We start from the raw sequence: 57,671 nt of genomic DNA, 5'->3' as shown, positions 1-57,671 counted from the left end.
GCCCAATAAGGCTGGCATTATAATTTTTAACAGTAGGGGTCGACAACGCCATAAATTCTTTAGCCGGAGCCGCAAGTGCAGCCGGTACAAATCGGGCATTTGATGAACTGTAAACCTCCGATGGCACTGCCGAGTAGCTCAATGAGTTTTGCCCAACGGAAATACCAGTTACCAGCTTTAAATTATTGGTAAGCGGGATATCTGAAGTTACACCCGCACCCACGTTCATTTGGTTTGAGCTGCCTTTTGAATAGTTAAAATAGGTGGCGGCATACACACCAAAACGCACTTTTTTTGACTGAGCCTCTTCAATATCTTTTTTGTTAGCAATGCCTTTATCATCTTTAAACATAGCGATGATATCTTTTGCCGGTTTTTTATCCTGAATTACCAATGATTTTGGTTTATCCTGTGGAGGAGGTACAGCACTTGCTGGGGTTTTATTCGTTGTTGTTAGCACACTGGTATTAGCAGCCATCTGCGGCGCTTTGTTTATTGTTGACTTTGTGCTGTCCCGGTTGTTTTTAGCTATTAAGGTACGCCTTGCAGTAGTATCAACTACAGGCAATACTGCAGCAGGTTTACCCGGGATTGGGGTAAACGGATTAGCTGGAATAATGGTGGGCTGCAAAATCGTCGCCTGCTGGTTTTGTGCCGACTGACTCCTGGTTGTCTTTTTCTTCGCAGCAATAACATTATTAACCGGGGTATCTGCGATAACTTTTTTAGGGACCAACTTTTCCTGTTTAGGATGATTTATGACTTTAACAATATGGTTTTTCGGTTTATCCGGCGCGTTCCCCATCCATAAAAATAGTCCTAAAAACACAAGCACAACCGCTGCTGCACCCCACCACATCCAAATAAACGCACCGCGCCTGTCCCGCTTCTCCGGGAACTTCTCCCTGAGCAGCAGCCAGCCCTCATCGGCAGAGGTGTCTTCGAAATTGTCGAACACCTCCTTAATGCGGTTTTTTAATTGGTCATCCAACTCGTCCATGGTTATGTGCTTCTGATCGTAATAAATTCCTTAATTTCTCCTTAGCCCTGCTCAGGTAAACCCTGGATGAGCTTTCGGGCATAGTCAGCATTTTTGATATTTCGTCATGACTATAGCCGTCTATTTCGTATAAATTGAAAATGGTAAGTTGAACGGGCGGTAATTGCTGCATCAGCTTCAAAATGTCTTGCGCATTTAAATTTTCAATTGCATTAGTGCTGTTGCCGAGCGGCATGGCGTTATCAATTTCAACATGCAGCTGAAACTTAATTTCCTTTCGCCGGCGGTCAATAGCAGTGTTAACTATAATTGTTCGAAGCCACGCTTTAAAGGGCCGGTCGCTGTTATAGTTTTTTATGCTATTAAATACTTTTATAAAAGCGTCATTAACAACTTCTAGCGCATCATCGCGGTTTATGCTGTAGCGCAGGGCAATACCCATGGCATAGCCATAGAACTGCTTATACAGCAATTCCTGGTATTTAAGGCTGCCTGTTTTGCAATTGCTGATTATTTCTTCTTCAGCAATGCCGCGCGGTTGATGCATTAAATATGTTTAGTTCAGCTCAAATTATTGCTTTATATCATCCCGTACGAAACAGCACGCGGAATCGCTACAATAATTGAAAATTAATTTACAGATACATAATTATTAACGGCTTGTTAATGTGACAGGTATGCAGGTGTTTTTGTTTTGGCCTCACCCTGCCCTCTCCAACGGAGAGGGTTAAAGAACGAAGTTAAAGTCCTCTCCTTTGGAGGGGATTATTCATAAATCAATTACTTTTCTAAGGCATTCATGATCGCTTCGCAGTTTAGGGGAGGTGCTTATATTCTCTTCGCCTCATCCCAAAAAACATCCATCTCCGCCAGGCTCATGTCTTTTAATTGTTTGCCATGTTCAATAGCCTTGCCTTCTAAATATTGAAACCGCTTGATAAACTTACGATTCGTTTTTTCAAGCGCATCTTCAGGGTTAATGTTGATGAAGCGGGCATAGTTGATCAATGAAAACAACAGGTCGCCAAATTCTCCTTCGGCTTTTTCATGATCTATGGTGCTTTCATCCTCCGCATTGAATTCGTTTTTAAACTCCTGTAGCTCCTCCTCAACCTTGGCCCAAACCTGTTTTTTCTCCTCCCAGTCGAAGCCAACGCCGCGGGCTTTTTCCTGGATGCGGGATGCTTTTACCAGGGCAGGCAATGATGCAGGTACGCCACCTAATACAGATTTATTGCCTTCCTTAAGTTTTATTTGTTCCCAGTTGCGCTTTACGTCATTTTCGTCCTGTACCTCCACATCGCTATAAATATGCGGGTGGCGGTTAACCAGCTTATCGCAAATGCCGTTCAATACATCCGTAATATTAAAGTCGTTGGTTTCGGAAGCTATGCGGGCATAAAATACCAGGTGCAACATAATATCGCCCAACTCCTTTTTTATTTCGGACATATCAGCGCCTAAAATTGCGTCAGATAGCTCATACGTTTCCTCAATGGTTAAATGACGCAGACTTTCCAGCGTCTGCTTTTTATCCCATGGACAATTAAGTCGAAGGTCGTCCATAATGGTAAGCAGCCGGGTAAAGGCAGTTTCGGGAGTTGATGCAGTTGATGGCGGCGTTAGTGGCATATGTTTTAATTACACGAATTAAGGCAAAAATAGGGTTTAAGTCTGAAAGTCTGAATGTCGGACGCTCCGAAGTGAGCAGTTTAAGGGATTTATCTTTTTGTTGCAGGCTTGTTAGAGGCATATTTAATTGACTATGAAATAATTAAAAAATCGCCTAACTTTAGTTAACCAATAAAATCGATAATGCCCGACTATGCCCAGATCCTTTATGATATTGAAGTTCATTCTGTGGAAGGAATAAAAAGATATTTCGCTGATGGGGGCAGTCCGAACGAGATAATGGATGATGGCGCACCGCTATTCACCACTATGGTTGAGATGTATACCCGTACACCACGATTTAAGGATTGTGTAATGGCGTTTATTGATGCCGGGCTTGAGTTTGAAGACAAGGCTTTGCTGGCTGTTTTTGTTGATGATGCCGGGACATTAGAAAGGCTTATAGCCGATGATCAGGGAATAAGATCCAAAACCTATTCGCAATATAACAATACCTACACGCCGTTAACCGGTGGTACGCTACTGCATTTTTGTGCAGAATATAATAGCGTTGACTGCGCCAGGGTACTGGTAAAGCACGGCGCGGATGTAAATGCCAAAGCTGCTTTTGACAGTTATGGTTTCGGTGGACACACACCTATTTTTCACACGGTTAATCAAAACGGCAACAATTCGGTCGACATGCTACGCTTCCTGCTTGAGAACGCCGCTGACCTGCTGATAACTGTAAAAGGATTGATCTGGGGCAAAGGATACGAGTGGGAGACCTTTTTTCCGGCTGTAAACCCAATCAGTTATGCAATGATGGGGTCATTGCCGCAGGTGCATCGTAAGGAGCAAACAGTTATGGAAGTAGTTTCATTATTGATTGGGCATGCCTATGGCATTGATTATACACCCGGGAATGTTCCGAACAAATACCTGCAATAAGAACTTACTTAAATAGTACGGCCTAAAACTTTTACCTCACAATTACCTTTCCTTTTATAAATTGCGGACTTATAAAAGACATACATGCACAACGGTGGTTTTATAAAAGTTTTCCTGGTAATGGCAGTCATCAGCCTCCTGCTGGACTGGTATGTATTCAACGGGATCAAAACCATAACGAACGGCTGGCAATCAGGGCTGGCGCGCAACCTGGTTAACTGGGGCTACCTGGGAATATCAGTAGGGATAACCGTAGTTTTCATTGCCGGCTTCGGTGCCTTCAGCACTGCGCGAGGAATGACGCCCTTTCATGAGTGGATGCTGAGCTTGTTCCTCACCTTTTTAATAACCAAGATTTTTTTTGTGCTGGTATTGTTTTTGGGGGATATAACCCGGTTCTTTTACGGGATAATAAGCCATCTTTTTGGCTCAAAAACCAATGTTGCTGAATCATATTTTCCAGCCCGTCGCAAGTTTGTGAGCGAGCTAGCTGTGTTAGTGGCGGCAGTTCCGTTCAGCGGTTTTATGTACGCCATGTTCAAGGGTAAGTATGATTATAAGGTACATCGTACGACGCTTTATTTCGATGACCTGCCCGAGGCCTTTGACGGGTTCACCATTACACAACTTTCAGACATCCATTCCGGCAGCTTTGACGATACCAAAGCTATGCAGCGCGGAATTGACCTGGCCAAGGCGCAAAAAAGCGACCTGTTTGTTTTTACCGGAGATCTGGTAAACAATGCCGCCTGGGAAATAGAACCTTATATTTCGAATTTCAGCCAACTGAGGGCGCCGTTCGGTCAGTTCAGTATATTGGGTAACCATGATTATGGCGATTACATAGAATGGGCAAGCGAAGCCGAAAAAGCGGCGAACCTCGATAAATTAAAGGAACATCACAAAACGCTCGGCTATCGTTTGATGCTGGATGAAAATATCGACCTTGAAAAGAATGGCCAAAAGATCTCACTAATAGGTGTGCAAAATTGGGGCAGGGGATTTATTCAATTAGGTGATCTTGACAAAGCTTTAAAAGGAGTTGATAAGGATGCCTTTAAGATTCTGCTCTCGCACGACCCAACACATTGGGAAGAAAAGGTTCGATTTAATCCAACAACCGTTCATTTAACGCTGGCTGGCCATACTCATGGCGCACAGTTTGGTGTAGAAGTAGCAGGGTTCCGGTGGAGCCCGGTACAATACCGCTACCTGGACTGGGCCGGTTTAGTTAACGAAAAGAACCGCTACCTGTACGTTAACCGGGGCTTCGGCTTCCTCGCGTTTTCAGGCAGATTAGGCATCTGGCCGGAGATCACGGTGATAACTTTGAAGAAGAAGAGGTCAGAGGCTTAACCCGATTGTCATTGCGAACGAGGTACGAGTGAAGCAACCTCGTAGCAATACAGGGCGAACAGAATGGTGTAGGACTAGCCTCGCGTAAATGCATAGCGACGAGGTTGCCGCGCTATCGCTCGCAATGACAATGTTTTTTATTTGTTATTTATAGTGAACACTTGCGATGGGAAACTCCTATCATCAAAAACCTCTTTCATCTCTTCCACTTTATTTTCACTATTAAAAATCATCACTTGCCGGGTGTCATTTTTATAGAGCGGCCAGTTCGGTAATGCTGAAACATTTGGGTTGCCGGTTTTAATAAATGCGACCCATGCGTTGTGCATCTCCAGGTCTAATTTATCTTGTCCTGGTTTCTTGTCTTTTACTTTTGGGTTACTCCAAACATAATGTAATTCCACCCCGTGCCGTGCGCCATATTTCTCATCATTATCATAATCAAAGCGGTACATCCAAACAGGGATGCCGTTTTGCGACAGCACCTTTGCAAAGCGGTAACTGTGCATTTGGTACATATATTGGGTGACTACTTTTACAGCAGCGTCGTAGGGAGCGCTGGTTTTTAATTCGTTTTGATAAGTTTTATTAACCAGCGGTGCGCCATCCCGGAACAAAGGCTTTAAGATGGTATTTTCCGGATCCTTGCTCCATCCATCTTCGCTCACAAATGCAGCAGCCTCGTATTTGTTGGTGCCGATAAGCGCTTTTATCCGTGGAATTTCCTTACCGGCGGCGTATTTGTAGCCATCCTCCTTGATAACTATCCCGTCATAAACCGGCCCGAAGAATGAATTTCCGCCGATACCGGCACACACTATTGCCTGTGCCTTCATGATAGAATCAGCAGGCAGCATAAGCAGCTTACTTGCATCATTTGTCCCTAAACCTAGTTGATGTAAAATCATTAATCGCTCGTTTTTGGCGGTAACCTCATCCCTGATGCATTGTACTGAACCGCTCTCTGCAATATATTGCTGAAATAACCCTTTGGACTGTGGCGAAACCAGCACCGCGCTGATCAGCTTTGCCCCGGCGGATTCACCCATTATAGTTACCCGGCTTGGGTCACCGCCAAATGATGCGATATTTTGCTTGATCCATTTAAGCGCCATTACGCAATCAAGCAATCCACAGTTGCCCGATCCGGCGTAGCGTTTGTCCACATCATCCATGTATAAAAAGCCGAATGCGCCAAGGCGGTAATTAATAGTGATGGTAACAATGTTGTCATTATCGGCAAAAGCGTGTCCATCCATTCCCTTGCCCGAGCCTGCCGTCATGCTGCCGCCGTGTACCCAAACTACTACGGCGCGTTTTTTATCGTCGGCTTTTGGCGTATAAATATTCATGCTCAGGCAATCCTCAGTTCCCTGCACTTGTTTTCCACCCGGCTGCACAGCTATTGAGCCGAATTTTTGCGCCGAAAGGGTGTCGTTCCATGCCGCATGTTCAACAGGTGCGATAAACCGAAGCGAACCTACAGGCGGAGCAGCGTAGGGCACCCCTTTAAAAACTGCAATCCCGTTTTCTGTTATACCTTTTATAAATCCCTTATCAGTTTTAACAACCGGATCTGCGTTTTGAGCCGATACCTTAATTGAAAAAACTATAAATGCAGATAACAGCGCGATGCTGATTTTTGACCAGGTAAATTTCATGGCGATGATTTAGAAAGCTAAAATTAAGTATTGCAGATGATAAAGTGTGTAACAATGCCATTTACACACAAGCAAAATCTAAACCGCCATTCCAATGACTTAATAACCAATGACCCAATGACCAAGCTTGGCACGGTTTACGCTTATCTTATCAATATAAAACAAAAACCAGATGGCAAATCAAAACACACAGCGGATAGGAAACACTCAAAAAGAAAAACCGGTAACCCGAATGGATACATTGCAAGACACCTGGCGGGTAATGAAGCCATTTGTTCACTTTTCTGTAAAAGCGTTGAAGTTGCTGGCTCATTCCTTAATATTTATAGTGAAGCATATTCCAAAGCCGGAGGAACATAAGAATGATAAGGTGATCAAAATAAAGTAGTATAAAAAGTTGTTTAAACACATAATTGCTACTTTTGTCGAATTAAATTCATTTTTTTTAAGTATATTATGAATTAAATTCAAAATAGCTGTAATATTACAGTATGATTAACGAAACGGAAATTGTACTGGATAAAACAGACCTGCACATTCTTCGCTTAATGCAGGAAAATGCCCGCATCAGCAACGCCGACCTGGCGCGTGAACTGGGCATGGCGCCTTCGGGTGTACTGGAGCGCGTTAAAAAGCTCGAACAAAAAAGCGTGATCCGCCAATATACGGCCCGCATTAATCCCGATGCCCTACAACAGAAAATGCTTGCCTTTATCTTCATGAAGGCCAATGATGGGCCCGGATGCAACGATTCGGCAAAACAACTCGCCAAAATTCCAGAGGTTCAAGAAGTACACCACGTAGCCGGCGACGATTGCTACCTGGTTAAGGTTCGCACTTATGATTCAGCCTCGCTGATGCATCTGATGCGTAACGACTTCAGCAAAATCCCCAACCTGTTAAGCACCCGCACCACCATAGTGCTGGAAACGGTTAAGGAGGAACAACAATTGGTTATACCCGAAAAATAATAAGCTCATGCCTTCACAACAAAAAAAATCAGCCTCACCCATATTAGTGGTTATAGCCTTCGCAACGGTTTACATCGTTTGGGGTTCAACCTATTTTTTTATTCGTTTGGCGGAACAAGGCGGGATGCCTCCGTTTTTATTGGGCGCTATACGTTTCATTATCGCTGGGATGATATTAATGACCTGGTGTATAATTAAGGGCGAGAAGGTTTTCGTGAAGCGTGACATTTTAAATGCGGCGGTAACCGGCTTGTTGTTATTGCTGGTGGGTAACGGCATTGTAATATGGGCCGAGCAAACGCTGCCAAGCGCCATGGTGGCTATCATGGTATCGTCGGCCCCGATCTGGTTTGTATTGCTTGATAAGCCTAACTGGAGCATCAACCTAAAGCAAAAGTCAACAATAGTGGGCCTGATCATAGGTTTTATTGGTGTGATAGTATTGTTTAGCGAGCAACTGGAGAATATATTTTCGGGTGGCGGCGCTTCAAAGCTGCCATGGATGCTGTTGTTGCTGTTGGGGTCAATCTCATGGTCGGCGGGTTCGTTATTTTCCAAGCACCGGCCGACAACCGGCTCTGCCTCGGTAAGCACAGCATGGCAGATGCTGATTGCCGGTATTGCCTACATCCCGGTTAGCTTTATGCATAACGAGTATAGCGGCTTAGATCTGCATAAGATACAAACCACCAGCTGGCTTGCCATAGGATACCTGGTATTGTTTGGTTCAATTGCCGCTTATAATGCTTATGTGTGGTTATTGCAGGTAAGGCCGGCAACCCAGGTTAGCACCTACGCTTATGTTAACCCGGTTATAGCGGTGATATTGGGCGTGGTGTTTGCCGCAGAACATATTTCGTTTACGCAGCTGGCCGGATTGTTTGTAATATTAGGAAGTGTGTTGTTGATTAATTTAGCGAAGTATAGAAAAGAGAAAATGGTGTTAGCCGTTGAATAATTTGCCATGTCCGGTAGGGGCGTATCGCATACGCCCTAACCATGCTGGCATGTCGCTTTTATAGGGCGTATGCGATACGCCCCTACGTTTATTAATCAACCTAAATGTCCTTCGGTAGTGATCTCGCCGGCGTTTCCCATTTACCAAATTCAAAGTAGTCTTCAATGCTAACACTGATCTTACTGCCGATGTCGTATTTGCCTTTGTTATAATTATTTGCTCTTAAAATAACGCCATCGCGCTCAATTATTAATTCCTCAAAGAAACCTTTAAAAAGAATTTGTTTAACTGTCCACTTGTTACCAAGGCCTTTGACTATTTTAACATGTTCAGCATAAACAACTACGGTGCCGCGCTTGCTCTTAAGGCCGCAGGCTTTTGCCTCATCAGATGTGAGCTGGCTGATGCTGGCTAATATTTGGGCGGTGTATAACAGCTTGGGAGTGTTATATAAATCCTCAGGGCTGCCATTCTCAACAATTTCGCCCTCTTTCAAAACTATCAATTCGTCGGCCATAGACAGGATCTCCGCCGGATCATGTGATACCAGTACGATAGTTACTCCCCATTCTTTTACAATGTACCTGATGTCGTGCTGTAATCCTTCACGGTAAGTGGCATCAACCTGGTTAAATGGCTCATCAAGCAAAATAACCTCAGGCTTGCTGATAAGGGCCTTTGCTATGGTTACCCGCTGTTTTTCGCCGCCACTTAGCTTGCCAAATGGCTGGTCTCTTAGCTGGAAAATATCCAGCATATTCAATGAGTCGGTTATTTTTTTTTCTTCGTCCTCCTGGCCAATCTCGCCAATTCTCAAGCCCGACCGCACACTCTCCCAAACAGTGGCTTCCAAATCCATATCCTGGTTGTTTTGGGTAACCAGGCGCATGGCTTCGTGCGCGGGTTGCAGCTTTTCCTCGCGCTTTAAAATGCGTTCCTCCTTAAAAAAAACCTCGCCGCTGTCAGGCTGCAACAAACCAAATAATAAATTAAGCAGGGTAGTTTTGCCGCTGCCGCTTTCGCCCACAATGGCGGTAACTTTTCCCTTCGGAATAAATATGGTTACATTATTAACTCCTGAAGATTTATCGCCAAAATAATTTTTGGTTACCGATATGGTTTCCAGGATCATGTCATCTTGCATACTGAACTGTGGTTTTCTCTTTCAATAATAAAAAATAGCTATAAAGGCAACAAAAGGGCTCTTTTTTTAGCAGGTAAATATCCCCAAACCTAAACTATAAAAGTTTATCAAAAAAATGAAATATGGTTTTTATTGGAGTCAAGAGCCAGGAGGAATTCACGGGTTGGATTTCATAACACTCTTGCAATTGATTTCGAGATGATCGTATTGTATTTTTGTTGTTTTTTCTTGAATCTTGATTCCTGGCTCTTGATTTCTAAACTCTTCCTTCTTGTCTCTCCTTTTTATATATCTTTAGCAAAATAAACTAAAACAAATACCCCTTATGAATCTTCACAAAACATGGCATGAAAAACATCAGGCCTCATTAGAATTCGGACAACGCCTTGCCGACTCAGTAGCAAATGGTATGGGTTCGTGGCGTTTCATCATCATTCAAACACTGATAGTCGTAGTTTGGATGACGTTGAATGTTATCGGATTAAAATACCAATGGGACGTGTATCCATTTATTTTACTAAACCTGCTTTTCTCAACCCAGGCAGCCTATGCTGCCCCCATTATTATGATGGCCCAAAATCGCCAAAGCCAGCGCGACCGTGCACAGGCCGATGCTGATTACGAAACAAACTGTGAAGCAAAAAAAGAAATAGAAGAATTGCTTACAAAGCTCAACTCCATAGAAATAGATAAGCTGGATAAGATCTTAGCGATATTGGAGAAAATGGATAAGAAAGGGTAAAGCAATTGTCTGGGATGGCCAATCATTTCAACAATAAGGTTGTCTGGATAACAGGCGCTTCTTCCGGAATTGGTGAAGCGCTGGCTTATGCCTTGTCCGCCGCAGGTGCAAAGCTGATATTATCCAGCAGACGACTGCCTGAATTGGAACGTGTTAAGCAAGGCTGCAGTGTTCCCGGGCAAGTTCAATTGCTTCCATTGGACCTTTCTGATACCGACTCATTGCAAGACAAAACGATTGAAGCAATTAAATGCTTTGGCGGCATAGATATTATGGTGCATAATGGCGGCGTAACCCAAAGATCTCTTGTCATCGATACCGAAATAGAAGTGCATCGCAGGTTAATGGAATTGGATTACTTTAGTTATGTAGTGCTCACCAAAGCGTTGCTGCCTCATTTTATAGAAAAACGAGCGGGGCACTTTGTGGTTACCAGTAGTGTTATGGGCAAGATAGGAACGCCTATGCGGTCGGCCTATGCCGCTGCGAAGCATGCCCTCCATGGCTTTTTTGACTGCCTGCGGGCTGAAGTAACAGCCGACAATATTAAGGTAACTATACTTACACCGGGTTATATCCGTACCAATATTTCACTATACGCGGTTACCAATAAGCCTTACGGTTTGGGTAAGCCCTCTGAAAATATAGAAAACGGCCTCCCGGCAGATCGTGCTGCTAAACAGATCATGAAGGCCATTAAAGGAGGTAAATTCGAGGCATATGTCGGCAAGTTCAGCAGTGAGCGGATCGGGCTCTGGCTAAATCGGCTTTTGCCCAGCGTGCTTACCAGGATTGCGCCACGGCTTGTGCCTAAATAATCGTCATTTTACTTTATGCCCTGGTTCAACCTTTCATCGCCCATAATCCCTTTTTGTTATCTTTGCCCCACATGACTAACGAAGAACAGGCTATTACCGACGAAGTTGAAGTATTGAAATACAAAACAACGAAGCAGAAGATCTGGAACGTTGCTAAGCTGGTTTTGAAGATTGGTGTTACCACGGTATTGCTGGTTTGGGTGTTTAGCAAGGTTGACATCAACTCGGTAAAGTACAGGCTTTTGCACCCCAAATATTGGTTAATGTACGGAGCCGCAATCTTATGCTTCTTTTTTTCTATGATCGTTTCAGCCTGGCGTTTGCTGAGCTTTTTTAAATCGATAGGACTAAACCTAAACCCAAAATACAACTTAAGGCTGTATTTCCTGGGGATGTTCTATAATATCCTGCTGCCGGGTGGCATTGGGGGCGACGGGTACAAAATGTACCTCATCAACAAAACTTACAAAATACCGGTTAAAAGAGTGTTCTGGGCAGTTATGTTCGACAGGCTGAGCGGTTTGTGGGCAATTGCGCTTATAGCAACCGTATTTGTATTTTTAATCCCGCAGATAAGCAGCTATTCATGGCTTGCATTCGCTGCGTTCCTGGTGATCTCACTGGTCTATTATTTTGTGGTACACAGATTTTTCAGGGACTACACCAAATATTTTTTTCAGGCACATGGAAAGGCATTGATCCTGCAATCGTTGCAGTTATTAACAATAGCCTGCGTAATATTAAGTCAGCCCGACTTTTACCAGGCAGGGTTTCATGGTGAATTTTCGCCTTACCTGTTGTCGTTTCTAATATCAGGCTTTGCAATTCTTATTCCTACAGCCGGCGGGGCGGGTGCCAGGGAAGCGTTTTTTACGGTAATGGCAAAAGTTTTCCCTATGAAGCCAGATCTCGCAGTACTGCTGGCAACGTCTTTTTATTTAATATCGTTGATAGTAGCATTTTTGGGGCTCTATTACGTTATCCGCCCATCAAGATTACATGACGGATTTACCTGAAGAGAAATTGAATAGTTGATTTGGTTATATTGGGTCTACCAATAAAATATATAACCACTTACTTAATCAACCAATTGCTCAAAAACACTAATTTTGCCTATCCAACAAAACCAAAGTTAATGGCCAGTTTTAATGATTTTAATAATCCGCAGGTGGCTGCATTGCCTGCACATTTAAAACAATTTATAGTTAATCAGCATTACGCGCACTACACGCCAATTGACCATGCGGTGTGGCGTTACGTGATGCGCCAGAATTACAGCTACCTTAAGGATGTAGCCTACTATCCATATATTCCGGGACTTGAAAAGGCCGGGCTCTCTATCGAGAAGATCCCGAGCCTGCAGGAAATGAACGATGCCCTTGGCAAAATTGGCTGGGGCGCGGTAACGGTTGATGGTTTTATTCCACCGGCAGCGTTTATGGAGTACCAGGCGTACCGCGTTTTGGTTATTGCTGCGGATATCCGCCAGCTAAAGCATATTGAATATACGCCTGCACCAGATATTATTCATGAGTCGGCCGGGCATGCGCCAATTATAGCAGACAAGGATTACCATGAATACCTGAGCTACTTTGGGTCGATAGGGGCAAAGGCAATGTTTTCTGCCCAGGATTTTGAATTGTATGAAGCAATAAGGGCGCTGTCTATATTAAAAGAGATGCCCGATGCTGATGAAAACGAAATAAAACAGGCAGAAGAACTGCTTGCCCATCGGCAGGAAAATATGGGTGAGCCATCGGAAATGGCGCTACTAAGTCGTCTGCATTGGTGGACGGTAGAGTACGGGCTAATCGGCACATTGGAAAATCCTAAAATTTATGGCGCTGGTTTATTATCTTCAATAGGCGAAAGTGCAAGTTGTATGGATTGCGATATCAAAAAGATACCATATACAATTAATGCGGTAAATTACACTTATGATATTACGAAAACGCAGCCTCAACTATTTGTTACGCCTACCTTTCAAAACCTGATTGATGTGCTGGAAACTTTTGCCAACACCATGTCATTCAGGCGTGGCGGAGTTTATGGACTGCAAAAAGCTATCGACAGTAAAAATACCTGTACTGCAGTTTACAGCTCGGGCTTACAGGTTTCAGGCACTTTTGCTGATTTTAAGGAAATAAATGGTGAACCTGTTTTTATTAAAACCATCGGCCCGTCTGCCCTTGCAATTGATAACCGTGAGCTAAAGGGGCATGGTAAGGATTACCATAAAGATGGGTTTAGCTCACCTGTTGGGAAGCTAAAGGGGCATGCCATGCCACTGGAAAATTTGAGTATTGAAGAGTTGAACTATTTTGGTATTGAGCAGGGTAAAGCTGCTGTTTTAACGTTTGAAGACGGTATCACCGTTAATGGTGAAGTAAAGGAAATTATCTCATCAAACGGTAAAACGCAACTGATCACTTTTACTAATTGTACTGTTAAAGGTGTGTCTGGTGAGGTGTTATTTGATCCCGCGTGGGGCGTTTATGATATGGCCGTTGGTGAAAAAATCGTTTCTGTTTTTTGCGGCGCAGCCGACAAGGAGCAGTTTTTGGAGATCGCCTATAAATCAAGCACAACTACCCACCATGTTGACTATGATCAGAGTACAATTGAGCTTCAAAAGCTTTATCAACAAGTTAGAAATCGCAGACAAAAAGGTGGAGATTATGGTTTTTTAGGCAATGTTTGGCAAATGCTTCAAAGATATCATCATGACGACTGGCTATGTGCCCTTGAAATATTGGAGATATTGGATCATGAAGAAGCGGAACCACAAGTTGCTGCCGAAATACGGAGCTTTCTTGAAAAAAAGGCAAATGCAGAGCCCGAATACAAGAAGCTAATAAACGATGGTTTTTATTTAATTAAACATCCGGTTGAGCAAAAATTGGTGGTGTAGCAATTTGTTTGTAAAATTGCCAACATCAATCATTCTACTATGAACATTATTGTAACAGGCGCCAGCAGCGGGGTAGGTTTTGAAGCAGTGCTTGAGCTTATACTATCGGGCAAGCACAAGGTAATTGCATTAGCCCGTTCGCAGGATAAACTGGAGCGGCTATTAGAAATTGCCCACGGTTTAAATCCCGAAGCCGAAATATTTGCTTTGGCCTTTGATATCGTTCACGATGATTATGCCGGGCTTCAGCAGTTCATTGCCGCTAACTTCGACAACCGGATTGATGTATTAATAAATAACGCCGGTGTTTTAATTAACAAACCATTTACTGAATTGCTGGAAATGGATTTTGTTGAGATGCTACAGGGCAATTTTATTGGGCACGTTCGCATTATACAAAGCTTGCTTAATTTGATGCCAAAGGGAGCGCATATCCTAAATGTTGGCAGCATGGGTGGTTACCAGGGTAGCGTTAAGTTTCCGGGCTTGTCAGCCTATTCGGCAAGCAAGGCCGCATTGCATACTTTAACAGAATGCCTGGCGCTTGAATTGGCTGAGCAGGAGATAAAAGTAAACTGCCTTGCATTGGGATCTGCACAAACTGAAATGCTGGAAAAGGCCTTCCCTGGTTACGAATCCCCGGTGATGGCTTTTGAAATGGGGAAATACATTGCCGATTTTTCGGTAACCGGGCACAAATTCTTTAATGGAAAAGTGCTGCCTGTTGCAGTAAGCACTCCGTAACTTCAAATATATTATTGGTATTATCGATAAAATATCTTTAATTTTAGATATTATATATCTGATACCTAATCCTTTAATAAATGGATTCGATTTTTGCCTTTCTGTTCGATCAATCAACCGACTTTTTTTGCATTTCAAATACCGATGGGACAATAGTTAAAACAAACGCTGCACTTAGAGCAGTTTTGGGTTATACTGAGGAGGAATTGGTGGGACAAAAAGCAAATTATTTTTTTCATCCTGCGGATATCAAAAGACTTGATGAGCTGTTAATGAATTTGCCCGATAAAAATAACATTTTTGGGTATGAAAGTCGCATAAAGGCAAAAAATGGCCGCTATTATAATATCAAATGGTCGGTTACCTTAAACCCTGGAGACAGCCTTGTATATGCTATAGGGGTTAATCTAACAGAAGTTTTTGAAAGCTCAGGCCCCAACGACACCACCAATAAGATTCAACACATTATTCAAAGCTTTAACGAGGGCTTTTTTATAATGAATGGTAAGTGGCAAATAACTTCATTTAACCCGGCCTTCCAGGCCATCACGGGGTTGAAAAATGAACAGCTTGTCAATATCAATTTTAGGGAGCTTATTACCTTTGGAATTACCGATGAGATCTTCGCGAAGTTTAAAGCGGCTATCAAGGGAAATATATCCAGCCAGATCCAATACTTCAACAATTACTTAAAACGATGGTTGAGGGTTAATATTTACCCGTACCAGGGCGAGGTAGCTGTGTTTGTTCGGGATATTACCCGTATAAAAACACAACAATTGATTCTTGCACTTGAAAAAAATGTGCTTGAGTTAAATGCATCTTCGCACCAAACTTTACCACAAACAGTTAAAGCATTGCTTTTAGGGATAGAAGATATTTATCCTGATATGATTTGTTCTGTTTTGGAAGTTGATGATGCGGGTGAAAAATTATACCATATAGCGGCACCAAGGCTGCCTGCAGCATATTGTGAAGCTATTGACGGAACTGCTATTGGACCAAGAGCCGGGTCATGCGGTACTGCAGCATACCACCGCAGCCAGATCATCGTCAATGACATTGCGACGAACCCGCTATGGGATGATTATAGACACCTTGTTTTACCCTACGGGATCAACGCTTGCTGGTCAACCCCCATCATAAGTTCCAACAGCTCGCAGGTGTTGGCCACATTTGCAGTTTATTATACCGAAAACAGGGAGCCTAAATCGACGGAATTACAATTGATAGAGCGCACAGCGAACATCCTGCGTGTTCTGATTGAAAATAAACGAAACCAGGATCATGTGAAGGATCAGAACAGACGCCTGCAAGAGATCGCTGCGATAAGTTCTCACGAGATCAGGCGTCCGGTAGCTACGATATTGGGCCTTGTTAATTTATTCGATAAAGTTGATCTGGATAACCCGCTGAATAAGGAAATTATTAACCATATCGATATCACCGCCAAGGAGCTTGATGCTGTGATCCATACCATTGTTGAAAAGACTATTTATTTGAAGGGGGAAGAGCAGGCGTAGCCGGCTTTTGCTATCCTTTTTTGGGGTGGATATGAAGCCGGTTGTCATAAAGATTTCCAGATAATATAAAGTGAAAGGATGAGATGGCAGAACGACTAGCTTTTTCATTTTAAAATAGTCAATACACTTCCCCATCTGGAAAGATAGCCCTTAATCTTATAGCTTGAAATCAAGGTTAATCAGTCAAAATAATAAGAGAACAGAATGCGAAATATTAAAGTAGTTTAATATTTCAATATTTCAGTAAGACTACCTTTGCACAGAAGGATGATTTTAATTGATTAATATGGGTCTTATAAAAATTAATGGTATTCAGCTTTATGTTGAAGTTAAAGGGGCTGGATTTCCTATTATATTAATACATGGGGTGGGCGGAGATCATGAGGCTCATTTAAGAAATGCAATTGAACCGCTGTCAAAAAACTTCAAAACTATTGCATTAGATTGTCGTGGTCACGGACAGTCAGATAAACCAGTACAATTCACTCTGCAGGATCATGTAAATGATGTTTTAGGAATCATGGATCATTTTAGCATTGAAAAAGCGCATTTGCTGGGGGGCTCGATGGGCAGTTATATTTCTCAATTGGTCGCGATTACTGCTCCGGATCGCATCGGTAAATTAATATTAACTGTTACAAAGTCCAATGGGCTCACATCATCTATACAACATTTATTTAAAGAGCATGAAACAGAAATCAAAGGCCTGGATATGCATTCAACAATATTGAAGCTTTTGAAATATATGGTATATGATCCTGAACTGATGAAAAATCATTTGGAGATATTTGAGACAACTTTAAGCCCTGACCAATTTAATGCTGCCAATAAAGCCATTGGTGCTTTTGATTTTAGAAATGATCTCTCAAAAATAAAAGCGACAACGTTGGTCATTAGCGGAAAATATGACGGATTAAACCCGCCGGCGGAGGGAATGGAAGTGGCTTCGTTAATTAAAAATGCAACATTTGTTGAGATGGAGTATTCCGGGCATGCGCCTATGTTTGAGGAACCGAAAACTTATATCAATACAATTGAGCGCTTTTTGTTGAAAGCTTAAAATTCTTGAAATAATATAAAATTTTGCTAAGGCTCAAATAGTTTAATAATAGCTTACGGTAGGTTAATACCTATTTTTTGATAAAGAACATAACAATCCCTAAAGTTGTAACTACCTGGCCCACCCAAAAAATAAACATCCATTTGATAGTTTCGGCCTTATACTCGCCCATTTCTTTACGGACATTGGCAATGTCATCCTTCGTAGCTAATTTTTTGATTGTTGCTTCCACTGATCGTTCAGTTTTGTTATCAATGTATTTAAACATCGCCTCGGCGGTATCGCTCCCCAATTTATCGCTTAATAATTTATAGAGCCGGGCGGTTTCTTTTGCTTCTAAGTACATAACAAATATAACGATTAGTTGAGGGAGTTGGATTAGGTTGATTAAGTTTTTAAGGTAACTCAATAAAAAGCAGGAACGGCGCCGGCTTCACGCCGCCCCTGTTTTCATAGTTTTGGATCTTGAATTAAGCCGGTTGTTATAATGTTTAGGTTATTTTAGTTTTATAAAATCGTTTACAATCACTTCTGTCATGTAACGTTTGTTGCCGTCCTTGTCAGTCCAGTTGCGATTGGTAAGCTTGCCCTCAATAGCAACTTCGTCTCCTTTTTTAAGGTAGTCGCCAATAAATTTTGCCTGGCTGCCCCAGGCAACCAAATTGTGCCATTGGGTTTCTGTGATGCGCTCGCCTTTGTCGTTCTTGTAAGTTTCGTTAGTAGCGATTGAAAATTTAGCTAACTGTTTGTTGTTGTCAAAGCTCTTTACTTCGGGATCCATACCCAGGTTTCCTACCAGGCGTACGCTGTTTCTTAATGAATTCATCATCGTTTAAATTTTAATTGTTGTTAATTGACGATACAAAGGTGTGGTGTGGCTAAACTTTACCCGGTTATTAACCGCTTATAGTCGACAATTTCCGTTTGTAAGCGTTTGCAAACGGATAATGTTTTATTTATCTTTAGCCGATGGATGCCGAAAGACTATGCCTTGACTGCGGAACGGCCCTACATGGCCGGGCTGATAAAAAATTCTGTAATGACCTTTGCCGCAATAATTATAACAACCAACTTAACAGCAGTAGCTATAATTTAGTACGGAATATCAACAATATACTTCGCAAAAACCGACGAATACTGGAGGAGCTAAATCCAGGCGGCAAAACAAAAACCACAGGTAAAAAACTTTCGGCGAAAGGGTTCGACTTTGAATACCATACCCGCAGTTATCAAACGCAAAATGGCAAAACCTATCATTTTTGTTATGAATATGGTTACCTTCCGTTAGATAATGATGAGTTTTTGCTGGTAAAGCGGGTAGAGAATTGATCACTGATTTAGGCTGATGTTTTTGATGAAGCTGATTGATTTGAAATGCAGCATTAAGAAATCTCTAAATCATCATCTTTAGTAAATCTCTTAAATCCGCTTAATCCCCGGTTCTTAATCCCGGTTTCGTCATATTCCGTCCAGAATCCGAAATCGAATATCCGAATTCCGAAATTCAATTATCTTTGCACCGAAATGATTATCCAGCAATTTTACGACAAGGGCTTAGCACATGGCTCATATGCCCTTATCCGGACAGGAAAAATGATTGTTATCGATCCCGCCCGCGATCCGCAACCCTATTATGATTTTGCCGCTCAACACGATGCCGATATTGTTGGTGTGATAGAAACACATCCGCATGCCGATTTTGTGAGCTCACACCTGGAGATCCACCAAACTACCGGGGCAGTTATTTATGCCAGCAAATTAACCGGCGCCGAATACCCGCACGAAACTTTTGATGACGGCGACGTTATCCAGTTAAACGATATCAAACTTAAGTCAATAAACACGCCCGGCCATTCGCCCGATTCGATCTGTATTTTGGTTGAGGATGAGGATGGTAAGGAAACGGCGCTGTTTACAGGCGATACCTTATTTGTTGGCGATGTTGGCCGGCCGGATCTGCGAGAAAGCGTTGGAAACATTACAGCAAAGAAGGAAGAGCTGGCGAAGCAGATGTACCATTCAACCCGCGATAAGCTGATGAAGCTGCCGCACAGCGTAGTAGTTTATCCTGCGCACGGCCCAGGCTCGTTATGCGGTAAAAATATGAGTCCTGATCTGCAAAGTACTATTGGTCGCGAATTGCGCGAAAATTATGCATTACAGCTGATGGATGAATTACAGTTTGTTAAAACCCTAACTACCGACCAGCCCTTTGTTCCCAAATATTTCGGGCAGGATGTAGAGATCAATAAAAAAGGTGCCCCCGGATTTAACGATAGCATTGATGCTGTTTTGAGGATTGATAGCGACGCTGTATTGGACAATGACGTGTTGATTATTGATACCCGCCCAAAACAAGACTTCAGAAATGGTTATTTAAAGGGCGCGTTCAATTTGCAGGATGGTGATAAATTTGAAACCTGGCTTGGTTCAATAGTAGGCCCGGATGAACAGTTTTACCTGATTGCGGCTGACGACGTTGAGTTGGATAAGATGATTAAAAAGGCTGCTAAAATTGGCTACGAGCAAAATATTAAAGGTGCGTTGTTAGCGCCGTCATTGGCAACAGAAAAACTGCCGGAACTTGATTTAACTACTTTTATAAATCACACAGAAAACTATACCATAGTTGATGTACGCAACCGTAACGAAACGGAAGAACGCTTGATATTCAAAAGCGCTGTGACTATTCCGCTTCCTGAGCTACGTGAAAGAGTTGGTGAAATCCCAACCGACAAGCCAATTGTTGTGCACTGTGCAGCTGGTTATCGTTCGGCTGCTGCTGTTAGTATTATTAAAGCTGCGATGAGCAATGCGACGGTTTACGATTTGGGCGAGGTAGTGGTAGAGATGGCGGCCCAGATCTAATGGATGTTTTCGCGCATTTCGAAATCTCTGCTTTGAACCATCAACTATGAATCATGAACTAAAAATAATTCAAACCGCTGATGGATCAAACACCATTTACAATCCGGAGGTTGGTGAAAATTACCATTCCAGGCATGGTGCCTTGCAAGAAAGTACGCACGTTTTCTTAAATTCAGGCTTAAAGTACTTCCTTGAAAAAAGCGGGGCAGAATTAACTACCGTTTCTATTTTGGAAGTTGGTTTTGGAACAGGTCTGAACTTTTTGTTAAGTGCTGATTTTTGTACCAAAAAAAAAATCAATCTGGATTATACAGGCATCGAAGCATATCCTTTAACCGGGGAAATGACCAGTCAAACGGGCTACGACCAATATGTTTCTGCAGCGTTATGGCAGCAATTTATTGCCGATTATCCCAATGCGTTAACCGCGGAAATTTCTTTAACTGCTTACTGCCAACTGCAAATTGCCAACTGCAAACTCCTCAATTTCCAATCTGACCAACAGTACGACATCATCTATTTTGATGCTTTCGCGGTCGCCTACCAACCCGAAATGTGGGATGAAATAGCTATGGCACATACCATTCAATTTTTAAAACCTGGCGGCGTGTTCGTCACCTATGCCATAACCGGCAATTTAAAGCGCGCTTTAAAGGCGTTAGGTTGCATGGTTGAGAAGGCGCCAGGTGCGCCGGGAAAAAGGGAGATGTTGAGAGCGGTGAAAGCCTGATCGCTGATTGGGCTGATTGAGGTGATGAAGCTGAATTTTATCATCCAATTCCCTTGTGGTTGTGTCCTCACAACCACTTCCAAAATGCTGCCTGCCGGGAAGATCCTGCCGGAGATATCACCAGTATCCTAAAATCTTTACGTCCTGAAAATCTTAGTTCAAACCACTGGCATCAACCGGCTGTGAGGACACAGCCGGCGGGGAAACACGTTCTTGCATCTTGAAATCATTATATCCGGAGAATCTTAGTTTACAGCCGGTGGGGATGGATTTAAATTTCTTTCTTACTTCGCTACCCAAACATTATTCGCCTTATTTGAATCAGGATCATAACTGCCGCCTAACACAATTTTAGTTACAGTGCCTTTTGCGGTAAAAGTGGCGCTATAAGTTTGCTCGCCATTTGCCCACGCTTTTATGCTCTGGTGAATTTGCTGTGTGGTACCATCGGCATAATAAATAGTAAGATCGACCGGGGTTGGTTTGCTGCCCACGCGGTTAATCACAACCGAATAGTTTTTCCCTGAATTACTTACTTTTCCGATACCCAGATCGGGGATGCCGCCATCAATAAACCAGCTTTTCCAGAACCAGTTAAGGTTTACGCCCGCGCCGGTATTTATAGAATTAAAAAAGTCGAACGGCATGGGGTGTTTGCCGTGCCATTGTGAAATATAATTATGCAGGGCTTTTGTAAACAATTCATCACCCAACATATCCCTAACATACAAATATCCCATTGCTGGTTTTGGATAAGAGTCGGTAAAAAAACTCGCGCCCGACAGCTGTGTGGTAAGTGACATGATCGGCTGATCATCTTCGCGCCCCGCGCTTTCAGCATAAGCCTCCACGCCAAAAGTATCGGTTATTTTAGGATCGATCCTTGGGCTGATCACCCACTCGCCTATGGTTGCCCAACCCTCGTCCATCCAGCCATATTTGGTTTCGTTGATGCCCATATAAAAGGGGAACATGGTATGGAAGATCTCATGGTCGGTGAGCTCAATGCCGTCTTCGCTGGTTGGCGTTGGGTTGTCGTTCACCATCATTGGGTATTCCATTTGGTCCAGCCCGTCAAAAACGGTTTCGTGCGGATAGGGGTAAGGCCATTTGGGGAACTGGTAACTCATGGCTTCTACAGTTTTGCGCGCATAGTTGATCACCTCGAAATAGTCCTTGTGGTTGGGATTAAAAACAGCGTCAACCCTGGTACGCCTGCCGGTTTTTGGATCAACAACCAGGCTGCTGGCCTTCCATATATAATGGTTACTGATGGCAAATGCCATATCAGTTACGCTATCGGCTTCAAATTTCCAGGTATTGGTAAGCTTTTTTGCCGTGATTGGTTCGTTGATTTCTGTTTCGGTAATTACGTCGGTTACCTTGTCACTTAAACCCGCATCATGAATGCGCTGAACTATCTTTGGCGCATACACATCTTCAGCGTTTTTTAAGTTGCCGGTGCTCCAAACCTTATAGTTGCCGGGTACTGTAACCGAAAGGTTAAAATGGCAAAAATCATTATAAAATTCTTCGCCGCCACGGTAATGGTTCTGGTTCCAGCCGTCAATATCATCATAAACAGCAATACGCGGAAAAAAGTAAGCGATAAAGAACGCGCCCGAATCAACCTGCCCGGTGCGGATATGCGATGTCTTATTCAGGATGTATGAATAGGCAATATCAAGATGTACTTTTTGCTTTGGCAAAATTGGAGTTGTTTTCAAGGTCATGTTCGTGCCGTCAATCCTCCACCGGGCGGCGTCCTGATCTGTTTTATCGATGGCTAATTTTTTTATCTGAACGCCGTCGGTAGCGTCGCTATCAGAGATGGCCATGTTACGGATAGCGCCCTTTTTATAAATGTTAGGGTAAAGCTTAAGATCCACCTCGTATAAGGTATCGGGGCTGTTGTTGGTATAATCGACAGCTACAGTGCCATCCAGTACCCGGCTGATTGGGTTGAAATTTACTGCGATTGTGTAATCTGCGCTGTTTTGCCAGTAGTTTTTACCAGGTGCTCCTGTTGTAGTGCGGGTGCCTTTGCCATAGGTAGCTTGTAAATTTACGGGAATGGGCAATGCAGTTTGCGCGTAACTATTAAAAGTTCCCAATAATACTATTGGAAATAGCAGTTTGTAAAATGAGGCCATCAGTTAATACGTTTTATATTCAGTAATTTATCAAATCAAAAATAGTACAAAACTCCGGCATTCTGCTGTAGTGCCTCTAAATCTCACCGGGCAATTCATTCGCACATCCGCACATCAAAAAATCCGCACATCCGCTTACCATCCCCCTTTAAAACCCTCAGTCAAAGCAGCCTGGTAATTTTCCAGGTCGAACGAGTAAAGATACGGCGCTTTATGTGCACCACCCTTACGCGGCTTTTCCGAGCGGTTTAAAATTCCGAAACCGAGCATTCTGCGTTGAAAATTCCTCCGGTCTAGCTTTTTATCCAAAATGGTTTCATAAAGCTTTTGCAGCTCGGGCATCGTAAATTCCTTGGGCATCAGGTTATAGCCTATTGGCTGATAATTGAGCTGTAGGCGTAAGGTATCCAATGCTGTTTTCAATATCAGGGCATGATCCAGCTTTAGTTCCGGCAGGTCATTCAGATCACGCCAGGCACAGGTAGCTGAAAATTGATCGGGAGCAGGGGTTACATCGCAAAAATCAACCAGTGCATAATAGCCGATGGTTAAAAAACGGTTAGTAAACCAATTCTCTTTAGCCGGGAGCATATCCTTATACATCTCGAAATGTTCTTTTGAGCGTTCAGGGTCGCCAAATACCTGGAACTGCTGCAAAAATATTTTGTCGAGGCCGGTACGTTCTTTCAATATGCGGTCGGCAGCTTTTTCAATGGGCTCGGCCTTGAGCATAAAACCGCCCGGCAGATACCATTCACCCTCGTTTTTAACCTTCAGGAGCAACACCTTTAACAAACCTTCGTGAAAACCAAATACCACACAATCGATAGAAATGTGGGGCAGAAAGTTCTCCCTGGCTTTGTCGCAATAATCTTTAAGTTCCTTTTTGGTTAACATTTTCGCTATTCTACAAAAATACTTTGATTATTTAAATTATAATATTACTCTTGTGTCAATTATACACTATCAATTTTTAGTGGCAGACCAATTATTACTACTTTAACACAGGGCTTAAACGGACGATTGCTAATTTCAACATATTAGTTCGCACTTTGCTATTTTATAAAACCATATATCTCTCATAAAATGAATAAATTTTCCCCGGTAAAATCTGTCATTGCGGCAATTGCATTGCTTACCGCCATTATGCCTGCCTACAAGGCATCGGCACAAACAAAACCCGGCGATGCCAAAATGGACGCTTTTGTATCAAACCTGATGGGTAAGATGACGCTCGACGAAAAGATAGGTCAGCTTAACCTGGTGGTAATGGGCAATGCAGTAACGGGCACGGTAATTAGTAAGGGCGTTGAGGAGAAGATGAAGCGCGGCGAAATAGGTGGCATATTTGGTTTATATGGAACAGCCAACGTTTCGAAAATGCAGGACCTGGCTGTTAAAAACTCCCGCCTGCATATCCCATTGATATTCGGGTTGGATGTAATTCACGGGCACCGCACCATATTTCCTATTCCATTGGGTGTATCAGCGACATGGGATATGGGCTTGATCGAACAGTCGGCACATATTGCAGCTAAGGAAGCTACGGCCGAGGGTTTAAACTGGGTGTTTTCGCCAATGGTTGATATTGCCCGCGACCCACGTTGGGGACGAATCTCTGAGGGCTCGGGCGAAGATCCGTGGTATGGCTCGCAGATTGCCAAAGCAATGGTGCACGGTTACCAGGGCACCAGCATGACCAATGTTGATGCTGTTATGGCTTGTGTAAAGCACTTTGCCTTATACGGCGGTGCAGAAGCAGGCCGGGAATACAATACTGTAGACATGAGCCTGATAAAAATGTACCAGGATTACCTGCCACCTTACAAGGCAGCGCTTGATGCCGGCGCAGGTAGCTTCATGAGCTCGTTTAATACCATTAACGGTATGCCTGCAACAGTTAACAAATGGCTGCTTACCGATCTTTTGCGCAAGCAATGGGGCTTTAAAGGTTTCGTGGTGTCTGACTATACCTCGTTAAACGAAGTTATCAATCACGGGCTTGGCAATCTGCAAACCGTATCTGCCCTGGCGTTAAAGGCCGGGCTGGACATGGATATGGTAGGTGAAGGTTTTTTGACCACGCTTAAAAAATCATTAAAGGAAGGCAAGGTTACCCAACAGGAAATTGACCAGGCTTGCCGCCGGGTACTGGAGGCAAAATATAAATTGGGTTTGTTTAAAAATCCAGGCAAATCATTAAATGCAGACAGGGAAAAGAACGATGTATTTAACGATGACAACCGCAAATTTGCCCGTACAATTGCCGAGCACTCGTTTGTATTGTTGAAAAACCAGGATCAAACCCTGCCGCTTAAAAAATCCGGCACTATTGCGCTGGTAGGTCCGCTTGCAAATAACCATTCCGAAATGTTGGGAACATGGGTAATAGCCGGCGACCCTGATAAATCAGTAAGTGTTGCCGAAGGGATAAAAAATGTAGTTGGCGACAACGTGAAGGTGTTGTATGCAAAAGGATCGAACATTACGGACGATTCGCTTTTGAGCATCCGTGCATTTGCCTTAACCGCGCCGGAAGCGAAGGATAAACGTTCCCCACAGGAAATGATTGACGAAGCTGTTGATGTTGCGAAGAAGGCCGATGTTGTTGTGGCAGTGGTGGGCGAATCGGCAAACATGTCGGGCGAGTCATCAAGCCGTGCAGATATTGACATTCCTGAATCTCAAAAAGACCTGTTAAAGGCGCTTGCAAAAACAGGCAAGCCATTGGTGATTGTTTTATTTAATGGCCGCCCGCTTACCTTAACCTGGGAGGATAAACATGCCGCCGCGATCCTGGATGCCTGGGCGCCGGGCACAGAAGCCGGTAACGCTATTGCTGATGTACTTTTTGGTAATTACAACCCTGCAGGCAGGATTACTGCTACATTTCCGCGCAGTGTTGGGCAAATTCCGATCTATTACAACCATAAAAATACAGGCAGGCCGTTCGATGGGCGAGGCGGTGCAAAATTTAAATCTGATTATCTTGATATTTCAAACGACCCGCTTTATCCGTTTGGTTATGGCTTGAGCTATACCACCTTTAGCTACAGCGGCGTTCAGCTTGATAAAACAAACCCGGTTGGCAACACAACGCTTAAAGCTACTGTAACGGTAACCAATACCGGTAAATATGCCGGTGAGGAGGTTGTGCAATTGTATATAAGCGATCCGGTGGCAAGCATCAGTCGCTCGGTTAAGGAGCTGAAGGGCTTTCAGAAAATAAGTTTGCAGCCCGGCGAAAGCAAGGTTGTAAACTTCAACATCACAACAGCAGATCTTAAATTCTATAATGAAAAATTAGTTTACGATTGGGAGCCGGGCCAGTTTGTAGTACAGATAGGAGCAAACTCAAGTAATACGCAATCAGCATCGGTTAACTGGGTTAAATAACAAATTGCTTATTTTCGATATAATATTAGTCATGAAAATATCCCTGTAAATATTAAAAAAATAAATATTTACAGGGATAAAATGGCCAGGTGGGGGCTTTACTCACATTACCAGCGGCAAATATCTTTTTAAATTGCTACACTCGGTTTTGACTTTATCAATTTTATCGGTCGTTTTTTAACGATTTGTTAACACACGGGATTTTAAATATTATTATTATTCAACACCGCCCGGTTAAATAATTAATTTATAATTCTGCATAAATACTTGTGTAAACAATACACACTTTCTACATTAGTATCAAACCAGCTCACAACCGAAATCAAATTATAAATCAACTAAATCTCAAATTTGTCTTTAAAATTACCGCTAAGGGAAGAGCTAAGTGCATTTAGCAATTGTTCTTCCCTGGCGGGTAAAGACTCCCCCGAGCTGGGTGAAACATTTTCAGGTGTATTGCAGCTGTCGGCAGATAATGCTGTATTCACACCCGGACACTAATTAATAATGTCAAAAAAGAACTGGGAATTTATTCCTTTCCGTTTTTTTGATACATTAGTAAGCCATAATTATTACGCTAAATTTTTGATGAAGCTTAAACGCTATTGCCTGTATTTTTTATCGCCGCTATTGCTGTGGTCGTGTAGGCATGCTACCTTGTTCGAGCAGGTTTCATCGGGGCATTCGGGCATACACTTCAGCAATACCATTGTCGAAAATGACAGCATCAATCCTCTCGATAAACTAAATATCTATAACGGCGGCGGCGTTGGTATTGGCGATTTTAATAACGACGGCTTGCAGGATATCTATTTTGTTGGTAACGCCGTTCCCAACAAACTGTACCTGAATAAAGGTGACATGAAGTTTGACGATGTAACTACCGAGGCGGGTGTGCCGGGCTCAGGTGGATGGGGCAGAGGGGTGGCCGTTGTGGATATTAATAACGATGGCTTAATGGATATTTATGTTTGCTACACATTGTTAAGCGATTCGCTAAAGCGGCAGAACGTGCTCTATGTAAACCAGGGGATAGATAAAAACGGTGTGCCTCATTTTAAGGAGATGGCAAAGGAATATGGCCTTGATATAAGGGTACACTCTACCATGGCCTCGTTTTTTGATTGCGATAATGACGGCGACCTTGATATGTACCTCACGGTAAACCAGGTGCAGCCCGATGACAATACCAGTAGCTTTAGACCAATGGCAAAGGATGGCTCAAAAAAGAGCACCGGCAGACTTTACCGCAACGATTGGGATCCCGTTTTAAAGCATGGCGTTTATCACGACGTTTCGAAACAAGCCGGTGTTAATATTGAAGGCTATGGCCACGCAGCTAGTATTGTTGATATTAACCGCGATGGCTGGAAGGATATTTATGTTACCAATGATTTTTTGGGAAGTAATATTCTCTACATTAATAACCACGACGGTACTTTTACCGACCGGTCGAAGGAGTACTTTAAACACACGGCCAACAGCGCCATGGGGCAGGATATCGAAGACATCAATAATGATGGCCTTGCCGACGTATTTGAGCTGGACATGAGCCCGGAGGATAATTACCGGCGTAAAATGTTCATGAGTGCCAATAATTACCAGATCTATCAAAATTTCGACTATTTCGGCTATCAGTATCAATATAACCGCAATACTTTGCAGGTCAACCAGGGGCCCGGGGTAAGGCAGGATGATTCGGTTAGTCACCCGGTGTTTAGCGAAACTGCCTTTTTGGGCGGGATAGCGCAAACAGACTGGAGCTGGTGCCCCATGATCACCGATTTTGATAACGATGGTAACCGCGATATTGTAATAACCAATGGCTATCCGCGCGACGTTACCGATCATGATTTTACCACTTTCAGGGCCGAGGCCTATATGGTTGCCGGCAAAAAGCAGATCCTCGACCAGATCCCCGTTGTTAAAATTCCAAACTATGCTTTTAAAAATGGCGGTAGTTTGGAGTTTGCCGATGTTACAAAAGGCTGGGGCCTTGAAGCTCCATCGTTTTCAAATGGCGCAGCCTATGCTGACCTGGACAACGACGGCGACATGGAGCTGGTGATTAATAATATTGATGACGAGGCCTTTATTTATAAAAATACCCTCCGCGAAAAGAATAAAACAAACAGCCATTACCTGCAAATACAATTTATAGGGGGTGCACAAAATAAAAACGGAATAGGCGCCTGGGCCGATATTTACTATGCCCGCGGCAAACACCAGGTTTATGAAAACACGCCGTTTAGAGGCTATCTATCTACTATACAAAATATAGCTCATTTTGGATTAGGTAAGGATGTTGAACTTGATTCGGTGGTAATCAGGTGGCCAAATGATAAAAAGCAAACTATTCAAAATGTTAAAGCCGACCAGGTATTAAAGGTGAATATTGCCGATGCTCATGAAAATTATTCATTCAATCAGCCTGCAATAAACACGAAGTCGTTATTTAAGGAAGTGACCCGCGATTTGGGGGTAACTTACAAGCATAAGGAATATGACTTTGCCGACTTCAACGTGCAAAAGTTAATCCCGCATAAATTATCGCAGTATACACCCGCTATTGCGGTGGGCGATGTAGACGGCAACGGTTACGACGATATGATAATCGGTGGCACAAGCGCTTTCCCTGCCCAGTTATTATTGCAACAAGCCAACGGTAAATTTATTCAGCGTAACCTGTTTTCTGCCGCAGATGATCCCTCCGTACTCCGGGTTAAGGATGAAGGCCTGCTGCTTTTTGATGCTGACGGGGATGGTAAGCTCGATCTTTACATTGCAAGTGGCGGTTATGAATTAGGATCAAATTCAGCTGCCTACCAGGACAGGCTTTATATTAATGATGGCAAGGGCAACTTTAAATTACAGGAGGATGCGCTACCCAGGAATTACACCAGTAAGTTATGCGTAAAGGCCATCGATTATAATAAAGATGGTAAACTTGACCTGTTTGTATCGGGCAGGGTAGATCCATGGAGCTATCCCAAGCCTGTTTCGAGTATGATACTGCGTAACGACAGCAAGGACGGCCACATTAAGTTTACGGATGTTACAGCATCTGTTGCGAAGGATCTCAATAACATCGGCCTTGTTGCTGACGCTGTTTTCTCGGATTTTGACAACGATGGCTGGCCCGATCTGATCCTGGCAGGCGAATGGATGCCCATAACGTTTTTGAAGAATGACCATGGCGTATTTAAAAATGTTACTGCAAATACGGGGATAGGTGGTAAGTTCGGCTGGTGGAACAGCGTTGCCGCCGGAGATTTTAACCACGATGGCAAAATTGATTACATAGTAGGCAATACCGGTTTAAATACCTTTTACCAGGCATCTGACAAATACCCGGTGTACATTACCGCTAAAGATTTTGACAACGATGGCAATTATGATGCCTTCCCCTCTGTTTTCCTAAAAGACCAGGATGGCGTGTTGAAAGAGTTTCCCGCACAAACCCGTGATGATATTATAAAGCAGATGTTTGAAATGCGCTCGCGGTTTCAAAATTATAAATCATTTGCAACTGCCACCATGAATGATGTAATTACGCCCGAGATGCGCAAGGGGGCTTTACGCTTAAAAGCCAACATGCTGCAGTCATGTTACCTGCAAAATAATGGCAACGGTAAGTTTATCATGAAGCCTTTGCCAATAGAAGCCCAGGTGTCACAGTTGAATGGCATGGTGGTGGACGATTTTGATGGCGATGGAAACCTGGATGTAGCTATCAGTGGTAATGACTATGGCACCGAAGTATCCACCGGCAGGTACGATGCCTTTAACGGCTTGCTGCTGAAGGGCGATGGTAACGGAAATTTTAAACCATTAACTATAATGCAAAGCGGGATTTACATCCCCGGCGATGGCAAGGCTTTGGTTAAATTAATGGGTGCAAAGGGCAATTATTTGCTGGCAGCTACACAAAACAGGGATGTGATGAAGATCTTTGAATTGAAAAAAACGGTCCGCAACATTCCGCTAAAACCGTTGGACGTTTTCGCCACCATAAAGTATAAAAATGGAAGAACCGGTAAACTGGAGTTTTATAATGGGACTTCGTTTTTGTCGCAATCAGGCAGGTTTTTTAATATAGATCAATCAATGCAATCAGTTACCATAACAGATAGTTATGGACACATAAGAAGTGTTCCGCTTAATTAAATACTATAATATGAGATACTTTAAGGTTTTAGCCGCTTTAGCCGGATTTTTATTCATCGCAGGTTGCGCCCACAAACCAAAGGCAACCATGCTTAGCGATGCAGATGTGCTGCATAATAACGTAGATGCCCTTACTCAGGTAATAATTTACGATGTGTTTACCCCGCCAGTCGCCAGCCGCATATATGGATACACTACATTGGCCCAATACGAAGCTATGCGGTATGCCGATCCAAAATATAGTTCCATAGTGACGAAGCTAAGGGGTTTTGGAAAACCGCCTGTGCCGCAAAAGGGTAAAAAATACAATTTTGCGCTGGCAGCAACCAAAGCTTTGTTTACGGTGGCTCACAAGGTTACCTTTTCAATAGATTCTCTTAAAAAGTACGAAGACGGTGTTTACGCAATGTACAAGGATAACCTTGATGATTCCACCTACGCAAGATCCGTTGAGTTTGGCGAGAAAATAGGCAAGCTTATTTTAAAGCGGGCCGCTGTTGATAATTATCCGCAAACAAGAGGCAAGCCGAGATATTTGGGTGATGAGGGTCACGCCAGGTGGCGCCCTACTCCGCCGGACTATATGGATGGTGTAGAGTTTTTGTGGGGAACCATCAAGCCATTCGCCATGGATACCTCTGCACAGTTTTCGCCGCCACCACCACCGCCCTACAGCGAGGATAAAAACAGCGTATTTGTTAAAATGTACACCGACGTATATACTACCAATAAAAACCTGACACCAGAACAAATTGAAATAGCCAAGTTTTGGGATGATAACCCCTTTGTGATCCAGCACAAGGGACACCTGATGTTTGCCGATAAAAAGATCACTCCCGGCGGCCATTGGATAGGGATTACCGCTATAGCCTGTAAAAAAACACATTCCAACGCCGTAAAAACGGCACAAGCCTATGCACTTACCTCAATAGCTTTATATGATGCCTTTATTTGTTGCTGGGAAGTGAAATATAAGTACAGCTACGCCCGCCCGGTAACAAATATCAATGAAAAGCTTGACCATAACTGGCTGCCGTTGTTGCAAACTCCGCCGTTCCCTGAATATACTGCCGGACACTCCACCATCAGCGCCGCCGCCGCGGTGATGCTTACACACGAATTTGGTGATAATTTTGAATATCAGGACACCAGTGATCTGCGCTATATCGGGATGCAGCGTCATTTTAAGTCGTTTAAACTGGCTGCAGAGGAAACATCCAGGAGTAGATACTATGGAGGGATCCACTACCTTAACAGCTCGTTAATGGGGGCGCAGCAAGGGAAGCAATTGGGTGAATTTATTTGGGGGAAATTAAAGCTTGACCAATAGCCGTGTTCAAAATAGTATGATAAAAAGGTAAATTAGTACAGTTTTCACTTCGCTTTAGTTAGTTAGATTTACGGCTGCGGATTTTGCCTGTTTAACCGTTTCCTAACGGCATTTAACTTTGTTGTTAATATTTTAATGGAACGTGTTATCGGGGAGTAAATTAAAGTATTTTGATGAAAAAACTAATCGTCCTGGCTGTTTTGGGCCTTGTTTCTAACACGTTATTATTTGCCCAAAGTGCGGGTGTAAAGCAGGTAAAGCTAACAAATTTCGACCTGCAGTCGTCGGCTGTTATAAAGGCTGATGGCACGGAACTGTCGACTACAGAATACCAATCGCCTGTTTATTGGATGCCGGTTAAGGTGCCCTCAACCGTGCTTACCGGTTTGGTTGCCAATAAAATTTATCCCGACCCATACCAGGGTTTAAACAATATGTTGATTCCCGATGCTTCGGATCAGTTTAATAAGGAGTATAACCTGGAGCAATTCAGCCATTTACCGAATGACCCTAATCCATGGAAAAAGCCATACTGGTACCGTACTACATTTAAGGTACCTGCCGGCGATAAAGGCAAAACATTCCAGCTGATATTTAAGGGGATCAACTATCGTGCAGCCGTTTGGGTAAACGGCAAACAAATAGCGGACTCTACCCAAATGGCAGGCATGTTTGCGGAATATAGCCTGGATGTGACGAAAGCTATTAACGTCGGTGGCGAAAATGCGCTTGCTGTAAAGATCTACCCTTTGGATTATGCCGGCTACCCGGCAAAGGAACAGCTTAAGGCATTAGGTCCGTTTTATGAAAATGGCGGACCTACAGGCGATATCGGTAAAAATGTAACTATGTTGTGCTCGGTAGGCTGGGACTGGATTCCACCGGTACGTGACCGTAATATGGGGATCTGGCAACCGGTTTTCCTTCGGACTACTGGCGCGGTAACCATCGCTCACCCAAAATTGGTAACTGAGCTGCCAAATCTTCCTGATACGAGCGTAGCTAAGCTTTCATTAAATCTTTCATTGGCAAACCACAGCGATGCTGTAAAAAGCGGTAAGCTAACCATCAGTATAAAACCGGAAAACTTTGCAGGCTTACCGGTGATGTTTTCGCAGGATGTAAATGTTGCCGCAAGCAGTACGGCTGATGTTGAAATGAATGCCGATAAAATAAGTCAACTGATCATCCATCAGCCGCATTTGTGGTGGCCAAATGGTTATGGCAGGGCAAATCTGTACCGTATCCGCCTGCAATACAGTGACGCCGCCGGTATTACCGATGATACCACGTTTGTGTTCGGCATCCGCACAGTAAGCTCAAAGGCAACCATGGTGGATAAGTTTTTGCGCCGCGAATTTTATGTGAATGGTAAACGCGTTCACCTGAATGGCGGAGCTTGGGTGCCCGATATGATGGTGAACCGCGATTCTGCCCGGTACGATTACGAAATGCACCTCTGCCGTAATGCTAACGTGAATTTGGTACGTATTTGGGGTGGGGGAGTTACCCCGCCGGATGCATTCTGGAACGCCGCCGACAAATACGGCGAAATGGTATGGTCGGACTTTTGGATCACCGGCGATACCCAGGGCGAATTTAAAGGATCGGCCGATTGGCCGCTTGAAGGAAACATATTTGCAAAGAATGTAGTTAGCACGATATTACGCATCCGGAATCATCCAAGTTTATTGGTATGGACCGGGGGCAACGAGGGGCATGCCCGTAAGGAATTGTATGATGCCATGCGCGATGCGATCATCAATCTGGATGGTACAAGGCCTTATATTCCAAGTTCATCCGGCTTCGCAAAACTGCCTGAGGGCTGGAAGGGCTCATGGCCGGATGATAAGCCGTCTGGCGTTTACAGCGGTGGTCCTTACAATTGGGAGGACCCCAAAGTATATTACAAGAAGGCAGATGCCGGCGGCGATTGGGTGTTTAAGGATGAAACCGGTCTGCCATCGCAACCGCCGTATACTACGCTGGCGAAAACTATTCCCAACCTTGTTTGGGACACCAAATTGCCTTTTCCGCTCAACGATAGCTGGGGTTACCATGATGCAGCAACCGGAGCCGCGCAATATGATAAATACATCAGCGAGATGGTAAAGCGCTACGGGCAACCGGCAACAATGGTAAACTTCTCCGACAAAATGCAGCTCATGAATGCTGTTGGCTACCAGGGGATCTTTGAAGCAGCCGGTCACAAACTCACCGAAACAGGCGGTGTAATGCTTTGGAAATTAAACGCAGCCCTGCCAAGTGTAGTTTGGCAAATTTACGACTGGTACCTGGAACCAAACGCTGGTTACTACGCTATGCAGAACGCCGTTGAACCACTCCATATCCAGTTTAACCAGGATGACTCCACCGCTGCTGTGATCAATAGGACGCACCATGCAACCGGAACTTTAAGCGCTAAGGCCGAGATATATAACATCGACAGCAAAAGAATCTTCTCATCAACTATAAGTCATATCGGTATGGCCGATGAGGGTACCCAAAGTGTTATCAAGCTAAAAAATGCCTTGGCTGATGCCAAAGGTGTAAGCTTTGTGGTGTTGAATTTAACAAACGCTTTGGGTAAAACAATTTCGCACAACGTGTACTGGATGGCCCCTGATAATAATTTAACCGACCTGAACAACCTGGCCAAAACCCATGTTGATGTAAAAGTGTTAAAAGCCGAGAACGTAGCTGCAGAAAATAAATGGACAATGCAGTTTAGCAACAACACTGATAAAATGGCCTTTTTTATACGCCCCCAATTAATGCAAAACGGTGAAGAGGTAATGCCCAGTTACTGGACTGCAAATTATTTTACACTTGCGCCGCACGAAAGCATAATTATAGCAGTAAGCGCGCCGGTAACCAAATTAGGCTGGATACATCCGGATGTTTTGGTGGAGGGATGGAATTTGGAGAAGCAACAGGTGTGGTTGAATGTTGGAAAAAAATAGCCGGGGTAATTGCCTTTTTAAACTTACGAAGTTTTCAAAACTTCGTAAGTTTACCTGTGTTAAAACAAAATCCGGGTGTACAGCCCTTCTTTAAATGCAATCTTCCCACATCCTCATCATCGGCGCAGGTGCAACAGGCCTCATCGCAGCCCATATTTTAAGTAAAGCCGGCAAAAAAGTCACCGTACTTGAAGCCCGTAACCGTTGCGGTGGCCGCATCCATACCTTAAACTATGAGCTGTTCTTCAAAAATGCCGAACTAGGCGCAGAGTTTGTTCATGGCGACCTCCCGGTTACCCTAAACTTACTGAGAGAAGCAGGGATTTCATATCATTCGGCATCCGGAGAAATGTGGCATTACAAAGATGGCAAATTCGGCCAGGAGGGTGAGTTTAAAGACTGGGATAAAGTAGTTAGCAAGCTAGGCGAATTAAAAGCTGACATCAGCATAAAGGATTTTTTGGATAAAGAATTTCCCGGCGATGAGCACAAGGAATTAAGAGCAGCTGTGATAAGATTTGTTTCCGGATATGATACGGCAGATCCAGCCCGAGCAAGTTCATTTGCATTGCGCGAGGAATGGCAAAATGAAGATGAAGGCGCACAACATCGTGTTGAAGGTGGCTATGGCGTAATGGTCAAATACCTGGAAGATGAATGCAAACATGCGGGCGCTGAAATCTATCTAAATTCAATCGTAAGGGAAATTCAATGGCAGCCGGGCAAGGTAAAAGTTGTTATTGATGATGGAACCAAATTTGAAGCCAGTCAAGTATTAATAGCCCTGCCCTTAGGCGTTTTGCAAGCTGATAAAAGTGAAACAGGAGCCATAACATTCGCACCTGAAATCGAAGAACAAAATAATGCGGTCCGTTCAATGGGTTTCGGTTCGATCATCAAAGTCCTGCTGGAATTTGATGAACCGTTTTGGGAAGATAAAGAGACAGAAAAATTAGCTGGGACAAGTTTGAAAAATATGGGCTTCATACTCTCAGAGGAAGCCATCCCAACCTGGTGGACACAGACACCACAGCACACTCCTGTTTTAACCGGATGGCTTGGTGGGTTGCCGGCTTTTGAAAAGCGGGATGCATCTCCGGAGGAAATACTGCAACTTTCGTTACAATCTATAAGCAATATTTTTAAACGCAGCGTAGATAAATTAAAGGCAAAACTGGTTGCCTATGATGTTGCCAATTGGACGGCTGATCCGTTTACCCGCGGCTCCTATGCTTATGATACCATTGAAGCCGCTACCTCAAGAAAATTATTGAATGAACCAATTGATAATACCATATTCTTCTCCGGAGAATATTTATATGAGGGCCCGGCAATGGGTACGGTTGAAGCGGCCTTGACGAGCGGGATAGGGGTGGCTGAAAAGATGCTGAACTAATTTAAACTCAATTTGTCATTAACCCAATTTGTCATTGCGAGGAACGAAGCAACCGCGAACGTTACAGAGCGGATTGAATAGTTTTGAACTGAACAGCGGTTGTGCATGGCGTGCGGTTGCTTCGTTCCTCGCAATGACAAGTTTTAGAAGACCTTTCAGCTTTTAGCTCCTCCTTATCGCACTTCCCAATAATTCCCCGATATTATGATCAGATCCAGCATCTTAATACTGTTATCATAATAATCATAATCCTTCAGCTTAAATGCTACCAGGTAATCCCAAACCTTATTTAACCAGGCTTGATTCTTAGCATCAACCATAGCCGAAACAGCAAAAGGCGCAACAAAGCTCAATGCTTCAAAATTGCGGTGCTTCATATCAACACCACCCAGGGAATAGCCTGCACCAAGATTATAGGTATCGTTGTTGGTTGTGCTCCTGATCCAGCGGTTTATTTTGTCAACTAAACGTTTGGAGCGTTTATCGCCAGTGAGCAGGTAATCGCTTGCCAAACGCCATGGATCACGGCAGGCGTTGTAATTATAATAACCATCATAACGCGATTCTAAATAATTTGGCGGTGCAGGTTTTGGTTGTTTGTTGATCTTGACTATAAAGTCGGGAATCAGGCCTGCCTCCGGGCTATATTTATCCTGCACGCTCTTAAATAGTTTGTACTCTGCATCAATCACCTTATCCCAGCGAACATCGCCGGTTGCCAGTTTAAAAGCCTTAAAATGCGATGGCATAAAATCAGACGACCGTGTATCAAAGTAATCCTTGCTTTCCGACTCAATGCCATCACTCAACAAAACCGACCAGGTTTGATGATTGATTTCGTATTGCATAATGGCGTTGATCATCGACTTAGCCTCGCTGAGGTAGTTTATTTTGCCTTTGCTGCCCCATTGTTTATTGGCTAATAATAAGGAATAAGCGATGTCCATATCGCCATCGCTGGCGGATGTATTGTCCGTGCTTTTATCGTTGGCGTATTGCGCCCAGGCCATTAAATGTTTGCTTCTGCCGGATGGGTGGGCTTTGTAATAACGATATAAGTTGTCATAAACATCCTTAGCGGAAGTGTCATATCCCGCCATCAACACCACGATGATCATCCCGTAACCTTGCCCCTCGGATACACATTGCTTTTTATCCTTATTCTCAAACCAAACAAAATCCTCATTCTTGCCCGGCTCATGTTTGATAAAACGCTTCTTCCATTGGGTGTAAAAGGTTGTAACTGTATTGTCTAATTGTATTTGCGAGACGTGATTGGGTTTGATAACGCCTTTGAAATATTTTACGTGTTGAGGAAATGGTTTTTGGGGAGATTGAGCGGAAAGTAGGCAAGGAAGAAGCAGCAATAAAACTGTTAGTCTTTTCATATTTAAATACTTTATCTCCTATCGTCACTGCTATGACGCCACTGTTAATCGCCTCACGTATTCCCAATCTCCAGTCTCTAACCTCTAATCACTAATATTGATAATTTCTTATGTCCTGCGCTGCATTAAACGCAACAGCTTCCTGGCCATATAATACCGCTGGTGGTACAGGTGTTTGGATGCCTATTTTTTTGGTAATTACATGCTCGCCGATGATCTGCTTCTTTTCTGTTTCTATAATACTCATATCCTCTCCCGCGAAATACATCTTAAGGCATTCCAAAAAGTTTTGAATGGCAGGGGTTTGCTTGCAGGTAGCAGCATACCAGGCGCGTTTGGCAACACTGTGGTGCAATGGCTTTGCAACAATGTTCCGGCCGGCAAGATACGGTTCAACAATCCAGTCGGCCATAACCGTGATGCCTAAACCGGCGTTTACCATCTCGATGGTGGCATCGGTATAGTGGATGCGGTGTAGCGTTTTGGGTTTTACCTGCTGTGCCTGGATCAACGATTCAATTACCGGCGTGTCCTGGTACGACGGATCATACAAAGGCAGGATCAATTCCTGGTCCTGGAAATCTGCAATTTCAATAATATCTTTTTTGGCAAGCGGGTGGTCCTTACAAATTACTGCTGTTAACCTGTCCTCAAAAATAGGTTCGTAACGAATTTTGGTATTTACCATTTGTGTACGGATGATCCCGATATCCAGGTCGCCATTCATCAGGTATTCCAATGGGCGGCGGGTGGCATCGGCCAGGATCTGGATATTGATATCCGGCCATTGGTTTTTATAGTATTTAATGATACCCGGTAGCCAATGGTAGGCGGTATAGCACTGCATGCTGATGCTTAATTTGCCGGTTTTGCCGTTTTTATAGTTCCTGATATCTTCTTCAAGCGCCTTAATTTCCGCCAAAATCTTCTCCGAACTCCGCAAAAAACGGTACCCTTGTTCAGTCAAATGTAATCTTTTGCCCTGACGACTAAAGATTTCGACCTCAAGTTCGCGTTCCAGTTCCTTTAACTGGTGGCTCAATGCCGACTGTGTTAAATGCAGTGTATTAGCTGCTTTGGTCAATGTTCCCTCTTTTGAGATGGTATCTATGAGCCTGAAGTGATGGATAGCTATATTCATTATTACTTTTTTTAATGATTAACACAAAATTAATTCATTTTTTTCATAGATGAGTGAATTATATTTTTGCGGTGTCAAAATTACACTTATGTTAAACATCTCTTCAAAACATTTCCTCCTGGGTTTTTTGAGTGTTTTAATTGTTTGGAAGGCGCAAGGCCAGAAACTACTTACCATAAAAGATGCCGAACAAATGGCGCTTGCAAATTATGGTACTATTAAAGCAAAAGCAAACCAGTTAAATGCTTCAAAAGCATACTTAACGGAAACCAAAACAGAACAGTTGCCGGACGTTAACCTTTCGGCACAACAAGATTACGGAACAGTAAACGGCCAAAACGGACCGCTTTACGGCTACCACGGATTCAACGTAGCATCATCAGGCCCGACAACAGGTACGCAAAATTGGAATGCTGCATTTGGTGCGCTTTATTTAGCCAACGTTAGCTGGGATTTCTTCTCATTTGGCAAGGCTACAGAAAAGGTTAAGGTTCAAAAAACGGCAGTAAGCCGTGATGAGACAGACTTGGCGCAGGAACAATTTCAGCATGAGGTTCGTGTAGCAAGTACTTATCTGAATTTATTGGCCGCGCAGCAGTTGGAAAAGGCATCAGAAGATAACCTGCAACGTGCCGTCGACCTGCAAAAGGTAGTAGTTGCCCGTGTAAAGAACGGGTTAAATGCCGGGGTTGATTCATCGCAGGCAAATGCAGAAGTATCCAATGCACGCATAGCTGTCACTAACAGCAGGCAAACCGTGCAGGATCAAAGTAACCAGCTCGCAATTTATTTGGGCATCCCGTCGCAGGATTTCCAGCTCGACAGCGCGTTTATAACCAAGCCGCCTGCGAATGTGGATCCACAGTCTCACGTCAATATCGAAAATCACCCGATCCTGCAATTCTATCAAAACCGTGTCAATGTAAGCAACGAGCTTGCTAAATATTACGCCACATTTGCCTATCCCACTTTTAGTTTCTTCGGTACTTACCAGGGCAGGGGATCGGGCTTTAAATCTGATTACGGCACTAACGCCACCGATTACACAGGCAGCTACGGCAGTGGTGTCGACCCTACCCGGTATAACTACCTTGTCGGAATCGGCGTGATCTGGAATCTCACCACACCGTTTAGGGTACATTACCAGGTAAAATCGCAGAAATATACTTCGGCGCAATATAAAGACGAGTATGACCTGGTGAGCCAGCAACTGATGAATCAGCAATTATTGGCTGAAACGCGCATCAGCAACGCTTTAAAGAACTTTAACGAAGTGCCGGAAGAAGTTAAAGCTGCAACTGATGCCTATCATCAAAAATATGCGCTTTACAAAAATGGACTCGCCAACATAGTCGACTTTACCCAAGCACTGTACGTGGTTAACCGGGCCGAAGTTGATAAGGACATTGCTCAGAACAATGTGTGGCAGGCCATATTGTTTAAAGCTGCCGCCACTGGCGATTTCGGAATTTTTATAAATAACTTTTAATACACGAAATAGATAATGGGAATGATTAAAGGTGCGCTGCAGAAACCAATCACGATATTGGTTATAGTAGCTGGATTATTTTTCTTTGGTATAAATGCAGTAAAAAGTATTAAGATAGATATTTTCCCGGATTTGAATTTGCCGGTGATCTATGTGTCTCACCCATATGGTGGTTTTACTCCAAACCAAATGGAGGCTTATTTTGGTAAGCAATACGTTAACTTACTTTTGTTTGTATCCGGTGTTAAAAGTATCGAAACAAAAAACATCCAGGGCTTAACATTAATAAAAGTAACATTTTACGAGGGTACGAACATGGCCCAAGCCGCGGCGGAGGTCACGAGTTATACCAACCGTGCCCAGGCTGGTTTCCCGCAAGGATCGCAGCCCCCGTTTATCTTAAGATTTGACGCGTCGACCTTACCGGTAGGCCAGTTGGTACTGAGTAGTCCGACTCGTTCAAATAATGAATTGCTTGATTTTGCGCTGGTTTATGTACGCTCGTCCTTTACATCGGTACCGGGCCTTGTTGCTCCGGCTCCCTTTGGTGGTAACCAGCGTACGGTTGTTATTAAGGTTGATCCGGAACTATTACGATCACACAACTTAACGCCAGACCAGATTGTACAGGCCTTGCGCGATAACAACCAGAATACACCGGCCGGTAACGTTCGTATTGGAAATCTTAACTACTTGACCCCTGCAAACACCACTATCAAGCAAATTCCGGATTTTGGCAATATCCCTCTATTTAAAAATGGTGTACAAACTGTGTTTTTACACGATGTGGCAACCGTTGAAGACGGTGCGGATATCACCAATGGCTATGCGCTGATAAACGGTAAGCGCTCGGTTTATCTGCCCATAACAAAGGCTGCATCGGCTTCTACATGGGATGTGGTACAGAATCTTAAAAAGGCATTACCAAGATTCCAGGCACTGGTGCCGCCGGATGTTAAGCTTTCGTTTGTATTTGACCAATCGGTATATGTAATAAATGCCGTAAAGAGTCTGGCCGAAGAAGGTGCCATTGGTGCTGTACTTACCGGTTTAATGGTATTGCTGTTTTTAGGCGATAGACGTGGTGCGCTGATTGTAATATTAACTATCCCTACCTGTGTTATCTCAGCAGTTGGTTTCCTTTACCTGTTTCATCAAACTATCAATATCATGACGCTGAGCGGACTTTCGCTGGCTATCGGGATTTTGGTCGATGAGTCCACGGTAACCATTGAAAATATTCACCAGCACTTTGATATGGGCAAGCCTAAGGCGTTGGCTATATGGGATGCCTGTAAGGAGATTGCCTTTCCTAAATTGCTCATCCTGTTTTGTATCCTGGCGGTGTTTGCACCGGCCTTTACTATGACGGGCATTCCCGGAGCATTGTTCCTGCCATTGTCATTGGCTATTGGCTTTTCAATGATCATTTCTTACTTGCTGGCCCAAACCTTTGTGCCGATAATGGCAAACTGGATAATGGTAAACAAGCATGAAGATCACAGCCACAAGGATGGTTTTGCATTGGAAGACGAGGGTGAGCCATGGCAGCAAAAAGAACTTGCCATTAAAAATGCTACTAAACAAAACGGCCACAAACTTACCGGGTTCGACAAGTTCAGGATACGCTACCTGGCTTTAATAGACAGGATGATCCCGGCCCGCAAGTTGATCGTAATCGTATACGTGATCGGTGCCTTCGGCCTGGCGTTCCTGTTATTTAACGTGATAGGGCGTGACGTGTTACCAAAGGTTAACTCAGGTTCTTTCCAGGTGAGGCTGCGCGGTGCAGATGGTACGCGGCTTGAACGTACCGAAGAAAGCACCATTAAAGCCCTAAAAGTATTACAGAATTTAGTAGGTAAGAATAACATCGAGATCACCTCAACGGTGGTGGGTACACACCCTTCGTCGTTCTCTACAAACCCGATTTATATGTTTATGGCTGGTCCGCAGGAATCAGTTATGCAGGTGAGTTTGGTAGAAAGCTATAAGGAAAACCTTGATGATTTGAAGGAACGTTTCAGGAAAGCTATGAAAAAGGCACTGCCTGATATGCAGATTTCGTTTGAACCGATTGAGCTTACCGATAAGATTTTAAGCCAGGGTTCACCTACACCTATCGAGGTGGCGTTGATCGGTAAAAACAAACTACAAAATGTTGAGTATGCTAACAAAATTGTGGCAAAACTTAATAAGATTGACTACCTGCGGGATGTACAGATTGCACAATCATACAAATATCCTACTATCGATATTAACATCAATAGAGTACGTGCGGCAGAGTTGGGCGTAAGCATCAATGATATCTCACGTACGTTAACGGCCTCCACATCATCATCCCGTTTTACCGAAAAAAACAACTGGATCGACGAAAAACCTAACCTGAGCTATTTGGTACAGGTACAGATTCCCGAGTATCAAATGTCAAGCATTGATGATATTCGCCAGATCCCGGTATTGGCAAATCAGCCGCGCCCGGTATTGGGTGATGTTGCTGACATCAAAAAGGGATTTACGTACGGCGAGAATGATGATATTGGCGCTGTGCCAACATTATCAGTAACGGCTAACATCAACAAAAAGGATTTGGGTACCGCAACCGACGATGTTAACAAAGCAATAGCGTCTTTAGGTAAATTGCCACGTGGTTTAACAGTAGAACTGCATGGTATGGGCCTTACATTAACTGATACACTCGATAGCCTGCAGACAGGTTTGATAGTAGCTATTTTGGTGATCTTTTTAATGCTGGCAGCTAACTTCCAGTCGTTTAAAGTTTCATTGGTCGTATTGTCAACTGTGCCGGCTGTGTTGTTCGGTTCGTTGATGTTGGTTAAATTAACCGGTGCTACGCTCAACCTGCAATCATACATGGGGATGATCATGTCAGTGGGCGTGTCCATCTCCAACGCGGTGCTGTTAGTTACCAATGCCGAAGAATTGAGAAAGCATAACGGCAATGCACTGCAATCGGCTCGTGAGGCGGTTGCGCTGCGATTGCGTCCTATCCTGATGACCAGTTTGGCCATGATTGTAGGTATGATCCCAATGGCATCGGGCCTTGGCGAGGGCGGTGATCAAACCTCTCCGCTAGGCCGAGCGGTTATCGGTGGTTTGTTTGCTTCAACCTTTGCAGCCTTGCTAATATTACCACTTGTATTTGCCTGGGTACAAGGCAATGCATCAACTGAATCTGTTTCGTTAGACCCTGAAGATAAAGAAAGTAAATTTTATGTCCCTTTGCATCACCATGAATAATAAAAAGAATACACTGAGAGCCTTAACCGGCCTATTTATAAGCGCTGCGTTATTGAGCTCATGCGGGCCCGATAAAAAGCAGCAGGAAGAGCAGGCGCAAACCGTAGCTCAGGTTGACGCTGTTGAAACACCGACCGTTGTGCCTGTACCTGTTGAAAAGGGGAAAATCAGTTCAACCATTGCCGTTCCCGGCGAGTTGCTGCCGTATCAGCAGGTTGACCTTTATGCAAAGGTGAACAGCTACGTTAAAAAGCTATTGGTTGATATCGGCTCGCAGGTACACGCGGGCCAGTTATTGGCTACGCTGGAAGCACCCGAGATCAATTCGCAGTTGGCAGGTGCACAGTCACGTATTCAACAGCAACAGGCTATTTATTTCGCCAGTAAGGCAACTTACGACCGTTTGCTAAGCACCAGCAAAACTCCAGGTACTGTTTCACAAAACGACCTGGAACAAGCTGAAGCCAAAAAGAATTCAGACTTTGCAAATGTGGAAGCTGCAAAATCGGCTTACAAGGAAGTTGGTGCAAGCGTAGCTTATTTGGAGATCAGGGCACCGTTTGATGGCGTTATAACTGCCCGTAATGTAAATTTGGGCGCTTATGTTGGTCCGGGCGGCAAGGGAACTGATCCGCTATTTGTTTTACAAGACCAGACAAGGTTACGTTTGGTGGTATCAGTCCCTGAAAATTATACAGGTGGCTTAACCAACAAAAACGAAGTGAACTTTACCGTCCAGGCATTGGGAACTCAGAAATTTACTGCTAAGATTCAACGCCTTGCAGGTGCTCTTGACGAGAAATTACGTTCAGAGCGTTTGGAAATGGACGTTTATAACAAGGATAAAAAATTATTACCGCACATGTATGCCGATGTGAATGTTCCGCTTCCATCTCGCGACAGTACCATCATCCTGCCAAAAACTGCTGTAGTAACTTCCACTGAAAAGGTTTTTGTTATAAAGATAGTGGATCATAAAGCTCAATGGGTTGACGTAAAAAAAGGTATTGAAGCCAACGGTAAAATTGAAGTTTCCGGCGATCTGAAACCCGGCGACCAGGTGGTTAAACAAGCATCGGATGAGATCAGGGATGGATCGAATGTGAAGTATTAACCATTAAATAAATAATTTGTCATTGCGAGCGACAGCGCGGCAACCTCGTAGCTATACAGGGCGAAGATGCAAGGCGACGAGGTTGCTTCACTTGTTCCTCGTTCGCAATGACAAAGTTTTTAAGAGATATTGACCTGAAATTAGCAGTTCATTAACTTACCCCAGCACCTCTTCCAACACCTCATGTGAACGGATATTTCCAAAGCCTTCAATATGTAAAGCATAATACTCCAATAGCTTGCTGATTAAATACCTGCGTTCATCATTGTTTAGCTTAACATTAATGATATTCTCAAAATTGCTTTGCAACAAAGTAGTGAAGTTTTGTGTATGCGGAGGAGAAAGGTATAAAATACTGTCGGGCTTGTACCTGTGGAAAGTGCCATTCTTCAGGTCAAAATAGTCTGCCTCGCCAGCAAGATACCTGTCCGGGTAAAAACCCAGGTAGCGGCTCAACCGGATTAAAAACAGCAGGTGAAAGTTTGCGATCCCTTCTGTTTGATGATCCAGCCATTCTATCGCACTAAAAACAAAATCGAATAAATTTTCATCAGGGCTTTGCTGTTTAACCGCTTTGTATAAAACCTCATTCAGGAACATTGCCAGGCTGCTTTTAATTACATCATAAGGGATGGTTTGTAAAAGGGGGGAGTTCTTAAGCTCTTTTATCCGCTGCACATTGCCTGCCTCCTTGTGATAAACCACCATATCCAACAAATGCAGCGGCTGCAGCATATTGCGGGCTATTTTGGCTTTTGGTTTTTTTGCCCCGTTGACCATGTATGATTGCAGCCCGAATTTCTCGGTAAAAACCTGTACCACTACGCTGCTTTCTCCATAGTCGGTGGTTTTGAATACTATGCCGCGGGTTTTATGCAGCATGATTTATCAATAATAATATCTTGGGTAAAAAAATAATGATGCCAGTTATGAGCGCAAATGCGGCAGCTATCACTACGGCACCTGCAGCCATATCCTTAATCCGGCCCGCTTTCTCATTATAACCGGGAGACACCAGGTCAACCAGTGTTTCTATCATCGTATTAAAGATCTCGGTAACCAGCACTATGGTGATACAAAGCATCAGCCATTGCCATTCGCCGGTGTTGATGTGCAGAAACCAGCCCAGCAATAAAGCTATTGCAGTTGCAAACAAATGAATTCTGAAATTGAGCTGACTTGTGGTAGCGTAAGCCACCCCCTTAAATGCGTAACCAAAACTGTGGATTAATTTTTTCATGTATAAATGTTGATATTCAAATCGTTAAATTACTGGATTTATAGATCGCGTAATCATCAAATTTTCACATCTTTAAATTCGAACAACAAATTTGCACATAATCTCGTAGTTTTGCCCACCCGAAAAATTTACTTCAATATATGACGTGGAACAAGCTTGCTGATTTTATTTTAAAAAAAAGGTTACCCGTGCTGCTGCTTATTATCCTAGGCAGCGTTTTTATGGGTTACCAGGCAAGCAAGGTAAAAATAACCTTTAACGGCGGCAAGGTGCTGCCGGTAACCGATTCGGCCTACATCAGGTATATGCAGTTCAAAGGTCTGTTTGGGCAGGATGCCAATACCATGGTGATCGGCTTTAAATCGCCCAAAATATTTGATAAGGATGTTTTTAACGATTGGTATAAAATTGCCTGCCATGTAAAAGGCATTAAGGGCATTAACGGCGTTGTATCTGTTGCCAACGTTTACAATATCACCAAGGATACGCTTCAACATAAATATGTATTAAAACCGCTGACACCTGGCTTACTAGCCACTGATAAAGCTGCTGATAGCATCAAACAAAAATTCAACTCCCTGCCATTTTATAAGGGGCTTGTTTTAAGCGAGGACGGCCAATCAACCCTGATGGCGATCAGCTTTGACGGTAAGATAATAAATACGCCTAAGCGCGTGCCTATTCTGAATGCCATATTAAAGGATGGTAAGGAATTTGAGCAAAAACATAACATCCGGATGCACTATTCTGGTTTGCCGCTGATCAGAACTGTAGCCGGCGACCTGATCAAGAACGAGTTTGTGCTTTTCCTTGGCCTGTCATTGTTAATTACACTGACCATTCTTACCCTGATATTCCGCTCATTTTATGCTGTGTTCTTCCCGGCAGTAGTGGTATTGCTTGGCGTTACCTTCAGCATGGGCATCCTGGTGCTGATGCATTATGAAATCACCATCCTCACAGGCATCATGCCATCGCTGGTAGTAATTATTGGGGTGCCGAATAGTGTGTTCATACTCAATAAATACTATTACGAGTATGGTATTACAGGCAATAAAATGCAGGCCCTGCATACTACGATAGCAAAGGCTGGCATCACCACTTTTATCGCCAATGTTACTACAGCAATTGGTTTCGCAGTACTGTGCCTTACCAATAGCGAACTGTTGGTACAATTCGGGCTGGTAGCATCAACCAGCATTATGGTGACTTTTGCACTAAGCCTTATTTTAGTGCCAATTATCTTCAGTTATCTGCCGAACCCTAAAGCACGCCAGGATAAGATAAAGGACCGCAAGTTTATCCGCGCCATCTTAACAATTATGGATCACCTGGTTCATAACCACCGCAAGGCAATTTATACCGTGACCATAATACTTGTAATTATATGCACGTATGGTGTTACCAGGATAAACGTTAACAGCTATGTTGTTGATGATCTGCCCAAATCAAATAATACACTTACCGATCTGCGCTTTTTTGAGGCCAACTTTAAAGGCGTGTTGCCGTTGGAGGTAAGCATCGACACTAAACGCAAGAATGGAGTAATGAATAATGCTGTCATCCGTAAGGTTGAAAGGCTTGAAAAACTGATCTCGTCCAAGCCGGAGTTTAGCAGGTCGTTATCGTTAACGCAAGGATTGAAGTTCTTAACCCAATCATTTTACGGCGGCAACCCGGAGTATTACCGCCTGCCAAGCGGTATGGAGCAGGGTTTTATTTTAGGATATGCGGGTAACTCGGGCAAGAGCACCGATATGCTGAAAAGCTATCTCGACAGTACCCGCCGCTTTACAAGGGTGACTTTTGAAATGGTGGATATCGGCTCAGCCAAAATGAACAAGGTGCTTGTTGATCTGCAGCCAGGCATCGATTCGATATTCAACCCTACGAAATACCACGTTGAGCTAACCGGATCGAGCATAATATTTATAAAAGGGGCTAACTATATGGTGAAAAACCTGTACGAGAGCCTCGCCTGGGCAATAGTTTTGATAGCTATCATCATGTGGATTCTGTTCCGGGGGGTGAAAATGATCGCTGTATCATTACTGCCAAACCTTATCCCGCTGGTTATTACCGCAGGTATAATGGGTTTCTTTGGCATCCCGCTTAAACCATCCAGCATCCTGATTTTTAGCATAGCCATGGGGATATCTTCCGACCAAACCATTTACTTTATAACCCGCTACAGGCAGGAATTGAAAAGTACTAAAAAAAGTATCTCGGCTATTGTATCAGATACCATCCGCGAAACGGGTGTTAGTATGATCTATATTGCTACCATATTGTTTTTTGGGTTCGGTGTATTTGCTGCATCAACATTTGGCGGTACACAAGCGCTGGGCATTTTGCTTTCTGTTACGTTATTGGTGTCGATGATCAGCAACCTTACTTTGCTACCTGCGTTTTTGCTGAGTATAGAGAAGAGGGAGTTGAAGAAGAAGGTTGAGTAAGTTGATTTAGAGAGTGGTTGATTAAGTTTGAAATAATTTAAAACTTATTAAGACCTTAAAACTTTTTATTGATACAATTTAACTCAATCAACCTAATCTAACCCAATCCAACTTAACCAACTAATATGGACTTAAAACTCACCAATAAAGTAGCCATTGTATTAGCCGCCAGTAAAGGCCTGGGCAAGGCAATAGCAACCTCATTATCTGCTGAGGGGGCGAAGGTTATTATCGGCTCGCGTGATGAGGCTGAACTTGCGAAAACAGCTTATGACATTCAGCGGATCACCGGTAACGAAGTGATCGCTATTCCTGTTGATGTGTCAAACGGTGACGAGATCAAACACTTTATTGAACAGGCTGCCGAAAAGTTTGGACGGATAGATATTTTGTTAAACAACGCAGGAGGGCCGCCATTTAACAAATTCGAGAATTTTGATGATGATGCATGGCAAAAAGCTTTTGAGCTTAACCTGCTGAGCGTTGCCCGTACCAGCAGACTGGTATTGCCACATATGCAAAAGACTGGCAGCGGCCGCATCATTAATATCATTAGCGGATCAGTAAAGGCGGTGCTGGGTAACTCAGTATTGTCAACCAGTATGCGGATGGGCGTTGTTGGCATGGCCAAGCTGATGGCCGATGAATTTGGACCGTATAATATCACCGTAAATAATGTTGCCCCCGGCATGATCTTAACTGACAGGTTGAAGCATACCTTGCCGCAAGATGCAGACCCCGAACAGGCATTAAAGGAAAAAGCAAAGAACATCCCGTTAGGCCGCATAGGTAAGCCTGAGGAGTTGGCTGCTTTGGTTACATTCCTTGCATCGGAGCAAGCCGCGTATATCAGCGGCACAACCATACAGGTTGATGGCGGCGCCAACAGGAGCATATTCTAAATGATTTATATTAATTTATTGTAATAAGAAAGTTACTTTTCTTTCCACAATGCAAACAGTTTGATTTATTGGGAGTTATAGCATAACATTTATGTTATACTATGATGAATTTATACTTCCTGTTTTCGACATTGGCCATTATTTTGTCGACCGTATTGACTGGTAGGAAAAGTAAAAAAATCCTGTTTTTTTGTTTCCTGCTGATCACGTCAACGCACGTTTTTGCGCAGGTTACGCCAATTGACACCATAAAGCCCGGAAAAGGCGATCCCAATCAACAACTAAAACAAATTAAAGCTGCTAAAGTACAGCAGTTATCAGATTCAACAGGAGGCAGCCAACCCAAAAAAAATCCGCTGATAGATACAACGCTGCGCAATAAGTATGGCGATCTTTTAAATGATGATATCAGGTATAATAAGAAATATCCTATATGGAAGCCAGCAGTTGAGGTATTAGGCATCAACGTATTTACAAACGGATTAGACAGGCTTCTCGGCGAAGACTTTTCGCACGTGGGCCCATCAACCTGGAACTACAATTTTAATAAAGGGTGGGAGTGGGATTCAGACAGGTTTGGCATCAACTTCATCGGGCACCCTTACACTGGTTCTATGTATTTTAATGCAGCGCGGTCGCAGGGGTATAGCTACCTGCAATCTGTGCCTTTTGCCGTTGGGGGGAGTTTGATATGGGAGTATTTTGGTGAAACTACCCGGCCCTCGTACAACGACGTGATCAACACGCCTGTAAACGGCGCTTTTTTAGGAGAGATCTTCTATCGCCTAAGTTCGAATATTTTAGACGACAGGGCACGGGGCGCTAACCGCTTCTTTCGTGAATTAACTGCCGGACTTGTCGACCCGGTAAGAGGACTTAATCGCTTGCTGCAGGGAAAATCGTTCAGGCATACCACCACCGAGGTTTATCAAAAGGAACCGCTGAATATAACCCTGTTTGCCGGTATTCATAAAATCAATAATTACAAATCTGCCTTCGGGTCTGGTCCAACAGAAATGTTGTTAAACGTGCAATTAGACTATGGTAATCCTTTTGAAGATATCTACCGTAAACCTTTTGATTTTTTCAGGCTGCGTACCGAGTTTAGTTTTGGCTCGGGTAGAAAGCTGCTTGATAATTTAACCGGATATGGCTATTTGATTGGCGATAACACCAAAATTGGCAAGCTGTCGCTGTTATACGGCGCATTTCAGTATGATGATTACTGGGATAACAGAACATTCGAACTGGGAGCAATAGGACTTGGTGGTGGAATCTTTACCAAGTACCCGATCACCAAAAATATAAATATTTATACCAACGCGCATTTTGCGCTTGTCCCTTTAGCGGGCAACAGTACCCGTTTCGGCCCCGATACTTCGCAGGTGAGGGATTATACGTATAACGACGGGTTAGAAGCTAAGGTCGAAAGCACTGTGAACTTTGGCAAGTATGCAAGTGCATCGTTTGTTTACTATTACTTTTTGCTGCACACTTATGTTGGGGCAGCAGGGAATAATCATGTAAGCATTTTAAAGCCGAGAGTAACCGTTCGGGTTTTTGATAATATTAGTCTTGGTTTTGAGCATTTTATATACTACGATGACAGGTACCTAAAAACAGCTGCACCTATTCACTCTGTTCGTACAGAGCAAAAGATCTTTGTATCGTGGTTTCTTGAGGATCCACAGCGAAAGGATCGGTATAATTAAATTTATGAGCCTTTATAATAACCTGGGGTTCAGCTCTGAATTTATTTCAGAACCGATAGGTACGCCCATCAGCCATTTTTCGTGATCGTTTTTTTGCCAGCTATTTTTGTATGGGGTTACACGGGCGCCGTCAGCAACATAAATTATGGTCATTACCTCGCGCATTTTGTCAGAATTATTGCTGTTGGCATGGTGCATGGTAAAACCACGGTGCCAGGTGGCATCCCCGGCCTTCATGGTATTGGCCCTGCTTATCGGGAATTCATGCGCTGCAACATAATCAGCATAAGCACTTTCTGATTCGTCCGAGATCTCGAAATTAAATATAGAACCTTTTGTATACGATCCCGATGCGAAGGTTAGCATCCCCATATCAACATCAATGTCAACCAAAGGCATCCACATGGTTATGGTGTTATAAGTATCAATTGGCCAGTAATACTGGTCCTGGTGCCATGGGGTGGGGCCGCCACCTGGTTCTTTAAAAAGGGCCTGGTCGTGGTACAGGCGTACGTTTGCAACACCCATAAGGTCAGCGGCAATTTTTGCCATGCGTTTAGCCAATACAAATCTGCGGGCATCTTCGTCGCTTTGCCACAGGTTCATTATCTGTAAAAAAGCCTTGCCGTAAGTATCCCTGTCTTCCAGCTTACGCTTTTCGGTATTGTATTTATCGGCTGCGTTTACAATTATGGGTCGGTAAACAGCAATTTCCTCTTCGCTAAGTACACCTTCCACAAGGGTATGCCCCTTTTCCTGGAACTCATCAATATTATCCTGAGGTGTTCTTATAAGGTCGTCCAGCAATGGCAATACTTGGGTCTCCATGTTATTTATTGGTTTATACTCAAAGTAAATTATACTTTTCGCCAAAAAAAATGACTTAAATGGTGTAATTGTGGTTTATTTTATCCCTATATTTAACATATAAATAAAATTTATTAAAATATACCATGATAAAGGCCTCGTATGAGATTCTTCAGCCGGTAAACGGTCTGTCGTTTTTGCTGCGAAAGTTCGATAGTTTTGCCTTTGACGCACCCTATCACTTCCATGCGGAGTATGAATTAACCTATATTGTAGCGGGCTCGGGCAAGCGTTACGTGGGCAGCCACATGCAAAACTTTACCAGCGGCGACCTGGTGCTGATAGGGCCCAACGTTCCGCACTGCTGGAAGCTGGACGACACACAGGAAATGCGACCGGCAGGTGCAATTGTGATCCAGTTTGATGGCGCCTTTTTAGGTGCTGATTTCTTTAATAAAATAGAACTTCAACATATTAAACGCCTTTTTCAAAAAAGCGGAAGCGGGATCAGCTTTCATGGCGATACGCAGCGGGCAGTTAATCAAAGCTTGCTGGCCCTTAGCGCAGAGGATAATAGCTTTCGGTTGTTGATTGGCCTGCTTGAAGCGCTGCAGCGCCTGGCACAATCAGCCGAATATGCATTGCTTGACCAAAACCAGCTAATTGCAGAACGTTCGCTGGCCGAACAGGAACGCATAAACCCGGTATTTGCCTACCTGGTTGAAAACTTCAGGCACCAGGTTTCGCTTGACACCGCCGCCGGTATTGCCAACATGACCACCAATGCTTTTTGCAAATACTTTAAAAAGATCACCCGTAAAACCTTTATGGAAACAATAATTGAGTATCGCCTCAATTACGCCATTCAGCAGCTGGTGCAAACGGATAAACCCATCTCCGAAATTGCCTTTGAGAGCGGTTTTGGCGATGTGTCGCACTTTTACAAAATGTTTAAGGTTAAAATGCAGCTGAGTCCGCTTAACTACCGCAAAAAATTTATGCGCAGCTTTGGAGGGATGGAAGAGGTGATTGTAGCTTGAGGGAGAGGACAAAGCGATACAGGCGTGTTAACTACATTCCCCAGATTGCTACCCCATAAGCCGGCAAACTCACAAATACTGAACTTCCGCTAACAACGGGCTTGCTATCGCCATATAAAACTTTTAATTTATTGCCTAAACCACGGATGATATTTGCGGATACCGCTTTGTTCGAAAGGTTTACCACAACTATAAATTGCCTGCTGCCATCATAGTGCATAAAGCTGAACACGTGATCGTTATCATTGGGTAATGTCTTATAGGTACCCTTTGATATTATTGGATTTGCCTTGCGGATAGCGATCATCCGGCGGTAAAAGTTCCACAAAGAGTTTGGTTCATCCTGCTCTTCTTCAAGCGAGATGCCGTCGTTTGGCTTATCATTATTAAACGCATCCTTATGTGGCCCGGTTTGTTTGTACCAGTATGCCATGCCTTTGCCCTCATCAGTTTTATACCATTCAAACGCTTCCCTGTCGGGGATCTCGTTGGCATCGGTGGCCCCAAATTTGGCGCTGGAGCCGGTCATCCCAAGTTCCTGTCCGTAATAAATGGATGGCACGCCACCTATCAGCAGGTTTAAAGCGGCTGCTACCTTTAGCTTGCCTGGGTTGCCTTTTGCGTCGTAGCTAAAGCGGGGGGTGTCGTGATTCTCAATAAATACCACCTGTTGTTTACCTGCCGGGGTTGCAGAAAAAGTAGAGTCGGCATTTTGGGTGAGCATTTTTTTATTTAGTGCACGGATAGAATAAGCCAGCCTGAATGCAAACACCCGGTCGACACCGCCATGCTGCAGGTAATCCAACCCTAATGATAGCCATTGCGCCTGCTCGGCAACAATGCTTATCTTCGGATTAACCTGGCGCAACCTGCTTAACAAAGGGTTCCAAAAGGTGTCGAAAAGGTGGGGGAGGATGTGCTTACCATCAAGGTCATCCATCATATGGTCAAGCCTGAAGCCGTCCACACCGTCATCAAATTTACCATCACCGTTAGGGTCCATCCAGTATTTAAAAAGCTGGTAATTGTATTCCAGCACCTTTGGGCTGTTTAAGTTAACGGTAGTTATTTTGCGGTACACATCGTCATAGCCTTTTAATCCCTCCAGGTTATAAACTATTGTTGTGGGCTTTGTATGCGCCTTATCGTCATAAATAATATAGTCGGCATAGGGCGAATTAAAGTTATTTAGACCGTCTTTCCACCAGGTATGGTCCTCGGTAACATATTGCGTTTCCATGTCCATATAAAACTTCATCCCCCGGCGATGAAGCTCTTTAACAAGCGCCAGGTAATCATTAAGCGTGCCATATTTGGGGTCGATCTTCTTAAAATCACTTGAAAAATAGTTATGATAAAAAACGGATTCGTACAGTGGCGTAAGCAATACCGCTGTAACGCCAAGTTTTTGCAGGTAATCCAGCTTTTGGCGAATGCCGTTCAGGTCGCCGTGCATATCGCCATTGCTGTCATAAAAGCTACGTTGAAAGATGTGATAGATGATCTCCTCCTGGTTTGCAGCTTTTTTTTGGGCAACCACGCCGGTGCTAACAATAGCGCACTCCAGCACAAAAAGTAATAGTACCTTAACTTTCATTATTTAAATAATTGGCTGGATGAAAGTATACATCCCCACAGCAAAAAACAATGCGGTATTTGTTATAAAAATGGTAAATTTTATCAATCGTATCGCCCGTATAATATTTAATAAGGTTGAATGTTTACCAATCGGGTAATATCTTCCTACAAATCGCCAATATTTGCATGTTTTAGCCCGAAAAAAATCGGTTGTTTTGCAGCATCTTTTGATTGATCAACTCCGGGCAGTGTTGCTAAATTGTTTTTCCTGCCTGTTGTAGCGATCTTTTGTGATTGTGCGTTACTGCTGTAAAAAGATATATACTACTACTTAAACAAGTTCAATACATTCAATGGTCAAATTCAGAATCAGGCCGGGATCAGTTTTGCCCGTGCCCAGGTTTAAAACTTTAGAGGTATCCAATCCTTCGTTCGAAAATCATAATCTTCGCTTTATTACGGTAAAAACACCTCATCTGAAGGGCCGGGGTGATATTTGTGTTTACGTGCCTGCCAATGTTGGCCCAACTGATACATTGCCCATAGTAATACTTTTACACGGCGTTTATGGCAGCGCCTGGAGCTGGGCATTTAGTTCGGGAGTCCATTTAAAAGCTAATGAGCTGATTGAAAAAGGCGAACTTCCGCCTATGATAATTGCAATGCCGTCTGACGGGATGTGGGGGGATGGTTCGGCGTATTTACCGCTCAACTCCTATAATTTTGAAAAATGGATAGCCGAGGATGTGCCTGATGCCTTAGCCCTGAGCATTAGGGGCGCAAATGAAAGTTCGCCGTTGTTTATTTCGGGGATGTCAATGGGCGGATTTGGCGCACTGCGTATTGGGGCTAAGTATGGTGATAAATTCAGGGCGATTTCAGCGCATTCAGCCATTACCAGCCTGCCGCAGATCAAATTCTTTGTAGAAGAATCATTAAAACATTATGCCCAGGATACTGTGGCCGATGAGGATGTATTTGAAACATTCGTGAAATACCGTAAGCAGTTGCCACCAGTACGGTTTGACTGTGGCACAGGCGACCTGTTGATCAACTACAATCGCAGCCTCCATGAAAAAATGGATAAGGAGGGAATACCGCACATATACGGGGAAAATCCGGGCGGACATGAGTGGTCATATTGGTCGGTTCACATCGTCGAATCGTTAAAGTTTTTTACTGAATTTATATAAATATTAGGGGGAAAACGATGCTTTTTAACGCGAACATTCAGCGCTGGAAAATAAATTATCATAAAATTGCAAGTTTTTTTAATTCGATAAAACAGAATGGTACTTTATTACGTTAGTACTGCATATAGATGCATTCTCGCATTTATAATTGTGATAAGGTTTAGGTTGAAAGTCCCCAAGCAGCGAGTGCAAGGGGACTTTCGTATTTAGAGAAGTTTGGGAGTAATGCGTAAATAAACCCCGCAGACTTGCCAGGCAAAGTGCTGCGGGGTAGCAACCGCTACGTTACAACTCTTTATCCTCGAACATCTTTGCGTCGCGGGTGTTTTTTTGTACGGCAATGGCCGAAAACATGCTTAGGCAGAATGCCATGGCGTAAAAGCCTTTCTCGCTTAGCGCGAGACTTGCATTCCAAAGGCCAATCGTCAACAGGATCATTGCCGCAATAGTGGCAAACCAACTCAGGCCGTAGTAAAGGTCCGTAACGGCGAGCCCTTCAGCCCTGTCCCTAACGCTTTTTTGTACGGAGATTACGGCGAATAAGCCAAATAATAAAATGGTGAAATAATATCCCTTTTCGTTCAACCCCATACTTGCGTTCCATAAGCCGACGCAATATCCCACCATTCCTGTTAATAAGGCAAACCATGAGGCGCCTATAAATGCGGCAGTCGGTTTAAAAGGGTTTCTAACCTTTTCGCCATGTTTTAAGATGGATGAATTTTCTTCTGTTCTGTGTTGTAGCGGTTCCATATTATTTTGTTTTGTGATTAATATGAAAGCAAATGTCGGATGCGGAATAGACCTGCGAAAATCAGATTATGGAAATTACTGACGATATAATTTGTAATTATTGTACCTTTATGTACACTAATATATCTATATGGACTCGCTTTCGGAGTTAGTTAACCTGCTCAATAGTACAGACAAAAAGCTTTTCAGGCTGTTTTTACAGCAGAAAAACAAAAGGTTTGATGTGAAGAATTTAGCTTTGCTGGATTTGATAGAAACTGACGATATAAATGGTTTAAACAAGCTTTACGAGTCGAAGAAAAATAATGATGCATACCATGCTTTACGCAAAAGATTGCAGGATAATTTGCTGCTGTTCTTATCGCAGAAGACTTTTGAAAATAATAATTCTGACACCTATGATGCACTGCGCCTCGTTGTAGTGGGACGTTTTTTGTTGGAGAATGATGTGATCAAGATAGCGTTTAAATGTTTGGATAAGGCTGAACGGCTGGCTGAACATTTGGAGCAGTTTAATTTGTTGAACGAGATCTTGCTGTTAAAGGTACAATACACCCACCTGCCGGGAGCAGAAGGCCTCGATGCTTTGACCGTACGCTTCCTACGGAACCAGTCTGATATGCAACGCGAGGCCAAGCTCAATATGGCTTATGCCTTTTTGAGGCAGGAACTGCAGGAGATACATTTGAAAGGGAAGATCGTTAATTTGACGGCCTTGATACTGAAGACAATCCGGAAGTATAAAATTTCCTCACAAGACCTGATGACCTACAAGTCCATTTACCAAATTCTCTTCATCGCGAATGAATACGCGGCAATACAGCAGAATTATGGGCTGATAGAACGCTATGTCGATCGGACGAATAAATTTATGCAAGCCCAGGTGCATAAAAAACAATCTTATCTTTTTTACCATATATCCATCTTATATTTTTTGGCGAACTTTCATCTGAGGCGACAGAATTTCGCAGGGAGTGCATCCTATCTTAAGGACATGATGGATTTAATGGTAACGGATAGTCGCTATTATGCGCTGTTTTATTTACCTCACCAGTTACTGTCTGCGCTCAACCTGTTCTTTACAGGCTTTGCTAATGATGCGATCGCGCTATTAGAGGAATCGCTCTCCAACACAAAGTATAGG

At 43.5% G+C, this 57,671-nt stretch carries 46 protein-coding genes (2 of these 46 running past the window's edge); 30 read left to right on the top strand and 16 right to left on the bottom strand.

Features of this window, described 5'->3' with window-relative positions:
* The 3 genes from KXD93_RS24115 to mazG form a co-directional block, all read right to left on the bottom strand.
* A protein-coding gene (locus KXD93_RS24115; RefSeq protein WP_258139969.1) for an outer membrane beta-barrel protein crosses the window boundary here: on the bottom strand, positions 1-1,000 show its 5' portion. Its footprint begins 368 nt before the window's first position; only the first 1,000 of its 1,368 coding nucleotides appear in the window; it begins with the start codon at positions 998-1,000; its stop codon lies beyond the left edge, outside the window.
* Positions 984-1,547 carry an RNA polymerase sigma factor gene (locus KXD93_RS24110; RefSeq protein WP_258139968.1) on the bottom strand — a complete coding sequence of 188 codons (564 nt, stop codon included), beginning with the start codon at positions 1,545-1,547 and terminating at the stop codon, positions 984-986. Before KXD93_RS24110 ends, KXD93_RS24115 begins: the two co-directional genes overlap by 17 nt.
* Before the next feature lie 281 nt (positions 1,548-1,828).
* Complete coding sequence (gene mazG / locus KXD93_RS24105) at positions 1,829-2,632, bottom strand: nucleoside triphosphate pyrophosphohydrolase (RefSeq protein WP_258139967.1); 804 nt, start codon at positions 2,630-2,632, stop codon at positions 1,829-1,831.
* Between the two features lie 183 nt (positions 2,633-2,815).
* Here mazG and KXD93_RS24100 point away from each other — a divergent pair, with 183 nt between their 5' ends.
* On the top strand, positions 2,816-3,562 hold the full coding sequence (locus tag KXD93_RS24100) for an ankyrin repeat domain-containing protein (protein ID WP_258139966.1): 747 nt from the start codon (positions 2,816-2,818) through the stop codon (positions 3,560-3,562).
* Positions 3,563-3,646: 84 nt separating this feature from the next.
* Positions 3,647-4,918, top strand: coding sequence for a metallophosphoesterase (locus KXD93_RS24095; RefSeq protein ID WP_258139965.1), 1,272 nt, complete (start codon positions 3,647-3,649; stop codon positions 4,916-4,918).
* 137 nt (positions 4,919-5,055) lie between these two features.
* Here KXD93_RS24095 and KXD93_RS24090 read toward each other — a convergent pair whose 3' ends face one another.
* Positions 5,056-6,579 carry a carboxylesterase/lipase family protein gene (locus KXD93_RS24090; RefSeq protein ID WP_258139964.1) on the bottom strand — a complete coding sequence of 508 codons (1,524 nt, stop codon included), beginning with the start codon at positions 6,577-6,579 and terminating at the stop codon, positions 5,056-5,058.
* 172 nt (positions 6,580-6,751) lie between these two features.
* Here KXD93_RS24090 and KXD93_RS24085 point away from each other — a divergent pair, with 172 nt between their 5' ends.
* From KXD93_RS24085 to KXD93_RS24075, 3 genes are all read left to right on the top strand, one after another.
* Positions 6,752-6,967: a hypothetical protein gene (locus tag KXD93_RS24085; protein WP_258139963.1), complete on the top strand. Its 216-nt coding sequence runs from the start codon at positions 6,752-6,754 to the stop codon at positions 6,965-6,967.
* Between the two features lie 103 nt (positions 6,968-7,070).
* Positions 7,071-7,550 (top strand): Lrp/AsnC family transcriptional regulator, encoded by a 480-nt coding sequence (locus KXD93_RS24080; protein WP_258139962.1) that lies wholly within the window; start codon positions 7,071-7,073, stop codon positions 7,548-7,550.
* Positions 7,551-7,557: 7 nt separating this feature from the next.
* On the top strand, positions 7,558-8,508 hold the full coding sequence (locus tag KXD93_RS24075; protein ID WP_258139961.1) for an EamA family transporter: 951 nt from the start codon (positions 7,558-7,560) through the stop codon (positions 8,506-8,508).
* Between the two features lie 100 nt (positions 8,509-8,608).
* Here KXD93_RS24075 and KXD93_RS24070 read toward each other — a convergent pair whose 3' ends face one another.
* Positions 8,609-9,652: an ATP-binding cassette domain-containing protein gene (locus tag KXD93_RS24070; RefSeq protein ID WP_258139960.1), complete on the bottom strand. Its 1,044-nt coding sequence runs from the start codon at positions 9,650-9,652 to the stop codon at positions 8,609-8,611.
* 325 nt (positions 9,653-9,977) lie between these two features.
* Here KXD93_RS24070 and KXD93_RS24065 point away from each other — a divergent pair, with 325 nt between their 5' ends.
* The 7 genes from KXD93_RS24065 to KXD93_RS24035 all read left to right on the top strand — a co-directional run bounded on the left by KXD93_RS24065 (position 9,978) and on the right by KXD93_RS24035 (position 17,450).
* Entirely contained in the window at positions 9,978-10,394 is a 417-nt protein-coding gene (locus KXD93_RS24065; protein ID WP_258139958.1) for a DUF1003 domain-containing protein, read from the top strand.
* 14 nt (positions 10,395-10,408) lie between these two features.
* A complete protein-coding gene (locus KXD93_RS24060) occupies positions 10,409-11,212 on the top strand; it encodes an SDR family oxidoreductase (RefSeq protein ID WP_258139957.1) in 804 nt (267 codons plus the stop codon).
* Between the two features lie 71 nt (positions 11,213-11,283).
* A complete protein-coding gene (locus tag KXD93_RS24055) occupies positions 11,284-12,228 on the top strand; it encodes a lysylphosphatidylglycerol synthase transmembrane domain-containing protein (protein ID WP_258139956.1) in 945 nt (314 codons plus the stop codon).
* A 119-nt stretch (positions 12,229-12,347) separates the two neighbouring features.
* Positions 12,348-14,123, top strand: a complete 1,776-nt coding sequence (locus tag KXD93_RS24050) for an aromatic amino acid hydroxylase (RefSeq protein WP_258139955.1) — start codon at positions 12,348-12,350, stop codon at positions 14,121-14,123.
* Between the two features lie 39 nt (positions 14,124-14,162).
* A complete protein-coding gene (locus KXD93_RS24045) occupies positions 14,163-14,867 on the top strand; it encodes an SDR family NAD(P)-dependent oxidoreductase (RefSeq protein WP_258139954.1) in 705 nt (234 codons plus the stop codon).
* 80 nt (positions 14,868-14,947) lie between these two features.
* A complete protein-coding gene (locus KXD93_RS24040; RefSeq protein ID WP_258139953.1) occupies positions 14,948-16,390 on the top strand; it encodes a PAS domain S-box protein in 1,443 nt (480 codons plus the stop codon).
* Positions 16,391-16,676: 286 nt separating this feature from the next.
* Positions 16,677-17,450 (top strand): alpha/beta fold hydrolase, encoded by a 774-nt coding sequence (locus KXD93_RS24035; protein WP_258139952.1) that lies wholly within the window; start codon positions 16,677-16,679, stop codon positions 17,448-17,450.
* A gap of 70 nt (positions 17,451-17,520) precedes the next feature.
* On the opposite strand, the gene KXD93_RS24030 is transcribed toward KXD93_RS24035, so the two are convergent.
* Together KXD93_RS24030 and KXD93_RS24025 are read right to left on the bottom strand one after the other, a co-directional pair.
* A complete protein-coding gene (locus KXD93_RS24030; RefSeq protein WP_258139951.1) occupies positions 17,521-17,796 on the bottom strand; it encodes a hypothetical protein in 276 nt (91 codons plus the stop codon).
* A 150-nt stretch (positions 17,797-17,946) separates the two neighbouring features.
* Positions 17,947-18,279 (bottom strand): single-stranded DNA-binding protein, encoded by a 333-nt coding sequence (locus tag KXD93_RS24025; RefSeq protein ID WP_258139950.1) that lies wholly within the window; start codon positions 18,277-18,279, stop codon positions 17,947-17,949.
* 140 nt (positions 18,280-18,419) lie between these two features.
* Between KXD93_RS24025 and KXD93_RS24020 the strand changes: the two genes are divergently transcribed.
* The 3 genes from KXD93_RS24020 (at position 18,420) to mnmC2 (ending at position 21,048) form a co-directional block, all read left to right on the top strand.
* A complete protein-coding gene (locus KXD93_RS24020) occupies positions 18,420-18,779 on the top strand; it encodes a hypothetical protein (RefSeq protein WP_258139949.1) in 360 nt (119 codons plus the stop codon).
* Between the two features lie 195 nt (positions 18,780-18,974).
* Positions 18,975-20,318, top strand: a complete 1,344-nt coding sequence (locus KXD93_RS24015) for an MBL fold metallo-hydrolase (protein WP_258139948.1) — start codon at positions 18,975-18,977, stop codon at positions 20,316-20,318.
* Between the two features lie 46 nt (positions 20,319-20,364).
* A complete protein-coding gene (mnmC2, locus tag KXD93_RS24010; RefSeq protein WP_258139947.1) occupies positions 20,365-21,048 on the top strand; it encodes a tRNA (5-methylaminomethyl-2-thiouridine)(34)-methyltransferase MnmC2 in 684 nt (227 codons plus the stop codon).
* Between the two features lie 284 nt (positions 21,049-21,332).
* On the opposite strand, the gene KXD93_RS24005 is transcribed toward mnmC2, so the two are convergent.
* Together KXD93_RS24005 and KXD93_RS24000 are read right to left on the bottom strand one after the other, a co-directional pair.
* Positions 21,333-23,201 (bottom strand): M1 family metallopeptidase, encoded by a 1,869-nt coding sequence (locus KXD93_RS24005; RefSeq protein ID WP_258139946.1) that lies wholly within the window; start codon positions 23,199-23,201, stop codon positions 21,333-21,335.
* 135 nt (positions 23,202-23,336) lie between these two features.
* Positions 23,337-24,098 (bottom strand): NUDIX hydrolase, encoded by a 762-nt coding sequence (locus tag KXD93_RS24000; protein ID WP_258139945.1) that lies wholly within the window; start codon positions 24,096-24,098, stop codon positions 23,337-23,339.
* Between the two features lie 189 nt (positions 24,099-24,287).
* Between KXD93_RS24000 and bglX the strand changes: the two genes are divergently transcribed.
* From bglX to KXD93_RS23970, 6 genes are all read left to right on the top strand, one after another.
* Positions 24,288-26,597, top strand: coding sequence for a beta-glucosidase BglX (bglX, locus tag KXD93_RS23995; protein ID WP_258139944.1), 2,310 nt, complete (start codon positions 24,288-24,290; stop codon positions 26,595-26,597).
* A 351-nt stretch (positions 26,598-26,948) separates the two neighbouring features.
* Positions 26,949-27,098: a hypothetical protein gene (locus tag KXD93_RS23990; RefSeq protein ID WP_258139943.1), complete on the top strand. Its 150-nt coding sequence runs from the start codon at positions 26,949-26,951 to the stop codon at positions 27,096-27,098.
* Between the two features lie 6 nt (positions 27,099-27,104).
* Positions 27,105-30,764, top strand: coding sequence for a VCBS repeat-containing protein (locus KXD93_RS23985; RefSeq protein ID WP_258139942.1), 3,660 nt, complete (start codon positions 27,105-27,107; stop codon positions 30,762-30,764).
* A 10-nt stretch (positions 30,765-30,774) separates the two neighbouring features.
* Entirely contained in the window at positions 30,775-32,094 is a 1,320-nt protein-coding gene (locus tag KXD93_RS23980; protein WP_258139941.1) for a vanadium-dependent haloperoxidase, read from the top strand.
* A 173-nt stretch (positions 32,095-32,267) separates the two neighbouring features.
* A complete protein-coding gene (locus KXD93_RS23975; protein WP_258139940.1) occupies positions 32,268-35,057 on the top strand; it encodes a glycoside hydrolase family 2 protein in 2,790 nt (929 codons plus the stop codon).
* A gap of 94 nt (positions 35,058-35,151) precedes the next feature.
* Positions 35,152-36,453 (top strand): flavin monoamine oxidase family protein, encoded by a 1,302-nt coding sequence (locus tag KXD93_RS23970; RefSeq protein WP_258139939.1) that lies wholly within the window; start codon positions 35,152-35,154, stop codon positions 36,451-36,453.
* 173 nt (positions 36,454-36,626) lie between these two features.
* Here KXD93_RS23970 and KXD93_RS23965 read toward each other — a convergent pair whose 3' ends face one another.
* Positions 36,627-37,841: a family 8 glycosyl hydrolase gene (locus tag KXD93_RS23965; protein ID WP_258139938.1), complete on the bottom strand. Its 1,215-nt coding sequence runs from the start codon at positions 37,839-37,841 to the stop codon at positions 36,627-36,629.
* A 91-nt stretch (positions 37,842-37,932) separates the two neighbouring features.
* Positions 37,933-38,982, bottom strand: coding sequence for a LysR family transcriptional regulator (locus tag KXD93_RS23960; RefSeq protein WP_258139937.1), 1,050 nt, complete (start codon positions 38,980-38,982; stop codon positions 37,933-37,935).
* A gap of 88 nt (positions 38,983-39,070) precedes the next feature.
* Between KXD93_RS23960 and KXD93_RS23955 the strand changes: the two genes are divergently transcribed.
* The 3 genes from KXD93_RS23955 to KXD93_RS23945 are packed head-to-tail and all read left to right on the top strand — an operon-like array spanning position 39,071 to position 44,846.
* Positions 39,071-40,471 carry a TolC family protein gene (locus KXD93_RS23955; RefSeq protein WP_258139936.1) on the top strand — a complete coding sequence of 467 codons (1,401 nt, stop codon included), beginning with the start codon at positions 39,071-39,073 and terminating at the stop codon, positions 40,469-40,471.
* Positions 40,472-40,486: 15 nt separating this feature from the next.
* Positions 40,487-43,732 carry an efflux RND transporter permease subunit gene (locus tag KXD93_RS23950; RefSeq protein ID WP_258139935.1) on the top strand — a complete coding sequence of 1,082 codons (3,246 nt, stop codon included), beginning with the start codon at positions 40,487-40,489 and terminating at the stop codon, positions 43,730-43,732.
* Entirely contained in the window at positions 43,725-44,846 is a 1,122-nt protein-coding gene (locus tag KXD93_RS23945; protein ID WP_258139934.1) for an efflux RND transporter periplasmic adaptor subunit, read from the top strand. The genes KXD93_RS23950 and KXD93_RS23945 overlap by 8 nt, the downstream gene beginning before the upstream one ends.
* Before the next feature lie 156 nt (positions 44,847-45,002).
* Here the strand turns inward: KXD93_RS23945 and recO are convergent, their stop codons facing one another.
* Both recO and KXD93_RS23935 read right to left on the bottom strand, forming a co-directional pair.
* Positions 45,003-45,728: a DNA repair protein RecO gene (gene recO, locus KXD93_RS23940; RefSeq protein ID WP_258139933.1), complete on the bottom strand. Its 726-nt coding sequence runs from the start codon at positions 45,726-45,728 to the stop codon at positions 45,003-45,005.
* On the bottom strand, positions 45,718-46,086 hold the full coding sequence (locus tag KXD93_RS23935) for a diacylglycerol kinase (protein WP_258139932.1): 369 nt from the start codon (positions 46,084-46,086) through the stop codon (positions 45,718-45,720). Before KXD93_RS23935 ends, recO begins: the two co-directional genes overlap by 11 nt.
* A gap of 140 nt (positions 46,087-46,226) precedes the next feature.
* Between KXD93_RS23935 and KXD93_RS23930 the strand changes: the two genes are divergently transcribed.
* From KXD93_RS23930 to KXD93_RS23920, 3 genes are all read left to right on the top strand, one after another.
* Positions 46,227-48,542, top strand: coding sequence for an efflux RND transporter permease subunit (locus tag KXD93_RS23930; RefSeq protein WP_258139931.1), 2,316 nt, complete (start codon positions 46,227-46,229; stop codon positions 48,540-48,542).
* 125 nt (positions 48,543-48,667) lie between these two features.
* Positions 48,668-49,444 carry an SDR family oxidoreductase gene (locus KXD93_RS23925; RefSeq protein WP_258139929.1) on the top strand — a complete coding sequence of 259 codons (777 nt, stop codon included), beginning with the start codon at positions 48,668-48,670 and terminating at the stop codon, positions 49,442-49,444.
* 101 nt (positions 49,445-49,545) lie between these two features.
* The gene (locus KXD93_RS23920; protein WP_258139928.1) at positions 49,546-51,156 is read left to right on the top strand and encodes a DUF3943 domain-containing protein; all 1,611 of its coding nucleotides are present in this window, start codon (positions 49,546-49,548) and stop codon (positions 51,154-51,156) included.
* 12 nt (positions 51,157-51,168) lie between these two features.
* On the opposite strand, the gene KXD93_RS23915 is transcribed toward KXD93_RS23920, so the two are convergent.
* Complete coding sequence (locus KXD93_RS23915; protein ID WP_258139927.1) at positions 51,169-51,984, bottom strand: phytanoyl-CoA dioxygenase family protein; 816 nt, start codon at positions 51,982-51,984, stop codon at positions 51,169-51,171.
* A gap of 125 nt (positions 51,985-52,109) precedes the next feature.
* On the opposite strand from KXD93_RS23915, the gene KXD93_RS23910 reads away from it, so the two are divergent.
* Positions 52,110-53,003, top strand: a complete 894-nt coding sequence (locus KXD93_RS23910) for an AraC family transcriptional regulator (protein WP_258139926.1) — start codon at positions 52,110-52,112, stop codon at positions 53,001-53,003.
* A gap of 31 nt (positions 53,004-53,034) precedes the next feature.
* On the opposite strand, the gene KXD93_RS23905 is transcribed toward KXD93_RS23910, so the two are convergent.
* Positions 53,035-54,600, bottom strand: a complete 1,566-nt coding sequence (locus KXD93_RS23905; RefSeq protein ID WP_258139925.1) for an alpha-amylase family glycosyl hydrolase — start codon at positions 54,598-54,600, stop codon at positions 53,035-53,037.
* A gap of 334 nt (positions 54,601-54,934) precedes the next feature.
* Between KXD93_RS23905 and KXD93_RS23900 the strand changes: the two genes are divergently transcribed.
* A complete protein-coding gene (locus KXD93_RS23900) occupies positions 54,935-55,774 on the top strand; it encodes an alpha/beta hydrolase (RefSeq protein WP_258139924.1) in 840 nt (279 codons plus the stop codon).
* Positions 55,775-56,059: 285 nt separating this feature from the next.
* Here the strand turns inward: KXD93_RS23900 and yiaA are convergent, their stop codons facing one another.
* Positions 56,060-56,527 (bottom strand): inner membrane protein YiaA, encoded by a 468-nt coding sequence (gene yiaA, locus KXD93_RS23895; RefSeq protein ID WP_258139923.1) that lies wholly within the window; start codon positions 56,525-56,527, stop codon positions 56,060-56,062.
* A 130-nt stretch (positions 56,528-56,657) separates the two neighbouring features.
* Here yiaA and KXD93_RS23890 point away from each other — a divergent pair, with 130 nt between their 5' ends.
* Positions 56,658-57,671 carry the 5' portion of a hypothetical protein gene (locus KXD93_RS23890; protein WP_258139922.1) on the top strand. 492 nt of this gene lie beyond the right edge of the window, so 1,014 of the gene's 1,506 nt are visible here — the first part of the coding sequence; its start codon is at positions 56,658-56,660; the stop codon falls past the right edge of the window.

Origin of the sequence: Mucilaginibacter phenanthrenivorans (assembly GCF_024721155.1) — a bacterium.
GTDB classification, from domain to species: Bacteria; Bacteroidota; Bacteroidia; order Sphingobacteriales; family Sphingobacteriaceae; genus Mucilaginibacter; species Mucilaginibacter phenanthrenivorans.
Note: the sequence above shows the minus strand (reverse complement) of the source record. Positions and strands in the feature narration are given on the sequence as shown.

Excerpts from the sequence above, each read along its gene's own strand:
- KXD93_RS24110 (WP_258139968.1), bottom strand. The coding sequence starts at position 1,547 with ATGCATCAACCGCGCGGCATTGCTGAAGAAGAAATAATCAGCAATTGC.
- mazG (WP_258139967.1), bottom strand. The coding sequence starts at position 2,632 with ATGCCACTAACGCCGCCATCAACTGCATCAACTCCCGAAACTGCCTTT.
- KXD93_RS24100 (WP_258139966.1), top strand. The coding sequence starts at position 2,816 with ATGCCCGACTATGCCCAGATCCTTTATGATATTGAAGTTCATTCTGTG.
- KXD93_RS24095 (WP_258139965.1), top strand. The coding sequence starts at position 3,647 with ATGCACAACGGTGGTTTTATAAAAGTTTTCCTGGTAATGGCAGTCATC.
- KXD93_RS24090 (WP_258139964.1), bottom strand. The coding sequence starts at position 6,579 with ATGAAATTTACCTGGTCAAAAATCAGCATCGCGCTGTTATCTGCATTT.
- KXD93_RS24085 (WP_258139963.1), top strand. The coding sequence starts at position 6,752 with ATGGCAAATCAAAACACACAGCGGATAGGAAACACTCAAAAAGAAAAA.
- KXD93_RS24080 (WP_258139962.1), top strand. The coding sequence starts at position 7,071 with ATGATTAACGAAACGGAAATTGTACTGGATAAAACAGACCTGCACATT.
- KXD93_RS24075 (WP_258139961.1), top strand. The coding sequence starts at position 7,558 with ATGCCTTCACAACAAAAAAAATCAGCCTCACCCATATTAGTGGTTATA.
- KXD93_RS24070 (WP_258139960.1), bottom strand. The coding sequence starts at position 9,652 with ATGCAAGATGACATGATCCTGGAAACCATATCGGTAACCAAAAATTAT.
- KXD93_RS24065 (WP_258139958.1), top strand. The coding sequence starts at position 9,978 with ATGAATCTTCACAAAACATGGCATGAAAAACATCAGGCCTCATTAGAA.
- KXD93_RS24060 (WP_258139957.1), top strand. The coding sequence starts at position 10,409 with ATGGCCAATCATTTCAACAATAAGGTTGTCTGGATAACAGGCGCTTCT.
- KXD93_RS24055 (WP_258139956.1), top strand. The coding sequence starts at position 11,284 with ATGACTAACGAAGAACAGGCTATTACCGACGAAGTTGAAGTATTGAAA.
- KXD93_RS24050 (WP_258139955.1), top strand. The coding sequence starts at position 12,348 with ATGGCCAGTTTTAATGATTTTAATAATCCGCAGGTGGCTGCATTGCCT.
- KXD93_RS24045 (WP_258139954.1), top strand. The coding sequence starts at position 14,163 with ATGAACATTATTGTAACAGGCGCCAGCAGCGGGGTAGGTTTTGAAGCA.
- KXD93_RS24040 (WP_258139953.1), top strand. The coding sequence starts at position 14,948 with ATGGATTCGATTTTTGCCTTTCTGTTCGATCAATCAACCGACTTTTTT.
- KXD93_RS24035 (WP_258139952.1), top strand. The coding sequence starts at position 16,677 with ATGGGTCTTATAAAAATTAATGGTATTCAGCTTTATGTTGAAGTTAAA.
- KXD93_RS24030 (WP_258139951.1), bottom strand. The coding sequence starts at position 17,796 with ATGTACTTAGAAGCAAAAGAAACCGCCCGGCTCTATAAATTATTAAGC.
- KXD93_RS24025 (WP_258139950.1), bottom strand. The coding sequence starts at position 18,279 with ATGATGAATTCATTAAGAAACAGCGTACGCCTGGTAGGAAACCTGGGT.
- KXD93_RS24020 (WP_258139949.1), top strand. The coding sequence starts at position 18,420 with ATGGATGCCGAAAGACTATGCCTTGACTGCGGAACGGCCCTACATGGC.
- KXD93_RS24015 (WP_258139948.1), top strand. The coding sequence starts at position 18,975 with ATGATTATCCAGCAATTTTACGACAAGGGCTTAGCACATGGCTCATAT.
- mnmC2 (WP_258139947.1), top strand. The coding sequence starts at position 20,365 with ATGAATCATGAACTAAAAATAATTCAAACCGCTGATGGATCAAACACC.
- KXD93_RS24005 (WP_258139946.1), bottom strand. The coding sequence starts at position 23,201 with ATGGCCTCATTTTACAAACTGCTATTTCCAATAGTATTATTGGGAACT.
- KXD93_RS24000 (WP_258139945.1), bottom strand. The coding sequence starts at position 24,098 with ATGTTAACCAAAAAGGAACTTAAAGATTATTGCGACAAAGCCAGGGAG.
- bglX (WP_258139944.1), top strand. The coding sequence starts at position 24,288 with ATGAATAAATTTTCCCCGGTAAAATCTGTCATTGCGGCAATTGCATTG.
- KXD93_RS23985 (WP_258139942.1), top strand. The coding sequence starts at position 27,105 with ATGTCAAAAAAGAACTGGGAATTTATTCCTTTCCGTTTTTTTGATACA.
- KXD93_RS23980 (WP_258139941.1), top strand. The coding sequence starts at position 30,775 with ATGAGATACTTTAAGGTTTTAGCCGCTTTAGCCGGATTTTTATTCATC.
- KXD93_RS23975 (WP_258139940.1), top strand. The coding sequence starts at position 32,268 with ATGAAAAAACTAATCGTCCTGGCTGTTTTGGGCCTTGTTTCTAACACG.
- KXD93_RS23970 (WP_258139939.1), top strand. The coding sequence starts at position 35,152 with ATGCAATCTTCCCACATCCTCATCATCGGCGCAGGTGCAACAGGCCTC.
- KXD93_RS23965 (WP_258139938.1), bottom strand. The coding sequence starts at position 37,841 with ATGAAAAGACTAACAGTTTTATTGCTGCTTCTTCCTTGCCTACTTTCC.
- KXD93_RS23960 (WP_258139937.1), bottom strand. The coding sequence starts at position 38,982 with ATGAATATAGCTATCCATCACTTCAGGCTCATAGATACCATCTCAAAA.
- KXD93_RS23955 (WP_258139936.1), top strand. The coding sequence starts at position 39,071 with ATGTTAAACATCTCTTCAAAACATTTCCTCCTGGGTTTTTTGAGTGTT.
- KXD93_RS23950 (WP_258139935.1), top strand. The coding sequence starts at position 40,487 with ATGGGAATGATTAAAGGTGCGCTGCAGAAACCAATCACGATATTGGTT.
- KXD93_RS23945 (WP_258139934.1), top strand. The coding sequence starts at position 43,725 with ATGAATAATAAAAAGAATACACTGAGAGCCTTAACCGGCCTATTTATA.
- recO (WP_258139933.1), bottom strand. The coding sequence starts at position 45,728 with ATGCTGCATAAAACCCGCGGCATAGTATTCAAAACCACCGACTATGGA.
- KXD93_RS23935 (WP_258139932.1), bottom strand. The coding sequence starts at position 46,086 with ATGAAAAAATTAATCCACAGTTTTGGTTACGCATTTAAGGGGGTGGCT.
- KXD93_RS23930 (WP_258139931.1), top strand. The coding sequence starts at position 46,227 with ATGACGTGGAACAAGCTTGCTGATTTTATTTTAAAAAAAAGGTTACCC.
- KXD93_RS23925 (WP_258139929.1), top strand. The coding sequence starts at position 48,668 with ATGGACTTAAAACTCACCAATAAAGTAGCCATTGTATTAGCCGCCAGT.
- KXD93_RS23920 (WP_258139928.1), top strand. The coding sequence starts at position 49,546 with ATGATGAATTTATACTTCCTGTTTTCGACATTGGCCATTATTTTGTCG.
- KXD93_RS23915 (WP_258139927.1), bottom strand. The coding sequence starts at position 51,984 with ATGGAGACCCAAGTATTGCCATTGCTGGACGACCTTATAAGAACACCT.
- KXD93_RS23910 (WP_258139926.1), top strand. The coding sequence starts at position 52,110 with ATGATAAAGGCCTCGTATGAGATTCTTCAGCCGGTAAACGGTCTGTCG.
- KXD93_RS23905 (WP_258139925.1), bottom strand. The coding sequence starts at position 54,600 with ATGAAAGTTAAGGTACTATTACTTTTTGTGCTGGAGTGCGCTATTGTT.
- KXD93_RS23900 (WP_258139924.1), top strand. The coding sequence starts at position 54,935 with ATGGTCAAATTCAGAATCAGGCCGGGATCAGTTTTGCCCGTGCCCAGG.
- yiaA (WP_258139923.1), bottom strand. The coding sequence starts at position 56,527 with ATGGAACCGCTACAACACAGAACAGAAGAAAATTCATCCATCTTAAAA.